This window comes from Streptomyces sp. NPDC093111, from assembly GCF_040683955.1.
GTDB lineage: Bacteria > Actinomycetota > Actinomycetes > Streptomycetales > Streptomycetaceae > Streptomyces.
In genome coordinates this window covers 1-57,671 of record NZ_JBFBNW010000013.1, presented here as the reverse complement: position 1 = coordinate 57,671, position 57,671 = coordinate 1, and the positions used below count along the sequence as shown (strand labels likewise).

Sequence of the window (57,671 nt, the reverse complement as noted above, 5' to 3'; positions counted from 1 at the left end):
GGTCCCCGCGACGGGCTTGTCGACGTCGATGGGGTACCCCACTACTTCCAGTGCCACGACGTGGACTTCTCGGTTGCCCCGGATGAGTACTTCGTGTGGCCGGCGGATGGGACCCTGGCCGCGGTGGAGCGCGAACAGTGGACGATCTTCATCGCGTGGAACCTCGCCTACGAAGCTGGATCCGCCGGGATCGAGCGCCATCCCGGGCATGGAGGTATCGATCCCCGGTATGACGAGCTGACGGTACTGCTCACCCCGCACCGCCAAGCGCCTGCAGACGCGAAGCTGCTGGTTGCCGAGTGGCGGTTCGACGGCGGGGACCGCTACCGGGTCGACGGGGTCGACTACTGGGTTCGGTGGCGGGAACGAGAATGAGGCCGGACTTGATCATTGGCTGCTGTGTGGACAGTCAATGATCAAGCGCGGGCCTCGGCGCCAGGCGTAGACCCCGCCCGCTGGGAGGAGTCACTTCGAGGGCCTCATGAGCCGGATCGCAGGCCGCTTCAAGCGAGTCGACCCTCGCCGTCGGGCCTGACGGCTGGCGCTCGGCCTCTTATCCGATCTCCCGCGCAAGAACTGCTGGACCATCGCCGAATGGGTGGGGGAGACGCACCCCCCCAGACGGGATGCAGCACCCGCTCGGCTAGGCGAGGTGGGAGGCCGATCCGTCCGCGACGACGTGCGCGGCTACGTAGCGGACCATCTGCACGACGACCAGGCGGTGCTGGTGGTCGAAGAGATTGGCGACGTGAAGAAGGGCACCACCGCCGTCAGCGGCGGGACACGCTGGCCGCCGATGAGCGGAATCCAGGGCGGGTGACCTCCCCCAACCCCGTGCCAGACCGATGGTCAGGACCGCGGCTACCTCGGTGCACACGGTGAGCGTGAGCACGTACGGGATGGACACCCTCAGCGGCGGATCGCCGAACTCCTGGATCTGTCCCAGTCTGAATTGGACGGCGAAGGGCAGCCGCCACTGGCAGGAGCCCCCCGGATGGTCGAGCCGCGCCCGCTGCGCACACCTACCTAGGGTCTGGTGACCTCTCCGCTCCCCTCCCGAAAGGGTGGGCGTGGTGGTGCGGAGTGGGGGAGCTGGAGCCGGCAAACGGCTGGCTCGCCGAGCTGCCTGAGGAGTTCACCGGCCGCCGAGTCCGGGCGGGGACCGTCGCGGACGCACGGGCGACGCCAACATGGTGTGCTTCTCGCATTCCTACGCGGCCGACCCGGGCACGGGTGCTGGACGTGGTCCTGCAAGCGGAGGGTCCACGTGAACACCTGCGGTAGCGAGACACGGCGTTCGGACGACACCTGTGTGTTCTGCCTGCTAGCAGCGCTCGCCTGCTCGCAACGACAGCGCGGAGTGCCTTCGTGGCACCTGGTGAGAGCCTGCCCCTGAACCTAGCCGTACCCGCTGTCCGGCGACGCCCGAACGCATCAGTGAGTGGGAGATGCACAGGCGACCCGTGCAGTTGTTTGAACGGGGAGGGTCCGGCGCCTGGCCCCGAGGCCATGGCCAACTCCCCGGCCTCCGAAATCGACGGCTACCTCGCCGCGGTCACCGCCCTTCCGATGACACCCCTCACCCCTTCCGGTACCGCAGCGCCGTCGGCCGTCACGGCTGCCTCGCGGCGCCGTTACGTAGGAGCACGCACTGAGCCAGGCCCGGGACCGACGGGCCTCTGAAGACAGGTGACGGACATGCGAACTGAGGCTGCCCAGCGGGTCGAGCTGGTCTTCTCCCTCTTCGACGCCAACGGCAACGGGGTCATCGACTCCGACGACTTCGACCTCATGACAGGACGGGTCCTGGACGTGGCGACCGCCTCGGACGGCGCGGCCAGGGAGGCGCTCCGGGCCTCGTTCCGCCGCTGGTGGACGATCCTCGCAGCGGAGCTCGACGCGAACGACGACGGTGTGATCACGGTCGAGGAGTTCCGCCCGTTCGTGCTCGACCCGGACCGCTTCGGCCCCACGATCAAGGAGTTCGCACGCTCGCTGTCCGCGCTCGGCGACCCCGACGGCGACGGGCTGATCGAGCGGCCGCTCTTCCTCTCCCTGATGACGGCGATCGGCTTCGGGGAGGAGAACATCCACGCCCTCTTCGACGCCTTCGGCCCGGATGCCGAGGACCGCATCACCGTGGGCATCTGGGACGCCGGCATCGTGGACTACTACGCGCCGGACAAGGCCGGGATCCCCGGCGACCAGCTCGTCGCCGTCCAGGCGGTCTGACCGGCCCGGCCCGCTGCCTTGACGGGGGCCGTCCTCCCGCACGTACGCCCATGCGGGAGGACGGCCCCGGCCGTTGCGGCTCCTGGACCACCGCAAATGGGTGGCGGTCCCTCCGTCACGGCCGGGGCTTGTGGGCGAACACCCACCGGTTCCCCTCCAGCGCGTCGTTCGGCTCGGGCAGCGGTCCGCGGCCATGCCGTCGGCTGAACTCGAAGGGCGTGTGCATCGACACGGACCAGCCGCGTGCCCGCAGGGCGCCCGCCGAGTCCGGCCGCGGCCCGTGGTCGAAGAGGTGCAGCAGGTCGATGCCGATCTGCTCCCGCGTCGCCGAGTAGATCGGGCTGTCGCGATACGCCATCAGGTCCTTCTCCAGCTTGGCCTCGAAGGCGAGGGCGCTGCCGTCGGCGGCCAGCCGGTGCACCGAGTCGACGAGTAGTGTCTCGGCGGCGCCCGGCAGGTAGAACAGCAGGCCCTCCGCCAGCCAGACGCTCGGGACCGACGGGTCGAACCCCGCCGAGGTGAGCGCCGCGACCCAGTCCGCGCGGAGGTCGACCGGCACCGTCACCCGCTTCACCCGAGGGGCGGCCGACAGATCCTGGAGCACCCCCTCCTTGAAAGCGAGCACGCCCGCCCTGTCGACCTCGTACACCACCAGGTCCGACGGCCAGTCCAGCCGGTAGGCCCGCGTGTCCAGGCCCGCGCCCAGCAGCACCACCTGTCGGGCGCCCCGGCGGACCGATCGCAGCAGGAAGTCGTCCAGCACCCGTGTCCGCAGCCCGAAGTACCGGGCGAACCTCCCCCACAGGTGGTTGCAGTCCCCGCCCGAGACCTGCTCGGCGCGGACCGGCCACCCCGCGCATGCGGGGGCGGCACGGACGAAGTGCTCGGCGTAGCCGTCCTGGGCGAGGCTGTCGTGGCGGTGGGTCTCGATCGCCCGCGCCGTGGCGACCAGGAGCGCGGTCAGGCCCACGCCTCCGTCCACGCCCTCCGTCTCCGCCCCGGCGTCCGTGGTGGTGGTGTCCATGTGTCCTCCGTTGCCGGGAATGGAAGTGGGGGTCGGCGAGCTGATGGGGCCGTCGGGGGTGGCGTCTTTCGGTCGGCCACGGGTTGGTCGACCATGGGTTGACCGGCCACGGGCTGCCCGCCCACAGGTTGCCCGCCCGCCCGGCTGGCCGGGCCCACGGCCGGTCACCCGCCCGGTCACCCGAGGCCGCGCTCCGGCAGCAGCACGGGCTTGACCACGAGGCCGGACTCGCAGTCGCGTTCGGCCTCGTTGACGGCGGACAGCGGGTAGGTGCGGATGAGCTGGTCGAAGGGGAAGCGTCCGGCCTGCCAGAGGGCGGTCAGCCGGGGCACCAGGAGTGCGGGCACGGCGTCGCCCTCGCAGATGTGCCGGATGCCGCGCCCCCGGTCGAGCGTGCCCGTCTCGAGGGCGAGCGGCGAGTGGAGGCGCGCGACGAGGCCGAGGGTGCCGGTGGGGCGCAGGGCGTGCAGCGCGTGGTTGATGAGCGCGGGGGAGGCGGTGGTGTCCAGGGCGTACTGCGCACCGCCGCCGGTGAGGCGGCGGATCCGCTCGGTCAGCCCGGCCCTCGTGGCGTCGAGCGGGACCGCGCCGAACCGTTCGGCCAGGGCGAGCCGCCGGGGGTGCCGGTCGACGGCCACGGTCCGTACGCCGGCCGCCGCCGCGGCCATCACGGCGGCGAGGCCGACCGCCCCCGCGCCGAGGACGGCCAGGGTGTCGCCGGGTCCCGCGCCGAAGGTGTTCAGTACGGCTCCGGCGCCGGTGAGGAAGCCGCAGCCGAGCGGACCGAGCAGCTCGATCGGCAGCGCCGGGTCGACGCGGACGGCGTTGCGGGCCGGGACCAGCGCGTACTCGGCGAACGAGGACTGGCCGAACCAGCGCGGCGCCAGCGCCTTCCCGGCCGAGTCGGTGAGCCGGGACGGCTCCTCGCCGCGCCCCCCGAAGAGGTTGAGCGACGCGAAGGAGTCGCAGTAGGCGGGCGCCGCGCCGAGGCAGTTCCGGCAGCGGCCGCAGGAGTCGAAGGAGAGCACCACGTGGTCACCCACACCGACCGCCGCGTCGGGCCCGCCGCCGGACCGCACCACCACCCCCGCGCCCTCGTGCCCGAGGACCGCCGGCAGCGGGCTGCGGCCGGCGGACCGCCGGACGGCGAGATCGGTGCGGCACATCCCCGCCCCCGCCACGGCGACCAGCACCTCACCCGGCGCGGGATCCGCGCGCAGCGCGACCTCCTCGACGGTGAACGGCTCCTCGTACGCGCGCAGTACCGCCGCTCGGAACCTCATGCCCATCCCTCCCCGGGCCGGTGGACGACGAACGGGCGCAGGTTGCCGTACAGGCCCCAGGGGCCGCCCGCGACGCCGACGCCGCTGTCCTTGATGCCGGCGAAGGGCTGGGCGAGGGACAGCTCGGCATGGTGGTTGATCCAGACGGTGCCGCATTCGAGCCGGTCCGCGACCTCCTCGGCGCGGTCGAGGTCGGTGCCCCAGACGGAGCCGCCGAGCCCGAAGCCGGTGCCGTTGGCCGCCTCGACGGCCTCGTCCACGCTCCGGTACGGCAGTACGGGCAGCACCGGTCCGAACTGCTCCTCGGTCACCACCGCGCTCCCCGGCGGGACGTCAGTGAGGACGGTCGGCGCGTAGAAGTGCCCCGGCCCGTCCAGCCGATGCCCGCCGGCGGCCGCCCTGGCCCCCTCCGCGAGCGCCCGCTCCGTGACGCTCTCCACCCGGGCGAGCTGCGGGCCGTTGTTGAGCGGACCGATCAGGGTCCCCGGGGCGAGCCCGGGCCCGACGACGACGCTCTTCGCGTACTGGGCGAGGGCGTCGACGACCCGCGCGTGCAGCCCGGCGGGAGCGTAGACGCGCTTGACCGCCATGCAGACCTGGCCGCAGTTGCGAAACGCCGCCCAGAACAGGCGCTCCGCGATCCGCTCCACGTCGATGTCGTCGAGGAGCACGGCGGCGTCGTTGCCGCCCAGTTCCAGCGTGATCCGCGCGAGCGAGGGACCCGCCGCCGCGGCGACGGCGCGGCCCGTGGGCACCGAGCCGGTGAAGGTCACGTGCCGGATGCCCGGATGGGCCGCCAGCCGGGCACCGAGCGGCTCGCGCCCGGTGACGACGGTCAGCACGCCCTCCGGCAGCACGTCGGCGAGGACCCGTCCGAGCTCCAGGGTGGCGAGCGGGGTGTACGGCGAGGGCTTGAGGACCACCGTGTTGCCCGCCGCGAGGGCCGGCGCGAACTTCGCCGCCGCCAGTTGGAGCGGGAAGTTCCACGGCACGATCGCCGCGACCGGCCCGAGCGCGCGCCAGCGCACCTCGCTGCGTACGGGCCGCCCGTCGTCGACCCTGCGGGTCCGGGGGGCGAGGCCGGCGAAGTACCGCAGCCGAGCCGCCGTACGGGCGACCTCCGCCGCCGACTCGGCCAGCGGCTTGCCCTGCTCCCGGGTGAGGAGCCGGGCGAGTCCGTCGCCGGCCGCCTCCACGGCGTCGGCGGCCCGGAGCAGCGCGGCGGACCGGGCGGCGGAGTCGGCGCGCCACCCCCGCCACGCCTCCGTTGCACGTGCCACGACACCGTCCAGCGCATCCGGCCCCAGGTCCGGGGCCTCGCCGACGACATCCCCGGTGGCCGGATCGACCACGGTGAAGCGCGTCGCTGCCCCGCCGCCGGTGCCGCCCCCGAGTGCGGGCGCCCCCGCGCCGGGGGTCAGTGCGCGCCCCGGGCGCCGTTGCCGCACACCCGAGCCTGGCGGTCCATCTCGGCCCGGAAGGCCGCCACCAGGTCCGGCCGGATCCGCCCGGCGTTGCGGTCGCCGCCCTCGCAGACCGCCCCGCGGACGCCCACGATGTCCGTCCCCATCCGGGTCAGCGGCCCCAGGTCCTCCTGCCGGACGCTGCCCGCCAAGGCGGCGAGCAGACCGGAATCGTGGCTCCTGCGCACGAACTCGTCGCAGATCGCCGGCGGTACATGGTCGAACAGGCGCGTCCCGTCCTTGATCGCCGTGTCGAGCATCGCCGCGTCGGCACCGGAGCGGGCCGCGATGTCCGGCAGCGCCAGCGGGTTGACGCACCCCACGCGGTGGGCGTCGGCGTACCCGGAGGCGACGACCAGCGCGGTGGGACAGTGGTCCTTCACCGCCCGCACGACGGCCCGCATCACGTCGATGCCCTGCTCCGGCGTCGTGCATCCGTACAGCCCGACCTTGATGTACGTCGCCCCCGAGACGACCGCACCGAGCGCCGCCTGGGCCACCGTGCCCGGCTTGTACGGCACATCTCCGACGGTGGCGGAAACAGGCTTCTCCGCGGGCACGGCGTCGCGTATCTCCCTGATGACCCACGGGAAGTTGGCGCCCAGCGAGCCCTCGTCGGGCTTCTTGACATCGACGATGTCGAGGTACTCGGCCGCCTTGACGCACTCGAGCGCCTCGTCGACGCCGTCCGGGGATATGAGAAGCAACACCGTGAGCTCCTTCTGCCGCGGGTCTGCCCGCTCAGGGGCAGGATGCGGATGACCAGGGTTCATGTGCGGTGCGTTCATCATTTCCCCTGCCCGTGACCGCCGGTAGAGCGCGCGGGGGTTCGCGAGGGGGCGCATGCGTCGCCGCTGTCGTGCGCCGGAGGGGCAGGGATGAGCCGGGGCGTACTGGCATGCCCGCCCCGCCCCTGGTAGGCCCCGGCCCCTCACCCCCCACTCCCTCGGTCGGATGTTCGGTGAACTCGACATCGCTGAGGATCCGTCAAACACCCGATCGACCGCGGGAAGGAACTAGGGCGTGTTGAGAAAATGATCGAGCTCGCTGTCTGACGTCTCACAACCCACGGACGGCTTCAGCTAGGTCAGGGCCGTAGGAAGCCCAGCAGATGACTGAGCCGTCGGCGTCGAGCTGCCCCATGAACCAGTCGCCGTCGGCACGTGCAAGGCACCGGTCATGGAAGGACGGGATGACGTCAGGCTGGAGGTCGTCGTAGTCGGCCGAACCGTGCTGTTCGACAACCAGGAGTCGTTCAAGCGAGAGCAGGTCCGCTTTGACGTCGCCTGACACGAAGCGGATCCGCTCGATCGTCCATCCGTCAGGGAGACGTGCGTTCACTGCCGCATGGTCGCAGCGGCGGGTGTCTCACTGCCACTCGTCTACTGCGGCGAGCAGCACCGTCGCGTGGTGGTGGACGGCGTCGTTCGGCCAGGTGGCCTGCGTGTGTCTACGCGCGAGGGCGGTTTCGGTGCCGCCAGCGGTGCGCCTGGATGAGAGGGCATCGTCACTGGGTTTGATAGGAGGTCATGTGGAGACGCATTGCTGGAGTCCTGTGCCTGGTTGTGTTCGTCTTGGCCGCCACCGTCGCGGCGGTGCCCGCGGACACCGCCGCGCAGCAAGCGTGCAAGGCGGCCGACGGTCACCGTCTGGCGGGTTCTCTGGACCGGGCGAAGGCCCTGTACGAGTCGGTCAAGGCGAGCGACGGCGATCAGCGGTGCGCGGTCGACGGCCTCCGGCTGGTGACCGAGGCCCGTCAGGACGCAGCAGAACTCGTGACGGCCGGGCAACTCATGATCCGCTCCGGGGATCTGGCGTCAGCCGAAAGCAAGTTCGATGCCGCACTCCGGCTTGATGCGGCAAGCGCCGCTGCAGCCGCCGGCATTGCGCGCGTCTCCGACCTTGAGAGTCGCCCATTGCCCACGGCGGTGTCGAACGGTGATCGCTTTTACCGTGACTGGGGGTTGCCTCTGGGACGCCTCGTCGTCGTCGCGGCGATCGGGCTGCTCGTTCTCTACGCTCTCGCCGGTCTCTGCTCGCGGTGGCTGGTCAAGGTGGACGCCATCGCGTGGCCGGTGTGGATCCGCCGCACCATGGGCAGCGTCGGTGCGTTCCTGTTGTTCGCGGCAGCCGTCATGGCCCCGTTGTTCGCGATGTTCAGCCCGTTCACACCGACGTGGACGGAGTGCTGGGTCGGGACCCTGGTGATCGCATTGGTCGGACTCGGGGCCGCAGCCCTGGTGCTCTGCGCCGCTCGCGGGGATGAGCGACAGCGGTGGCGTGCCCTGCTCCTGGCCCTGGGCATTGTCACGTTGGCTGGGGTCCTGTCGGTGCTGCTCAGCTCCGCGCTCAGCTACGACGTCCGGCTGATGTTCGTGCACATCACCCTCACTGCGATCGGCGTGCTTCTGACAGCTGCCGCGTTCGGCCAGAACCTGCGCCTGCAGGTCGAAGTCCAGCAGTCCGACGGAAGCGTGAACGCAGCCTCCTCCGATTACCTTCTCGCCAGGATGAAGGGCCTCGGTACCGAGACACCGCAGTCCTTGCACAAGGCATCGTCCACGCCGGGGAACTCGCCGCTGAGCCAGATCCCTGTCGAGGAGCTCAGCGTCCTGCCCGCGGGGAAGGTCGTGGGAACCCTGACCCGCTTGTTCTTCGCACTCAGGCCCGATCTGACCTGGCGCGCCAGGGTTACTCTCGTGGACGACAACCGCGTCGCGACCAGCCTCTCGCGCAACGGGCAGCATGCAGCCGGCGCCGTGTTCAGCCGGCCGGACCTGTATCTCCCGGAGGACCAGGACAAGGAACGAGCCAAGGCGCAGATGCTCACCGGAGCCGCCGCGTTCATCCTGGTCGAGTTGAGCGCGGTGCATGAGGAACTTCAAGATGGCCTGTACGGCGCCAGCCAGTGGAGAAGCGTCGCCCTACAAGTGATCGCCAGCAGTAAGTCGCTGCTCGCCGAGGACGAATCCCGGGACGCCACGAAGGTGCAGCTACTCGCCAGAGCGGTCAACGAGGACCCGAAGAACGAACTGGCTCTGTTCGAGTACCTATGGGCCGCCTACGGGCTCCAGCCCCACGAGGAAACAGACTTCGGCGGTTTCGCGCGCGCCATCGACGAGCAGTACCACCGTTGCCAGGTCTCGACGGTTTCCGACAAGCACGAGGGATGGATGCCGCTGAAGATCCGTATCCTCTACAGCAGTGCCACCCAGTGGCTCAACGGCTACGCGAACGCTGGGGACCATGACACGGTCGCGGACCGCGCCGCCATGCTGACCAGCGCCCGCGAGTCCACTGACGAGCTCGACCGCCTGTGCGATCCCAGCAAGGTCGCATGGAAGGGAAAGACCATGCAGCGGGACCAGGCGGCGATGCATCCTCACGCCCGCAACCTCTTGGATGGCTTCGACGCACTGCAGGAGACCACCAGGGCGGGGCAAACCACAGCACAGCACTTGCACGAAGGGCTGCCCGCCTCACCACGGCTGGCCTACGACCACGCATGCACGCACATGCTCATCGCACGAAGAAGAGACTGCGGCGCAGAGCCGCGACGGCAGCAGTTGGAGTACGCCATCGAGGACCTCCGATACGCGATCGTCACTGAAGGCGACAAGCAAGAGGCTCAAGGCGACCCCTTCTTTACGGAACTCCGGTCGGACCCGCGCTTTCGACGCATTGTCGGCATGCCTTAGACCGTGTCCTTTGTGGTGAGGCGGAGGAGGCGCTTGTAGCAGCAGATGGCTGCGGCGAGGCCGAGAAATGCCAGGCGTCTCGGACATGGCCGGCTCGCCACCCGACCACGTCGCCGGGTTCAGGTAGTCAGCCGATGGAAGCGGATACGAGTGCCGCTATGACGACGAAGGCCGGGAAGTGTGTTCGGCCGTGCGCTCGTAGCGTCGGTAGAGCCGCCGACAGCTGGCCAGCCAGGGCACGGTCCTCTCGATCACCCACCGGTGGCGGCCGAGCCGCTGTGAGGACTTGATGCCCTTGCGGGCGATGCGGTGGCGGATGCTACGGCTTGCGAAGCCATCGACGCAGATGGTCGTAGTCGTATCCCTGGTCGGCGTGCAGCTTCGCCCGGCGTCGGCGGCGCGGGACGCGACGAGAGCGGACCCGGTACAAGCGGGCCCAGACCCGGTCCCGGCTTCACTGAGCGAAGCGCCGGTAAACCGTGGGCCAGGCCGGTCCGAACGCTGGCGGGAGCTGGCGCCAGGTGCAGCCCGACGTCGCCACGAAGATGATCGCAGCCAGAGCCTCACGGTCAGCGGCCGGCGCCGGCCCCCACCGCGCGGACGCTTCACCTCGGTAGACGGCACCACACGCCGGAACAGCACCGACAACTCCTCCGGCACCAACCGCTCAACCAGACCCGTCATGCACGGGCACGCCGTGGCCCGTACCGACTTGGCCGAAGTGCCAGCCGGAATCAGGCTGCGGAGCTTCCCCGTGGCCAGACGCCCAAGGACTTGATCGGCTCGGACGCTGACAGGCCCATCGGCTGGTTCTCCTCCGTCGCCCCGTGACTCCCGCCATACTTGCATGATGAGCAGTCAGGACGCGTCACACGTAGCTGGTGGGACAGTACGGATACGCCGAGACCGCGCGCTAGGCGCTCCTGTCTTCAGGGTGCGCATCGACGACGTTCAGGTGGGCCTGCTACGGAACGGCCGAGAGTCCGTCTTCCCGGTGCCGTCGGGCTCCCATCATGTGCAACTGTGCTGGTCGCCCTGGGCCATCTTCGGGATCGACAGTGAGCCGTTGCGCATCCTGGTGCGACAGGGCGAGGTCATCCACGTCGCCTGCGACACCCTTGCAGGGCCGACCCGGCAGACAATCCTGCTGCGCCTCGCAGAGCCCTCAGCGCCCGCGCTCTCCAGTTCCCGGACTGCGGACGCCCAGGTTCTAGAAGTAACACAGATGATGCGTACCGAGGAATGGCTCGGTGAGGAGGTGCGGCTGATCGACAACCGTGCCAGCCCTGCCCCGGTTACACGCAGCCTGAAGGCCAGCCGCGAGTGGACCCGAACCCTGGCCCTGGGCGAGAGCCGTAGCCAGGCCTTAGGCGGCCACGTGGGCGCGAACCTTCTCTGGCTCTCGGCAAAGGGAAGCATCGAAGCGGAACTACAGCGCACGCTCTCTCTCGAGATTGGCAGTACACACCTGTTTGAAGAGGAAATCGGCATTACCGTCCCCGAACGTGCCGCGGTGCGAATCGTCCTGGGCTGGAAGCGCATCTGGCAGTGCGGCGAAGCCCATGTACTACTTCCGGACAGAACGGTGCACGTGGTGCCGTATCGGGTCGTCGTGAGTGTGACCTTCGATCAGAAGATCCAGGACGTCACCCGTCTCCCGGATGGGTAGACCGTCCACCTGCCACCACCGTCCAGCCCAACACCCGTCTTGCCGGGGTCGCCGGCCGCCCCGTCGCCGTGCGGCTGCTGCGCCCGCCGTGCTGCCGGCCCGAAGCGGGCCGTTCGCCGCAGCCCCGCAGCCCCGCAGCCCCGCAGCCCCGCAGCCCCCGCAGCCGTGCCTGCTGGTCCGCCGGGCTGCGGCGCGCGGCCGAGGCGCCGCCTGTCGCCAGAGCCCGGTCGTCCCTGCCGGCCGCCAAGGCAGCACAGACCCTGCGCCAGTACGGGATCGACACGTTCGGCGCGCTCGCCGTGGTGCCCGAGGACGTCGTGTGCCGGCTCGTCGGCAAGCATGGGCGGACCTTGCGCGACCGGGCCCGAGGGACGCCCCTCGAAGAGTTGCCCCGCGCCGCCTGCCCGAGGCCGCGTCGCTCTCCACAGCTTCGATCGGGACATGCTCGACCCCGTCCTCCTGCGTGCCGCGCTCCTCGGCTTCGTCGGCGCCCTCGCCGAACGGACCCGCGGCCGCGACCAGAGCGCCCGCGCGCTCACCCTGTCCTACGGCTCACAGCGCCGGTCCACCCTTGTGGCTTGACGTGCCTGCGGTGAGCTCGGCAGGAGCTGCTCACTTCTCGCATACTGAAATCGCCGTTGAGCGGATGATGCTCCTACCGCGGAGGGTGGAAAGAGCTGCCCTGGGCGGTTCATTTGTTCCATCCCTGGTAACCGTTTGCCAGGCTCTCGAGGCTGCAGGTGTGCAGGCGCAAGCCGTTGGCGGGGCTGTAGTCGAGGCACTTTCCGGTGGCGACGTTCTTCCACGACACCCAGTACTTGTTTTGTCCGTCCACGAGCTGCCCGTGAATCACCCACCTCTGGTAGCCGTTGAGGTAGCTGTCGGTGCTGCATGTGTGGGTGCGGAGGCCCTGATTGGTGCTGCCGTCAAGGCACTCTTGTGTGGCCACGTTCTTGAACTTGAAGCCGATTTCGTCCTGGGTCGTGGTGAACATCTGAAAGCCGTTGTAGTAGCTGGCGTCGCTGCAGTCGTGTACTCGGAGCCCGTGTGCGTCGCTGTCGTCCACACACTTCTTGTCGTCCCCGTAGTTGACGAAGTTCTTGGGCCGCGTGTCAGCGCTCGCGGACGCGGCCCCGGCTTCGCCTGTGGTGTCCGACAGGCTGTGAAGCGAGCTCTCAGGGGTCAGCGAAGGCGGGTCCAGCGGCGTCATGACAGGAGTCAGGACAGGTCCCGGGTTCGTAGCTGAGGCCGCCGCACTGGGCGCGACGGTCAATGCTCCGACCATGGCGATGACGGCGCCGGCCAGGGCAAGTGTTTTCCGCATGGGTATCGTCTCCGAGAATGTGGTGGGGCGTGCTTCGGAGCCCAATCGACGGGCACAGAGAGACCAGCTCCTGCCGACGGCCCTTACCGCGCCGCTTTTCTCCCGTGCACTGGGGTCAGGCACCGTCCGTGACACTAATAGCCAGCGTGCGACCAACTGGAGGTCCGAGCGCGCCAGATGCGGGACATTCCACGCCAAGCCCGTCGCATTGGCCGGTGAAGTCGCGGTCTCTGTCCCTCTGCCCAAAGACTGCTGGTACGCGGCCGGCGCAGGGCTCCGAGCCGCCGACTACCCCGAGCCGCGACCGGCCGGGTGGGGTTCCTCGGCGACGTGCCAGGGCTAACTCAGGCGAACGTGTACACCCCGGGCACTCATCCTGTCGGCAAAGAAACCCGCCGGGCCGTGCTGGCTTTGCCTCGCCCCGTCTGGCAGATTCCGCAGTTCCATACTGAGCGGCGAGAACGCTTTGGGGGGAGCAGGTCCTCGCCGCCTCGGGCGGTGCTCGTACGGCGTGCCGTAGCTGATGACCCATCTGGACGCGGTGGTGCGGAGGACCGCCATCCCGTCTTCGTAGATGCCATGGCCGCTCGGCTGGACGACGCGGACCGTTTGGTGCAGCTAGTGCTTCGTCTCGAATCGTTGTCCGGCTAACTCGGTAGGCTGCTCTGCAGTGGCCAGTGTGGGGAGGATGGCGAGTGAGCGAGTCAGGTGCCTTCGGGCAGGGGCTGGCCGTGAACAACTCCGTATCGCTGGGTGTGTTCCTCGCGGTGGCGGCGAATGCTCGGGTGCCGTTCACGGTGGTCGAGCTGGCGGGCCGCGGCGTCACCGCGAGCGCGGCTGCGACTCGCTGGGTGCTTGAGGTCGGTAAGCCATCGCTGGACGGATTCACGCTGGCGGACAAGCTGATCGAGTTCGGCGAGTGGGAGGAACAGCTCGTCGGCTGGTGGCAGGCGTTCGGGCAGGACGAGGTCGGGATGACGGATTTCGAGGTCCAACTGGCGCAGATCGTGCAGGCCATGGAGGACTGGCCGAGAGTACCCGAGGGCCCGGTGGAGGACTTCTCAAGCCGCCTTCGCCGGGTACTGGGTCCAGGTGCGGATAGGTGAGTCGGGGGCGAAACGGGTCTTCGGTTTGGCGCGCGAGTTGCGCCAGCGGGTGTAGGCGTTGATGGCGGCGTTCTGCTCGCCGTGGCTGCGGTGCTCGGTGCCGTTAAGCGCGAAGTAGCGCAGGCCGGCGAACTCGGACTCGATCCAGTTCAGCCACGATCCGTAGGTTGGCAGGAAGACCAGTTCGACATCGTGGGCCGCTGTCCAGGCGCGAACGTTTGGGTGCTTGTGCGGCGAGAAGTTGTCCAGCACAACGTACAACTTCTCGCTGGGCCAGCGGGCGCGCAGGGCTTTGAGCAGGGACAGGAACTCGCGCCATCGCTTTCGCCGACGGATGCGGTAGTACATCTTCCCGGTGGCGAGGTCGAGGGCGGCGAGCATGTGCATCACACCGTCGTAGCGGTTGTAGGTGGCCCGCAGCCGGCGCGGTGAACCCGCCGGGCGCCACGCTTTGCCCTTACGGGGCATCAGATTCAGCGGGCCGAACTCGTCCACACAGACCACTCGGCCGTCGCTGGGCGGGGTGTCGTAGAGGGACAGGATCCGGTGCATCTTGGCGATGAAGTCGGGGTCGTTGGAGGATTTCCAGGTCGTGGTGGTCTGCCAGGAGACCTTGCCCTCGCGCAGTATCCGCCGCAGCGTCTCGCGGCTGACCGCCGGGACGACGGCCTGTTGTACCAGGTGCTCGGCCAGTTTGGCCAGACTCCAGGTGGAGAACGCGGTGATCTTCCAGTCTGCGGGGGACGTCCGGGCGATCAGGCAGATGTGCTCACGCGCCTGGCTACTGATCCTCCTGGGGCGTCCCCCGCTCCATTTTGGGTCCAGCGTGTCGAACCCCCGCTCGTTGAAGGCATGGATGACATTGCGCACGTAGTCGGCGCTGACCTGCATCAACGAGGTGATGTCCGGCACAGATTGGCGTTGCGCGGACATCAGCACGACGATCGCCCGCCGAAGCTTCACGGGGTCCTTGGCGGTTCGGCTGATCCGTTGCAACCGACGCCCTTCCTCCATACTCACTGGCCGGACGAACACTCCCGGACGACGCCCCACGACCACCTCCACGATCACAGCCTGGAGGCAGCCTGCCGTGTAACGGACAAAGGATCAATTAACCGGCTAAGGCTCCGAGACGAGCCACTAGCTGCCGTCTACGGACTCGCCCCCCCCACGAAGATGACCGGTGAGTGGAGGCGGCACGCCTTCTCCGCCCGGCGTGCGCGGTTCCCTGGAAGAGGAGGAGCTGCCTCAGCGGCCAAGCCGCCGTGGATAGTTGATAGTTGTGAGGGAGTGGTGGGCGTCGAGGAGGCGGTACGGCTAGGCGCTGCTGATGCCGAACTCCGCGGCACAGTACTCCTCCCGCAAGGCGTACCCGAGAGGTGCCCAGACCCGGGTGGTGAGGACCGCAACGGGACACGGGACATCGCCCAGCGGCGAAGCCGGACGGGAAATTCCCGTCCGGCCCCGTTGGCCTCCGCCGGCCAAAGTCGAGCGTTGGCTGGGCACGGCCGGGCGGTCTCTGCAGGTGCCTCCGGCCCGCCTGCACGCGCGTAGCAGGATGTCGCGCGGCAGCTGGCGTTGGCGAGTCAGGTCTCGCGTGTTACCGCTGGGCGATCGGAGCGATCCATTTCTGCCTTGATTCTCGGCGAATGCCGTTTACGTCCAGCGTGAGCGCGGGATCTTCGTACCCGGTTTGATTTCTCGGCTGCGGTGTGCGACGGATCAATGCCAGGGGGTGCAGTAGATCAAGTTCGTGGTGTAGCTGTACAGGCATCCGCGTGCCACGTAGGGCGGGCCGTCGAACAGCTCGTCGCCCCATCCCCTGTTGTTGAGGACGAGACCCCACTGGCCGTCCCAGCTGGCCCCGCCGTTCGCCGACCGGTCCATGTAGGTCTTGTAGGTCTGTGAGGTGTCGTACAGCCAGCCCTGCTGACGGATGTACTCGTGGTGGTCCGAGCCGAGTTCGCTCGCCAGGTTCAGGGAGCCGAAGTTCGGGACTTGGTAGCACTTCGACCAGTACGCCCCGATCACGCAGCCGGCGGCGAGTCCCGCGCTGCCGCGGGTTCTCGCCTGCGCGGTGCGGGCCTCTCTCGCGGCGATCAGGTTCTTCATCTGCCCGCGACTGAGGAGCGCCTGGTCCTGCCCGTCGAGGATCACCGGGTTGTCCGCGGTGCCCAGAGGGGCGTTGGGGTTGTACTTGTGCGTCACCGACGCCGGTGCGGTTCCCCGCTCCGGGCCGTCAGAGGCCGCCTGGGCGGGACTCACGGCGAAGCCGGCGATCACCGCGACGACGGCCACGGTGGCCCTTATCAGCGTGCGTAGAGAAGCCAAAACTGATCATCTCCTCTGTGATTTGATGGGAATAGAGAAACGGGATCGGATATTCCGAATTATCCATCCGGGCTCTATCCCTGTACGGCCGAGGAGCTTTTCAGAAGGGCCTAGAGAGTGCAATGCGCAGGTATTCTCTGTTGCATAATTCAGGCCGCAAGTGCGTCGAAGTGGACCAGTTTTTGACGGATTTGCATCAGTATCCCCAATGCCGAAATGGCTAATTCCGCTACCATGACCCACCACGCGAGTGGCTGTGGCCTTGCCACGGTGGCCGTGGCGGTGCGGTCGCGGCTCGGCAGAGCAGCCCTTCGGACCTCGTGGTCGACCGGTTTCGTCAGCCAGTCCCGCCTGCCCACGCCGTTTCGGGTCAGACGTACGAGGCGGCGCCGGGCAGCTCCCTGGACGCGCCCTTGCGCGTGATGCCCTGGCCCGGGCAGCAACTGCCGCACCGACGTTCAGCCGGCCACGGGACGGCACAGCTACGGACACCGGCTCTCGCCAGCCGTGCGCAGGGGGCCGGCCGCAGCTGTCTGTCTTGCTTAGCGAGGGCGGGCAGTACGCCGCCGGGCCAGTGTGATGACGGCCCGGCTCTCGCCTGCCGCCGGCATCCGGACCGAGTGCCGGTTCGGCCTGCGCAGCGCCTGCAAAGTCGGTGAGGTCCGCACCTCGTACGGCGCCCTGGTCTTCATCGTCTCCTACCCCTGCCACCACTCACCCGCAGAGAAGACCTCATGACATGCGCTCGCCGCGACCAACCCATCGCTGCCGAGCACAGAAACATGCTTCACGCCGCCGGACCGGGGAGCCCAGCCTCCACGAGCCCCTGACCGCCTCCCGCCGGACGAACCCCGCCACAGCCGTACCAGGCCTTGCCCCTACGCAGTACTCGACCTGCAGCGACACCGGGCAACACACCCCGCGCACCCGTCGTCGCCGCCCCGGGCGGCTGCGCGTTCCCGACCGAGTGGCCCTTGCTGGCGCCACAACGTGTCGTGCCGCCCGCGGCCACGCTGGCCGCTATCGCCTCGGGGCTGTTGTTCTGCCGGGCCAGGCCGCCGTGGCCGTCGCGGTCGGGCCCAGTTGCTGGCCGGCTGACGGGAGACGAGGGCCTGAGGTCGGCCGTATGCCTGAGGGTGGTCAGACGGCCTCAGGTCGGTCGTACGAGCCTTGTCTCGTACGCGAAGATCACGGCCTGCACACGGTCGCGAAGCTGCAGCTTGGACAGGATCCGGCCGAGGTGCTTCTTGACCGTGGGCTCCGCCAGCTGCATGGCGGCGGCGATCTCGGTGTTGGTGAGGCCGCGCGCGGTGTTGACCAGGACCTCGCGTTCGCGCGGGGTGAGCAGCCGCAGGCGCTCGTCGCCGTCGATGCCGCTGGGGCTGGCGGAGAGCTGGTGGGCGAACCTCTCCAGCAGGCGCCGGGTGATGCGGGGCGAGACCACCGCGTCACCGCGAGCGACGTCGCGGATCGCGGTGAGCAGCTCCTCAGGCCTGGTGTTCTTGAGCAGGAATCCGGATGCCCCGGCCTGGAGCGCGTCGAAGGCGTACTCGTCGAGGTCGAACGTGGTGAGGATGAGCACGCGCGTCCGTGGTGACTCCCGGATCAGCCGCCGCGTCGCCTCGATGCCGTCGGTGCCCGGCATGCGTACGTCCATCAGAACCACGTCCGGCTGTAGTTGACGCGTCAGGCGCAGGGCGGACTCGCCGTCCGCCGCCTCGCCGACCGGCTCCATGTCGGGCTCGGCGCGAAGGATCATGGTGAACGCCACGCGCAGCAGCTCCTCGTCGTCGACGAGCAGTACCCGGATGCTCATCGGGCGTCACCCAGATCGAGGCGCGCGAAGACCTGCCATCCGCCGTCGGGGCGGGGGCCGGCGTGCAGTGACCCGCCGTAGGCCGCCGCGCGTTGCCGCATCCCGGCGATGCCGCGCCCGGGTGGGGCAGCCGGCGCGGCGGGACCGTCGTCGGTCACCTCGACCACGACGGCGCGCGGGAGGCAGGAGACACGGACCTCGGCGCGCGTACCGGTCGGCGCGTGCCTGAGCGTGTTGGTCAAGGACTCCTGCACGATGCGGTAGGCGGTCAGTTGGGCCGCAGCGGGTACGTCGGAGGGGTCCTCGTCCACCCGGAGACGGGTCGGCATCCCCGCTGCCCCCATCTGCTCGCACAGGAGGGCGAGCTGCGCGATGCCGGGCAGCGGATGGCGTTCGGCGTCGGGTTCGCTGTCCTGGAGGATCCCCAGCGAGCGCCGCATGTCGGTCAGTGCCTGCCGCCCCGTCTCGGCGATCCGTTCCATCACGGCGAACGTGTCGTCCGGCCGCGCGTACACGACCGCGTCGGCGAGAGCCACGATGACGGACAGGTTGTGCGTGACGCTGTCGTGCATCTCCCGGGCGATACGGGTCCGCTCCTCGGCCACCGCGAGCCGCGCCTTCTGGTCGCGGTCACGTTCCAGGTGGGCGACGCGCTCCTCACGGGCGGTACGCCTGATCCGGAGGTTCGTCCCGAGCAGGGCGCACGCGGCGACCGCCGCGGTCAGCGCGGCGGCGGATGCGACGAACCGGCCCTCGGGCGCCCAGCGCGCCGCCGACATCACCGCGCCGATCTCCAGGACGGCCCCGGCGACCAGGACATGGCGCCAGGGGGAGCGGGCCGCCACCGTGCCGAGAGCGATGAGCAGCGCGGCATCGGCGGGCAACTGGATGCCCATCAGCCAATGAACGAACGCGACGGCGGTGATCAGGCCGAACACGGTGACGGGTGCCCGGCGCCGCCACACGAGCGGCAGCACCAGGGCCGCCTGAAAGGCCGGCCCGGTGGCGCCCTCCAGCCGCCCCGGCCCGAGCGTCACCGCGAAGAGGGCCGCCGCCAGAGCCGCATCCTGCACTGTGGGAGATACGTGCGCCGCGCGCACCAGCAGGCCCCTCACCTCGTACCCCGGCGCACCGCCGCGCGGACAGGACCGTGGCAGTGCTCGGGTCCGGGTCCGGGTCCGGGTCCGGGTGCGGCCATCGTGTCCGTCCTCGCATCCTGTGGGTGTCGCGGTGGGTGTGCGACCACGCTAGGGCGGTGGGCCGGGGAACGCCTCCCACCACAGGCGGATAACGGTGTACGCCCCTGGGATGCATGCCGCCACGGAGGTACACGACGGCGCTGAGGAATCGTGCCGTGGGCGGCATGGCGGCGTCCTCCTGGAGGAGGAGGGATCGGTCCGGAGGGGACCCGTCGGGTGCTGGGCAGATCGTCCCCCAGCACGTCGCAGCGTCCGTCGCGCCGTCGGCAGGCTTTCTCTTGCCTGCTCGTAGGTCCCCTTCACAAGGAGCCGATCGATGTCACAAGCCAGCCCGAGTCCACATCGCAGCCGCAGCCGCAGCCGCAGCCGCAGCCTCAGTCGACGTCCCGGCCCCGGCCCCGGCCGCGGAACGCTGATGGCGCTGGCGGTCTCTGCGATCCTCGCCGTGTCGAGCACCGCATGTTCCACGGACGGCTCCCACACGGACCGCGCAGCCGAGCCGACTGCTGGCGCCGGCGCATCGCCGGGGGCCCGTGCGGTGTCCCTGCCAGCACCCACCAGCGGCCGCCCCATCGGCACCGTCGACCTCCATCTCGTCGACCGGACACGCCGCGACCCCCTCGTGCCGTCGAAGCCCTTCCGGGAGCTGATGGTCAGCGTCTGGTATCCGGCGGACAGGGGAGGGGAGTTCCCCATCGCGCCGTGGCTGTCCAGGTCGGCGGCGGCCGACTGGGACGAGCACTCCGCACCCAGCATGACGATCCCGGCCGGGGCGGTGGACTGGCAGGGGATCCGGACGCACGCGCGGACCGGAGCCCCGGCCGCCCGCTCGGCCGGAAGGCTGCCGGTGGTGCTGTTCTCCTCCGGTGACGGCGGTGACCGTGCGCTCGGCACCACCATCGTCGAGGAGCTTGCCAGTCAGGGCTACGTCGTCGTCACCGTTGACTCCACGTACGAGGCGGATCAGGTCGAGTTTCCGGACGGACGTGTCGAACGGGCGGTCCCTCTGCCCGAGAAGCTCACCCCGGAAGTCATCGCGGCCCTCCTGGAGAAGCACTCCCGCGCCCGTGTCGCGGACGCCCGGTTCGTCCTGCGCCAGATCGAGGCTCTGGCGCAGGGGCGTAACCCCGATGCCGAGGGAAGGCCACTCCCGGCCGGTCTTCCCGCCGTCATGGACCTTTCCCGGAGGGGTGTGGTCGGCCAGTCCCTGGGGGGTTCCGTGGCCGCCCAGCTCGCCCACGACGACCCGCGCACAGGCGCGGCGGTCAACCTCGACGGCGCGTTCGTCGGCTCGGTGGCCCGTACCGGTGTCACCACGCCGTTCCTGCTGATGGCATCCGCTGCCACCTCTTTCGACAGTGAAGCGAGTTGGCGATCCTTCTGGAAGGCGTCGACCGGGTGGAAGCGTGCCCTGCGCCTGCGAGAGGCCGGGCACGGCTCGTACACCGACCTTCAAGTCGTCCTTCCACAGCTCGCCGACCTCATGGAGCGCCCCGTGTCCCGCGAGCTCGTCGGCACCATCGATCCTCGGCGGTCCCTAGCGGCCCAACGTGCCGCCGTCACGGCATTCCTCGATCTCCACCTGAAGCAACGGCCCACCACCCTCTTCGAACACCCCGGTGGCCCCCATCGTGAGATGGAGGTTCTCCGCCGAGGCGATAGGTGAAGCGCCAACCGGGTGGGCGTCCTTCGGGCGACGGCCCGAGAGCGGCAAGGTGCCGGCCGGCCCGGCGGAGCGTTGATGACGAGGGCGGAGGGGACGGATCGGCGTCATCCATGGGTCAGTTGTTGGACGGCCTTGAGCGTCTGGGCCTGCTCCGTCCTCCCTCACCAGGTGCTGCGCCGCTCTCGCGACGGCTCGTGCGAATGACTGACGTTTCACGACTTGCCGACCTGAGTAGGCGAGCCGTTCGGAGGTGAGGGACCGGAAGGGGATCGGGTCGGTAGCGGTGCCGAAGGCGGCAAGGTCGCTGGGCCCAAACGGATGGTCCACGGTCACCGGACGGTGACAGCCAGCGGGACCGACCTGGGGTTGGAAAGGCCCGCACCGCTCCGGTTCTGACCAAGCTTCAGCGAGGCTGATTTCCGTAGCGGGCTCGGCTCCAGGCCACTTGCTCAGCGGTCATCGACGAGGAGATCTTGTGGACGTCGCCGACGAGGTCGTTGCCACGCCGCCGACCCCGCCCGCAGTCCCGTTCCCGGAAGGCCATGACGGACACCTGAGAAGCGGGTTGCCAATGCAGGGTGAAGGCCGGGGCATTGGCGTCCGGAACGTCTTCCAGGCACGCTCCTCGGTTCGCCAGAAGCCGTTGCAGTTTGTCGAAGCGCAGGTGTCGGTCGAAGCGGCCGTACCGCTCGCGAATCGCTTTGCTGACGATGCGGCTGGCCCCGTAGGAGAGCCGGTGCACCTGCAGGGAGAAGTGGTTTCCCTCCCAGGGGTGGGCGCGTGACTCCCGGACCCAGAAGAACTCGACGAGTCCGTAGTCTCGCCACATGCTGGACTCGGCGAGGGAGTTCTCGACGAAATCGGATCCCAATATGGCGCTGACCTGGTCGGGACTGTCCGTCGGCTTGGCACCGAGCACCGTTCCGGACATGACCACGTCCACGTAGAACGCGAGGGAATGCGGAGTCAGTTGCTCTCTCCCGTATTCGTGTCTGTCACCCGGCTACGTGAGTCGCCACGCACCGTGCCTTCAACGCCCATGCTACGAGGCACCGGCCCGGCGCCCACTCACCAGCTCCGCGGCGGACCGGCCCGCCCTCCGGGGCCGCTGTCCTGCCGGTCCGGACTCTCCTGTTGGGCCGCCGCCTTCGTCCGGATCCGCCGCGTGTACAGCTGTGCGTGTCCGGGGAGTGGCGGGCGCCCCGGCGGCGAGTGGCCGTTCGGGGGTGTATGGAGGGCCGGTGGTCCCTGATGAGTGGTCCGGGCCGGTTCAGGGTTGGTCCCGGGGTGATTCCTGACGCCGTGGAGACACTCAGGCGGGCAGTGTCGAACCCGACATGATGACCGTTTCGAGAGGTGGGGTTCTGCCATGCGTCGCTCTGCGATCCTCGTTTTGTCGGTGGCTTTGGTCTTGGGCGTGGTCGCGCCCGCCGAGGCCGTGCCCGATGGTCCGGCCGCAGGGCTGGACCGGGCCGCGTTGCACGCGGCGATCGAACCGCGTCCGGGTGACAGCGCGGCCGGTGTGATAGCGGAGGTGCACAGGAACGGGGAGACGTGGCGGGGTGCGGCAGGGGACGTCGTCACCGGCCGGCCCGTCTCACCGCGCGCGCATTTCAGGATCGGCAGCGTGTCCAAGAGCATGGAGGCGGTGATCCTGCTCCAGCTGTCCGCGGAGGGCCGTGTCGACTTGGATGACAGCGTCCAGCACTATCTGCCCGGCCTGCTGCCGCAGGACCGGTTCACGGAGCCGATCAGCGTGCGGCAGCTGCTCGACCACACCAGCGGACTCCCGCAGGACCTGGAGGGTGCGCCGGCCACCACGCCGGACGAGGAGATCGAGCAGCGGCTGGACTACGTCGCCTTCGACGAGGTGATCCGCAAGACCCTTCGCCCCGAGGGCAGACCGGGGCCTGGGCCGCACTTCAGCCCCGGGACTCGCCAGGAGTACAACTCCTTCGGCTACCGCATCGCGGGCAAGCTCATCGAGGAGATCACCGGGCACTCGTACCAGTACGAGGTGATGACCCGTGTCGTCAGACCGCTGAGCATGCGGGACACCCGACCCACGGTCCCCGGTCGGGCCACGCCCGTGCCCCGGCCGTACCTGCCCGGCTACCTTGCGGGCAGCAGCGGCGGCCTGGTCGACGTCAACGTGCAAGGCGGAGTGCCCGCGAGCATGACGTCGACGACGGCGGATCTGGACCGCTTCATCACCGGTCTGTTCGACGGCCGACTGCTGCGCCCGGCGCAGACCGCAGAGCTGTTCAGGGTCCCGAAGGGCGTCGACGGCAAGCCGCTGCCGTACGTGGACGGCTCCCACTGCAACACGGGTCCTGGCAAAGGCACAGCCTGCTTCAGCCTGGGGCTGATGTCCACGCCGCTGCCTGACGGGACCCTGCTGTGGGGCAAGACCGGATCGGACCCGGGGTACCGCAGTGGTGTCTTCGCTTCCCGTGACCTCAGCTTGCGCGCGGTCTACGCGGTGGGCACCGCCGGACCCGTCGACGGCGTCCCCGCGGCCGCCCAACGCCTGGCCCTCACAGCCTTCCGCAACTGACCAGCCCGTGCACGCGGCTCGCCGTCGTCGCCCCGGGGACGCGGCTGCCGCCCAGCCCTTGCGGGACCTGCCGGTCCCTTCGCCACGCGGCGGCGGGACCGCCCTGGAGTTCGCGCTGGGCGCCGTCACCAAGTTCAGGCCGGGCGACACCATGTTCAGCGCCGCCGTACTCCACGAAGTTCGTCGAGTGGGACTACCCGGCCTAGATGCGCTTTGTGGTCGGTGCTCTGGAAGGCGCGGCCGCGGTTCTGCTCGTGATCCCCGACCGGAGAGCACGCTTCCTCGCGGCCACGACGCTGATGTTCGTGCTCACCGGCGCGGCCACCACCCACATCGTCAAGCACGACCCGGCGGTCGAGAGCTGGGCCGCGCCGACTCACCTCGTCATCATGGGCATCCTCGCCCTGGCCAACTGGCCCGTCGACTGGCGCGACCTTCTGCGGGCCCCGAAGGCACCGGCAGCGGGCGGGGTGGCGGCGGAGGGGGCGGCTGCGAAGGCGGCTCGCCGGCGCGGCGCCGCCCGGGTTTCGTGAGGCGAGGTCCGGGTCGACCTGACCGATGTATGGTGTCCGCTCGGGCGGGCACTGGCACGGTACATTCGCCATGCGCCTCCGAGCCGAAGCCCTCAGACGGCAAGGTCTGCACCCTGACCAGCCGACATCCGCGCCGGTCGACCCCCTGTCACCGAAGTGGTGGGGGCCGTAGGCCCGATGCGCCCCGGCGCGGCGAACCCGAGGGGCTGATGTCCGCTCGCTCCGTGACCGGAGCGCCTTCACACCCGCGCCGTAGCCACCGCGATCTCCACCACTTGCGCAACCCCCCGGCTCACGTATGACACGCAAACGCGTCGGAAATATCTGACGCGTCGGAGTTTTCCGACGCATACTGAGGTCATGCCCACGGATGTGTTCGGCGTGCTGGCCAATCCGGTACGCCGCAGACTGCTTGAAAGCCTGCGGGACGGCCCCCGCTCGACGGGCGAACTGGCCGGGATGTTCGAACTCGGCCGGCCCGCCGTCTCCGAGCACCTGGCGGTGCTCCGTACCGCCGGCCTCGTACGCGAGGAGCCGCGCGGCCGGCACCGCTTCTACCACCTCGAACCGGCCCGGCTGGCCGAGGTGAGCGAGTGGCTGCATCCGTTCGAGCACTACTGGAAGCAGCGCCTCGACGCGCTGTCCGAGCTCCTGGACGAGGAAAACGGATCATGACGACCGAGAACGGCACGAGCGGTGCCGGCGGCAACAGCGCCACGGGCGACACGGGCAACACGATCACGTGCGAGAAGTTCCTGCCGCACCCCCCGGCGACGGTGTGGAAGGCCCTGACCGACCCCGAGCTGCACGCCCGCTGGTGGGCCGCCGGCGACGTCAAGCCCGTCGTCGGACACCGCTTCACCCTCGACATGGGGAACAACTTCGGCCACCAGTCCTGCGAGGTCATCGAGGTGGACGAAGAGCGCCTGTTGGCCTACAGGTTCGCCGAGGGCACTCTCGACACCACCATCACGTGGATCCTGCACCCCGAGGGTGGGGGCACCCGCCTCGTCCTGAACCACACGGGCTTCGACCTCGACTCCCCGATGGGACGACAGGCGCTCGCCGGCATGGGCCACGGCTGGCCCCGCGTCCTGGACAACCTCGCCGAGACCCTGGCCGGCACCGCCTGACACGCGGCCCCGGGCATGCCCGGTCCGCCTCCTATCACGTGCCCCTTACGGCTGGCTGCTCTCGTTCCTCTCCGGCTGCGCCCAACGCGCAGAAGCCGTACGGGAATCCGGCGCCGACGAACTTTCCATCCAGTCGAGGAGTTCGGCGAATCGGGCCATCTCGGCGGGTGGGTCGATCACCGGCTGGACGATGAGCTCGTCGACGCCGGCCTGTTCGAGCGCGGCGATGCGGGTACGGAGGTCGTCACGGGTGCCGACGAGCGCCACGCGCTCCATCAGCCCGGGCAGGACCAGGTCCCGGTCCTGCGGTGCGATGCGCCCGAGGTAGCCGGGGTAGAGCCTGGTGTGCCGGTCCGGCGCGGTGGCGGAGGTGCCGCGCCGTTCCAGGAGCAGTCGGACCGCCTCCTGTTCGGCGTGGCCGAGGCGCGTGGCGAAGGCGGGTGTGTCGGCGGCGAAGTCCAGCAGGGACAGGACGAGATGCCCCGTCGCCTCCCGGGCCGCGTCGCTGTCGTGTTCCTCGTCGTCCCGCAGGACGTGCAGGGCCGTGATCACGTACGAGCGGGAGTGGCCGGGCGCCGAGGCAGGGGCGGCGTCACGTCGGGCGGCGTGCAGCGCGCGCCAGGCCGTGGGGTCGAGCAGGCCGAACGAGACGAGTCCGGCGCTGCGGCGGCCGGCGACGGCGGCGGCTTTGGGCCCGAGCGCGGCCACGACGAACTCGATCGGATCGGTGGTGTTCACGTGCGCCCCGGAGTGCAGGAACCGGACGTCGCGGACCTGGTCGCCCTCGCGGTACTCGGTCGAGCGCCCGGCGCACAGGTCCTGGAGGGAGGCGACGAAATCCTCCAGAGCGGCCGCGGTGAAAGGCCGCATGCCCAGGGTGCGCCGAGCGGTGTTCCCGGTGCCCACCCCGCAGATGATCCGGCCCGGTGCCAGAGCGTTGAGGCTGGCGAACCCACTGGCGGAGGCCGGTGCGGAGCGCAATGCCGGTGACGTGGCGCCGATGCCGAGCCGGATGCGGCGCGTGGCCTTCGCACACAGACTCAAGGTGACGAAGGGGTCACCGTGGACCATCGGGGTGTCGTAGACCCAGAAGCTGTGCAGGCCCAGCTCCTCCGCCCGTACGGCGAGGTCCTCCACACCAGGGTGAGCGGCGACGACGACGCCTGCACGCACATGACCTCCACGGCACGAGGAGTGGACCGACCTTGCTCATCCTGGCAGGTCCGAGCCCTGAAGCCCACGACCGTGACCCCGTCGGCGGAACGTCGACGGCGGTCGGCAGGACACCGACCTCCGACCTTGATCAGTGAAGAGCCGTTCACTCACATGGTGCGGTCGCGCAGGTCGAAGCGGAGGCGGGCGTCTCTGCCGCGACGTTGTCTCAGCGCTTCGGATCCAAGCGGGCGCTGCTCCCGGCCTTCGCCGCCGAGCCGTACCAAAGGGCTCGGATCGAGCACGACTCGCCGGTTGGCGCCCTGCAGGGCTCGCCGCCGAATTCGCCGGTTGAATGGCGACGCCCGAGAAGAAGTCCCACCAAGCGCCCTCGCATCGGAGGACCGACCCGGACGGCCGGCAGTGTCGCCGTGGACGCCCGCGTATGCGGGTGCGACGCGTGGCTATGTTCCGGGCCCGACAGCCGCCCTTGAATGGGCACATGACGCAGACGAAGCAGACGATCCCGGCCACGAAGAGCGCCGCCGGAGCGGTCCTGGGCGCGGCGACGATGGCGACGGGCCTGACAGCAGGGGTGTGGTTCGCGTACGCGTGCTCGGTGATGCCGGCGCTCGCGCGAAGCGACGACCGCACCTACGTCGAGGTGATGCGGAACATCAACGACGTCATCCAGAACCCCGTGTTCTTCACCCCGTTCTTCGGTGCGCTGCTGCTCACGGCGGTGGCCGCCTGGCAGCTTCGGGCCGATGGCCGGGCGCGCGGCTGGACGGTGGCCGCGCTGGTCCTGTACGTGGGGGTGTTCGCCGTCACCTCGGCCGCGAACGTCCCGCTCAACGACGCCCTCGCGGCCACCGTCGACCCGGCGCGGGCCCGCGCGGCCTTCGAGGGGCCGTGGGTCACCTGGAACGACGTCCGAGGGGTGCTGACGGTGACGGGATTCGGCTGCCTGCTGCGGGCGTTGACCGTGCGGGCGCGCGGCTGACGGACCTCGCCCTTCCCGTACGAGGTCCGGTCAAGGAACGTCTCCGCCTGGAGGGCGGGCTGACCGTCGACGACGTCCTGGAGACGCAGGACGGTCCGCCGCGTCTGACCGTCCACGCAGCCTTCTGCTCCGACAGCTGACGCCGTCCCGCCGGCCCTGTTCCGTCGGCCCTTACGAGGCCGGCGGAACAGGGTGCGTGCGCCGGTGCACGAGGGGAGGCCCGCGGTGCGGCGGCTCCCCGGAGGGGGCGTCAGCCCCGGGGCACCGCGACGTACGCCTCGCGCGGCGACGTGGTGGGCGTGTAGCGGGACGACGCGGCCGCGCTCGGGGTCAGGTCCTGGTGGATCACCTTGGACACGGCCTGGATCGTCTGCACGCCGTAGTTCATCGTGCTGTTGCCGTCGGTGAGCACCGAGATCGAGTAGTCGTGGCCGCCGCCCCGGAACGCGCCGATGCTGTGGACGCGCCAGCCGCGGGTGGAGCGCTGCAGCCAGCCGTTCTTGACGTGCTTGGTCACCGAGGAGGGCGCGCCGGCGGGGGTTCCCCACTTCTGGGAGGGGATGACGTTCGCCATGAGCTTGAGGACGTACGCGCGGGCGTTGTCGGTCAGGACGGTGTTCTTGGTGGTGAGCAGCCAGAGCAGCTTCTGCTCGTCGGTGACGTTGATCCGGGTGAGTCCCCAGTAGCCGCCGGACCCCGGCACCGTCGTGGTCATGCCGGCAGCAGCCAGGAACCCCTTGACCTTCGTGACGCCGAGCTGGTTCCACAGAGTGGTGGTGGCCGCGTTGTCGGACTTGGTGATCATGGCGGTCGCGAGCTGGGACTCGCGGGTGGTCAGGTACCGGTTGTGCTTCTTGGCGTCCCACAGGAGCGTCGCGAGGACGGTCACCTTGACGACGCTCGCAGAGTCGTACGAGGTGGTGGCACGCAGGGTGCAGCTGGTGTTGGTGACGCGGTCCCGCACGTTGACGGCGACGGTGCCGGCGCGCCCGGCGAGCGCGGCGGTGATGTCCCGCTGCAGCTTCGTGGCGAGCCCGGCCTTGCCCGACGTACAGCTGACCTGCGGCGCGGTGGCGGCGGAGGCGGGCGCAGCGCCCGCGACGACGGGTACGAGGATCCCGGCGGCGGCCACGACCGGAAGGACGCGGGCGCGCAGGGATATGTGGTGAGCCATGTGATTCCCCCTGAGTGCTGAACGAGTACGCCGATGGCCTACCCGACGTAGATGACGGCTGGGCACGCGGATGGTTGTGCGCGTCGAGCGCCCCGCCCCAGGCTGTTGCACAGCGGTGACAATCGGAGGGGGAGCGGGCCTCGGTCTTCATCTCCGGCGGGTTCGGCCACGAGATCCGCAAGGGCCCCGTGCTGACCGAAGCCGGAGTGCTGGACAACGAGTCGGTGCCGCACCCCGACGTGATGCCGTACCGGCCGACGGACGAGGAGATCGCGGTGGAGCCGGCCGTGCTGGCGACCGTCCCGTCCTGTCCCGGCGGGCTGACGAGCGGGGCGGCACGTGCGCGGTGTGGACGTCGTCCGGCACACCGCCCTCGCCAACCACACCGGGCAGCAACGGCTGACGCGGAAAGCGCCTTCGACAACTCCGTGGGTCGACGCCGTGGCGGGCCCATTCGGCTGGGGAGGGAGGAACGCCCTCCGCGACCCGAGGCGAGGCGCGCGCGGTCAGGTGCGCCAGAACTGCTCCGGTGTCACGGCGCAGTCGCTCTGCAGCACTTGCTCCATGTTGCCGCCCCTCACCGGTACCGACGCGCACTTGCCGCTGTTGCGGTTGACCACCTGCCAAGCCTGGTTCCCCGAGTGGTAGCGCAAGGTCCAGTACTGGTCGGGGAAGAGGGCCGTGGAGTCGTCGCCGCAGTGGAACTGGGTGACGATGGCGTCGGGTTCCGTCCGGGCGGCGTCGACGGACATGCACAGGCCGGTGCTCACGTTGCGGATCGAATAGGTGCCGTCCGCCTCGGGGTTGAGCTGCCAGAACTGTTCGGTGCCCGCGCCGCAGCCGTTCTGCACGAGCCCGGTCGCCGGAGTGGGGTCGGCTCCCGGCACGGTCAGACACATCCGGCTGGCGCTGTTCGTCAGCCGGAACCAGCTGTCGGGCAACGGAGGCGGCTCGCCCGGCGCCGGGCGGGAGGACGGTTCCGGCGACACGCTCGGAGGCGTACGGGACCCTGACCCGGACGGCGAGGGCGCCGGAAGGGTGCCGGCGCCCTCGCGATTCGGCGGGGGCGACTGCGGGACCTGCCCGGGGCTCGACGGCGTGGCGTCGCCGGCCGGAGTCGGCGGTACGGACGGCAGGGGAGCGGCCGAAGCGGTCGGGCCGAGGAGAGGGGGCCCGGACCGGATGCGGGGGAGGGGATCGACGAGGAGCGCGGTGCCTCCGGCCGGCGCCCCGGCGTGGCGGCCGGAGACGGTGACCACGGTGAGCAGCGCGGCGACGACCAGCACGCTCAGGACGCCCAGGAAGCCGGGCATCATTCCGCGGGCCGGGGGCGGGGCACCGCGCCGGACGAGGTCCCGGCCACGGTACGTGCCTCGCCACCGCCGTACGGCCAACGAACGGTCGAGACGGTGCAGTTCGACGGTCGGCGCGACCGCCGGCGACCGTGGCGGACACGTCTCCCGTACGTCGCCCCACAGCCGGACGAGTTCGGTGCGCCGTTCCTCGACGGCCGACCCGACCCGAGCCAGCGCAAGGGCCAGCGCGGGCCCGGCGAGTGCGATCTCACCGACCCCTGGCGTGTCCTCGGCCGGCTCCGTGCCTCCCGCGCCGCCGCCCCGCCCCGCGGTGCCCTCCTCCGCCTCGCCGCTATCGATCGCACCGGCGAACCGCCCCCGCCGGGCGCCTGCCCCCTCCGCCCGGACCCGCGCGGCGCCGGCCCGTACCGCGAGAGCCGCGTCCAGCTGGTCCAGGGCCTCGCCGAGCAACGCGGATTCGAGGCAGTGCTCCGGGTCGGCCGCGTGGGGCATCAGCATGGCGACGAGCGCCAGCAGGCTCTGCACGACGCGGCCCGCGTCGTCCAGGTCGGCCTCGGCGCGCTGTAAGGCGTCTCCCAGCCCGAGCGCCGGCGCCGCGCGCACCGCCGCCACCAGCGCCGCGTCGTGAAGCCGACGCGCGCGGTCGAGCAGCTGGTCGTAGGCGCGCGCGTCGCGTATCCGGTCGCGCAGCACGGAGCGGAGGACGCCCAGGGGAATGACCTTCGCGCCGGACCGGTACTCGCTCCACAGGGTCCGCCCGCCGCCGTAGCGAGCGGAGAGTTCCCGTACGGTCAGCGGACCGGTCAGATTCCGGACGAACCCGGCGAGTTCGTTCGCCGCGCGCGTCGACCCCTTCAAGGCACCTTGCGGTCTGCCCGCTCTCGCCACTGCTACCTCCGCGTCTCCACCGGTGTCGACGTCGCTCACGTCGTGCGGCAGGGCTGAACCTGCGCATGCCCAGGCGCCACGTACGGACACATCAGGAACAGTGGCCACAGATGTGCGCGCCGGGCAGGACCTAACCACCGGGCGTACGACCGCTACAAGCCGTGAACCGGGCATTCCCGAGCCGGTATCGGACGCGTTCCCGAGCGGGCGCCGACATCCCTCGGCCCCGCGCTCCTCCGGCACGGCCGTGTCGGCTCGCCGTACCGGCTGTCCCCCCAGCCCCGGCCCTCCACGCCGCCGCCCCGGTTGTCCGCGCCCTTGTCCGCATCCGACGCCACGACCGGCGCCACGGCGGTTGTCCGCCGTTCGCACGGGCGCTGACCAGCGGAGTTCCCGGCCGTCGATTGCGGACAACCCGACCGGTCACAACGGTGGCCGACGGCTCTCCCCGTACTCGGGAACGGCCCCGACCGCGACGACCCGCCGTCCGGCACCACGTTCGCGCGTGCCGGTCGGCGGCCGGACACCGACCATGAAGGAGCTACCTGGTGGACAACGTCTATTGGAGTAGAAGGCGTGTCATGGGCGCCATCGCGGCCACGACAGCCGTGGCCGCCACGTCCAGCCTCGTCCTCAGCCCCGTGTCCGCCTGGGCGGCCGACACCCCGCCCGAAGGCGGCGGGAGCGACGAGCCGGCTCTGCCCGCCACCGAGCGCGCCAAGGTCGTCAGGGCCTGGCTGACGGGCGGCAGGGGAGTGCGGGCCGCAGCCGAAGGCGCGCTGGCCGGGTCCGACGCGGACGTGCAGTACTTCCTCGCCGTACGTCTGCCCGCGGAGAGGGCCGTGGACAACCGCGTCGCGATCGTATCCGCGCTCGCGGCAGGCGGGAAGGGCGTACGTCGCGAGGCGACCGCCGCGCTCGGCAGCGGCGACCAGGAGATCGCCTCCTACCTCGCGGGAGGGTTCAGGACCGCTCTGCTCGAAGACCTGCGGGTGGCCACCTCGACGATCATGGCCACCGGGGGCAAGGCCGTGAACCGCGCGGGTGGCACCGCCCTCACCACGGGCACCTTCGAGGCGATGGAGACCTTCCTGACCGACGGGCAGTACTCCGCGGCCCTGGAGGACATGCGGGTCGAGGCATCCAAGCTGATGGTGCAGGCCGGACCCGAGGTGCGGAAGTACGCGTCGCGGGCCCTCTCGGGTACCGACTCGGACGTCGAGTGGTTCCTGGACACGGGCCAGCACATCGCCCGGGCCCGGGACCAGGAGGCCACCCAGATCCAGGAACTCGTCGGGGTCGTCCGGCGCGAGGGCCAGCGGGCCGAGGCGATGACGAAGGAGGCCGAAGAGGCATCCGACCGGGCCGTGGAGGCCGCGGCCAAGGCCAAGGAGGCGGCCGAGCAAGCCGCCGTCGAGGCCAGGGCCGCCCAGGACGACGTGGCGACCGCGGGCCGCGCGGCCCGCAAGGCAGGTGACGCCGCCAAGGGCGCGGCGGACGCGGCGAGGACCGCCATCGCCCGCGACCTCGCTCCCCCTCGCCATGACGGCGGCGCCCGCCGCGGCCGTGACCGGCCCCGAAGCGACCGTCGGGCAGCTCGCCGCCGTCGTCCGGCTCGACCTCGGCGACGAAGAGCACTCCCGCGCCTGTACGGGCATATTCATTCATTCGTTGTGGATCTTGACCGCCGCGAGCTGCTTCGCCACCAGCCCCGGGGCACTGGTCCCGGCAGGCACCCCGCCCTTGAAGACCACCGCCACCCTCAGCGACGGCAAGACCGTGGACGTCCTCGAGGTCGTCCCGCGGGACGACCGTGACCTCGCCCTGGTCAGGCTCGTCACCCCCGTCACCACCCTGCAGCCCGCGGTCCGCGCGCCCGGCCTGCCGGCCGCGCAGAGCGATCTGTCCGCGGCCGGGTTCGGCCGCACCACGACCGAGTGGGTGCCGGACAAGCTCCACGCCGGGGCGTTCACCCTCACCGCGAGCACCCCCACGGGCCTGGAGATCACCGGCAAGGGCACGACTGCGCTGTGCAAAGGAGACACGGGAGGACCGCTGCTGAACACCGACGGACAGATCATCGGCGTCAACTCGCGCTCCTGGCAGGGAGGCTGTCTCGGCGCGCCGTCGGCCGAGACCCGTACCGGAGCGCTCTCCGCCCGAGTCGACGACCTGTCCACCTGGATCCAGCAAGCCCAGGCCGCCGCCTGGCAGGGCCCGCTGACCAACGCCAACAGTGACAAGTGCCTGGAGATCGAGAATTCGCAGACGGCCGACGGCGCCCCGGCCCAGCAGTGGACCTGCCATGACATGCCCACCATGCGGTGGGACCTCGTGAAGGGGAAGTGGGGCTACTGGCTCAAGAACCGCAACAGCGGCAAGTGCCTGGAGATCGAGGACTCCCTGGTGACCGACGGCGCCCGCGCCCAGCAGTGGACCTGCCACGACATCCCGACCCAGCAGTGGACGTTCCCGTCCTGAGGGCCCCTCACGGCGCGAGGTCCCGATGGCAGGCAGCCGTGTCAGGTCGACGTCGGTCGGTCGGGGAGCGCCGACAACGGCCCGCGGGAGTACGCGCCGCGAACCGATGACGAGACCAGCCTCGGGCGACGCGATGCACCGTCCCGCAGTTCCGGGTCAGCGGCGGAAGCAACCTGTCACCGCCGCCCCGGAGCCGCAGGACGGCGTCCGGCTCCGAAGCCCTCCCTGCACCGAGCGCCAGGCCGATAGGACTCTCAGCGATCTCGGCGATCTCAGCGGCAGGCCTTCACCGTGTCCGTGTCCGTGTTCGTGTTCGTGTTCGTGCACGTCACTCCACGACACACCCCGTACCAACGGCCGACCGATCTGGAAAGAGGCCGTCTGACCCGTCGCCGTCGGGTAGTTGGGCTACCCTCCTTCCTCGTGGATCAGTTGACCGCCGAAGACCCGCCCTGCATAGGCCCGTACCGCCTCATCGCCCGCTTAGGCGCCGGCGGAATGGGCCGGGTCTACCTCGCCCGCTCCGAAGGCGGGCGAACTGTCGCGGTCAAGGTCGTGCAGGCCGAGTTCGCCCAGCACACCGAATTCCGGGCGAGGTTCGCGCGCGAGGTCACCGCCGCGAAGCGGGTCGGCGGGTCCTGGACCGCGGCCGTGCTCGACGCGGACACGGAGGCGGAGACGCCCTGGGTCGCCACCCAGTACGTTCCCGGACCCGATCTGCATGCCGTCGTGGCCGAGCAGCACGGACCGTTGCCCGAGCCGTCGGTGCGGGTCCTGGCGAACCGGCTCGCGCTCGCCCTGCGGGCCATCCACGAAGCGGGCCTCGTCCACCGCGACCTCAAGCCGTCGAACGTCCTGGTCACCGTGGACGGACCTCGGGTCATCGACTTCGGGATCGCCCGGGCGCTGGACAGCATCAGCGGGGACAGCCTGCAGACCCGTACGGGCATGGTGATCGGCTCACCTGGCTTCATGTCGCCGGAGCAGGTGCGCGGCCTCCACGTCACTCCCGCCTCCGATGTCTTCTGCCTGGGGTCGGTCCTCGCCTACGCCGCCACGGGGCGCCAGCCCTTCGGGGCGACCGGCAACGGGCTGCACGCCCAGCTGTTCCGGGTCGCCGAGGAGGAGCCGGACCTGGACGGGGTGCCCGAGGCGCTCCTCGGACTCGTACGGGAATGCCTGCAGAAGGACCCTGCACAGCGCCCCACACCGGAGCAGGTCGCCGCCCGCACCGCCACAGAAGGCACCGACGAATGGCTGCCAGGCGCGCTGCTCGGTCGGCTGGGGCGACACGCGGCACAGTTGCTGGACTTCGACCCGCTGCGGCCGCACACGGCCCTCGTGCCGGACCAGGACCCCACTCCGCCCGCGCCTGCCCGGCCCGCGCCCGCACCCCGGCCCGCGCAAGCGCCCCCCACACCTCAGCCCGTGCAAGCGCCCGCCACACCTCAGCCCGTGCAAGCGCCCGCCACACCCCGGCCCGCGCAAGCGCCCGCCACACCTCAGCCTGTGCAAACGCCCCCCGAGCCTCATCCGGTGCAAGCACCTGCCGCGTCCCCGTCGGACGCGCTCGCGTACGCGCCCACGGTGGGGCCGGGATACGACGAAACGGCCCGCTCGCACGTTCCGGCGCAGGCCCCGGACCGGCGGCGTCGCCCGGCCGTCGTGGCGGGGGCGGCAGCCGTCGCCGTGCTCGTCACCGTCGGCGGCCTGCTCGCGCTGCGCCCGTGGCAGGGCGGGACGGGGGAGTCACCGTCGCTGAGTGCGCCGAAGGCGTTGCAGGGAAGCTGGGAGGCGCCAATCGCCCTGAGGGACAGGGACGACCTCCGCATCGAGGGGGTGCTGGCGCGCCTGCTCGTCGACGCGAAGGGCACCGCCGAGTACTCCCTGCTGAACGAGGAGCGGCTGTGCGTCTGGGAAAGCACCATCACCCAGTCCAAGAGCGACGCGATCGCGCTCGGCACGAGCCGGCTGAAGAGGACGATCCCCAAGTCCGAGGCGGAGCATTGCGAGGACAACACCGATGACTACGGCTCCTCCGCCCCGGACGGTACGGGGGCGTTCGTAGCCGTATGGAACGGCGCGTTCGAGTGGGCCGACGACCCGGGCTTCTACGACCACCGAAACGACGGGACCACCTCCTACAGGCCCCAGATGTTCGAGAAGGTACCGCCCGCCAAGGGTGCGCTGCCCGAGAACTTCCGGGGCTCGTGGGGCGGCCGGGGAGAGGACGGCACCTACCGCTTCGAAGTCACGTTGGGCGATGGGGCGACGAAACGCGACATCCGTCTCGTGTCCATCAGCGTGATGGGGGAGAGGTGCGTGTACAAGGCGGAGGTGTTCTCCCAGGAGTCGGCCCGGCTCCGCACCGCGCCCGCGGAGCTCGCGGACAGCAAGCAGCCATCGGGCTGCGCCAAGAGCACCTCGGCTCTGACGTTCTGGGAGAGCGAGGAGAAGGGAAAACGGAAGCTGTCGACCGGGCCACTCCGCGGCGCCGACACACCTCTCTTCGAAGCCGGGCACTGGGTGGGAGAACTGACCGCCACGGGCTCCTGACGACCGCGCCATTTGCGCCCGCCTCCGCCTCCGCTACGTCACCCGGCGGCTGCTTCCGGCTCCTCTCCGGTTCCGCTTCTGCTCGACTTTCGGGTTCCGGCGGGAGAACGTCCCAGGGGGCCGGCGACTCCGACGCGGTCCACGTCTCGAGAGCGGGTCCGCCCACGCAGAGGATTCCGTACGAGGCGGCGTAGTCGAGGGCGGGTTCGGTGAACGGACTGGTTGTCACCAGGACCGCGACATCGGCCTCGTGCACGGTCCAGCAGGTGCCGCCGAAGCGCTGGGGGTCCGGCGAACCGACGCGGTGGTCCGGCGCGTACCGCTTGCACTGGAGCATGAGCCGCCGCCCGTCGGAGGTGGTCGCCAGTACGTCCGCGCCCAGATCGCCGGCACCTCCGTCCACTTCACGGATCCGCAGCCGCCGCGGGCACAGAGCGCTGCCACCGTGTGCTCGAACTCGTACGGATCCGCGGCGGCGTGATCCAAGGCATCCCCGTCCACGACGGGCGCCACAGCCGGCGCCCCCGCCGGCTCGGGTATCTCACTGCCACGGACCACTTCGGCCGACGCGCGACCCCGCCCCCGAACCCTCAGGACTGGCCACCGTCTCCCGCCCCCGTCGGCGACCGATCCCGCGAGTCCCACGGCGAGCACCATGTCACGCCCGACGACCGTCCCGCCCTCCTCGGCCGTGCCCCCCTCCCCGCCACCGCTCGCCGCCATGTGCGGCCCCCTTCCCCCGTTGGTGTGACGTCTCTTCCGAAGCGTGGTCCCGTCCCTGGGACTCCCGGGACGGGACCACGCTGTACCGCGTGCGTGCGGTCAGCGATTGAAGATGCCCATGACCTCTTCGCTGGGCCTCCAGGGTGCAGCCGCCCTTCTCCTCTGCGCGCCCCGGCTCCGTCAGCCGCTCCTCGCCCGTGGCGCGACCAGCCGACCCCTCCAGCGCGCTCTTGATCCGCCCACCCCTGGCGTGGGCCTTCTCCCTGCTGAACATGCGGACAACCGCCGCGAGGGGACGACAACGGCTGCGGAGCCCCCTGACCGCGGAATGGCTGCTGAAACGCTGTCTGGCACCACTGCCCGCGGGTCGCCCGCCTGGGCACCCGCTGCTGTGTGGCGGTTCCTCCACAGTGACGGGCCCACCCCGCCGATGAATGCTGCCTCGGACCGTCTCAGCTCCCCCAGGTACGGCCGCGAGAGTCCTTCCCGTGTCGACGGGCGCGGCAGTGCCTGGGCCTGGGCCTGGGCCTGGGATCGCTGCTCCGGTGCGGTGACGGGGCCGTGCGCGTTGGGCGTGTCGGGGGGACCAGACGGCCTCCGTCCCTTTCGCTGTGACGTCCGCGGCATTGGGCCCTGGACCGAACCACGACCGCCACAGCGAAATGGACATGGTGTGACCAGAAGACACGGGCGCCACGGCCGCCGCAGGTACGGCGCTGCCGGAGTGACGGTGGCCCTCATCTGGGGATGTGCCACCGCCGGGAACGCCCAGCCCTCCGATGCCGCACCCGGCGGCTTCGAGCGGGCGGCCGAGCAGGCGGCGGCAGAGTTCGGTGTGCCGAAGGAAGTACTCCTCGGCGTCAGCTACGAGTCCTCGTGGTGGGAGGCCAACGACGGCCGCCCCAGCACCAAGGGTGGCTATGGGCCCATGCACCTGACGGACACGACGTCCGGGAGAATGTACGCCCATCGCCCAGGCGAGGGGCCCGTGGACGCCACAGGCACCGACGACCCGTCCGAGCACACGTTGCAGGCCGCAGCCGCGATGATCGGCGTCGCGTCCCAGACTCTCAAGCGGGACGAGCTGCAGAACCTTCGAGGCGGCGCCGCACTGCTCGCCTCGTACCAACGTCAGGTCACCCATGAGACGTCACCCGACCCGGGCAGCTGGTACGGGGCTGTGGCGCGCTACAGCCAGGCCGCCGACACCGCCGCGGCGGAACGGTTCGCCGATGGCGTGTTCGCGGTGATCCGCTCCGGCAAGCAGAAGGTGCGCAAGGACGGCCAGAGGGTTTCCTTGACGAAGTCGCCGTCCGCCCGTCCGGCGAGGTCGCAGCTCGCGTCCCTGGGGCTGCGGACGTCGGCCGCTGCAGCGGTGCCGGAGTGCCCCGCCGAGCTGAAGTGCCGGTTCGCGCCCGCTGCCGCCTCGAACTACCAGGTATCCACACGGGACTCGAACGGCATGGATGTCGACTTCATCGTTATCCATGACCTCGAAGGGTCGTACGACGGGGGCATCAGCTGGTTCCAGGACCCCGTCAGCGGGGTTTCCGCGCATTACGTGATGAAGGCCGACGGCAGTGCGGCGACGCAGATGGTCGCCACCAAGGACATCGCCTTCCATGCCGGGAACTACTGGATGAACCTGCACGGCATCGGTATCGAGATGGAGGGGTACGCCGCCCAGGGGCCCACCTGGTTCACTCCGGCCCAGTACAAGGCGACTGCCGCGCTGGTGGGCTATCTGGCACGACGCTTCGACGTGCCGCTGGACCGCCGGCACATCATCGGCCACGACAACGTCCTTCCGCCCAGGCCGGCCCGCGCGCCGGACGCACACTGGGACCCCGGCCCGTACTGGGACTGGGAGAGGTTCATGGCTCTCCTCGACGCCGATCAGCGTCAGGAGCGCGAGGCCGAGGGAGGCGCGACGGGCAGGAACGTCGGCGTCGGACAGGCGGTCATGATCGCCCCGACGTTCGGCAAGAACGCGCAGAAGGTGACGGTGTGTTCTCCGACGTGCCGGTCCTCGACACAGCCGTCGAACCTTCTCTACGTGCACACGGAGCCCCGCGCCGACGCTCCGCTCGTCTCCGACCTCGCCCTCCGCCCGGACGGGTCGGCGGGAAGCGACCGCATCGACGACTGGGGGTCCACCGTGGTGTGGGGGCAGGAGTTCGTGGTCGCCGACATGCGAGGGGACTGGACGGCCATCTGGTTCGGTGGGCAGAAGGGATGGATCCACAACCCGGCGGGGGTGAACACCCGCCCCGCCCCGAACGCGCGGATCGTCCGTCCCGCGAGCGGGGCGAAGGTTTCGGTCTACACGACGGCCTACCCTCGGACGGGCGAGTACCCCCAGGGGCTGCCGGCATCGGCACAAACGCGGTTCGACATGTACGGGTTCCCCCAGGGCCAGGCGTACGTGGCCGCTCGCACTTCGGTCGGCGCCGACGACTTCTTCCCGGCCACACCCACGCGCCCGGAGGCCGTGGTCACCGGCGACCAGAGGTACGACGTGATCCAGTACAACCGGCGCCTGGCCACGGTGAACACCGCGGAGACAGGCTGATGGCCCCGGGCCGGCCGTATTGATCACGAGCGTGGTCAACGGTGCCGGGTTTTGATCATGGCGAAGACCTCCGGTGTGGTGGAGACGTCCAGGCTCCACACCACGCACGGAGGTCTTCCTGTCCCATCGTCATGCCCGTCCGACCGTTCAGTTCGAGCAGGCCCCGGACAACCCCGCATCCGTCCGTCATGTGTGCGGAGATCCGAGTGCGCGTGACAGCTTTCGCTGACCGGCTCCGACCTGCCGCTTCGTCGTCGCTGTAGCGTGGTGCGGACCCGCGTCGTCCGCTGCCGTGCCGCTACGCCTCTCGCCGACCCCACTCGTGTTGGCCAGTGAGGGAACGGAAGCATGGTGCGCGGTCGTCCGCGCAGCACGCACACGTGACGATCAGTGCGGAGTACTCCAAGGGGGACCGCCTGACGGACTGTGAGGCGGTTGCCGTCCGGTCGGGGTCCCGCGGGAGAGGGTGAGGGGAGAGCATGGTGACCGTCCTGGCAGGGGGTCAGGTAATCCACGGCGCGGTGGCAGGGCTGTTGTCCGCCGGTGACGATCCGGCTCCGGGGGAGAACCCCGGTGGGTACGGCCTCGCGGGGTTGATCATCGAAGTCCTGGAACGGGTGGGTTGGACCGCCGGCATAGGTCTGCTGGGTGTGCTGGTCACCCTCGCCGGGGCCACGTGGGCGTGGCGCCGGGAGTCGAAGGTCACCGGCGAGGAGAGGCGCCGCACGCCCTAAGGCTGCGCCGCCCTCCACGGCGCGGATGCGGCCGGCCCTGTATCCGCGTCGGGCGGCAGACGAGCGACAACCAGTACCACCGCCCCGCCCCCCGTAGAGACCTTCGCCCGTGCCCTGCACCGCGCTTCCCTCCTCGCCGACTCCAAGGAGGACCTGACGCGCGCAGCGAAGGTCGTCGACCGGGCGCTGCGGCTGCGGGACGAGCGGCCCGCATCTGTATCTGTGTAGTGCTGCGTCTTCTCGTGCTGCGTGCTGCGTGCTGTGTGCTGCGTGCGGCGTGCTGACGTCGCCGCTAGTCCCGGCGACGAGGAAGCCGCGACCTCCGCGCTCGCCGCGGCCACCGCAGTTCACCTCGCCACGGAGGAACAGCAGTCCGTAGGCGACGACCTCGAGTGCCTCACGCACCTGCTGGACTGAGGGCTGGAAACATGCTGGGCACAGCCACTTGCCAAGGACTGCGACGAGCACGCTCATCCCATGGCGGACGGCGAGCTCGTCGTATCTCGTCGCCACGGCCGGTCCAAGCCGGACCGGACCCGGCCCACGCCCTCTCTCACGGCCCCCGCCAGAGGTTGGCGAAGGCCGAGTTCTCGATGGTCCGCCGCTGGCGTACGGCCTCCAGCTCCATGACCGCGTCGTGCGCGGCGGCGACCACGACCGTGACCGCCTCGTCGTCGGGACCCGGCGCGTCGTCGGACGGGTCGCCGCCGATGCCCACGACCGAGGCGAGGGCCGCCAGGACGGGTTCCTGCCGCTCCCAGCGGTCGACCGCCCCGCGGCGGGCCGGCGTATCGACCGGTTCCATGCGGCGCGCACCGAACGACAGGCGGCCGCTGCGTGCCGGGATCAGCTCACCGTTGCTCTCCAACGCGGCCTGGTAGACGGCCGCGAGACCTTCTCCGCGGCGCCACAGCCAGTCTTCGACACGCTCGTACGGTGTCTGTCGGGCGAGCCTCTCCGACGCCTCGCCCAGGAGCCGGTCGTCGAAGGCCGACGGCGCACCGGGCACGACACGGTCGCCGTCCAAGGTGACGGCCCCGGCGCCGAGGAGGTCGATCAGTTCGGCTCCCGCGAGCGCGAGGGACAGGTCTCCCTGCCCGACGGCGGGCTCCTGCCCGGGGTCCATCGCGATGATGAACAGGTCTTTCGCCATGGTCATGAACGGCTCCCCTCGAAGGCATCGACGAAGCCGCGCCCGGCCTCTGCCGGCGATGGAGCCGGCACGGCGGTGAGACGCTGCCCCTACCAGTATCGTCCGGGCCAGCCGCTCCCGGCACGGTTTCGGCCGCAGCGCGATCAAAGGGTGAGCAACCTGGACCGGGGCGCTCCGCGCGCAGGGCGGGAAACGCCCTCTCGCGCCGGCTCACGGATGCTCCGCTGAGCAAGGCCGAATCGGGAGGACCCTGGTCACTCGGCCCGCCCCTGTCCACGTCGGCCCAACCCCGCACCGCCTCCATCCCCCCCCGGCAGAGCGATGTCGCCCCTCGACGAGACGTTCTGCTTCAGCATGATGCGTGCCACGTGGTGCGCCACGGTGCGGTGGACAGGACCAGGCTCTCGGCGATGTCCCGGTTGGCGCGGCGTTGGACGACGAGCAGGGCCACGTCCTCCTCGCGCGGGGACAACCGGTCGCCGTAGCCGAGGCGGCCCCGGCGGTGGGGGGTGACGATGGCGTGGCGCCGCAGCAGCCGTCGGCAGCGGGCGACGTCCCAGCGCGCGCCCAGCTCCTGGTACACCCCGACCACATCCTGGACGGCCCGGGCCTCGGCCTCACGGTGGAGGCCGAGCAGGCCGCGTCCCCGGGCCTCCGCCGCGCGGGCGGCGTCGAGGGGGCGGCCGAGCGTCTGCCACCTGAACAGGCCGACAGCCTCGCACGGCCGGTCCACGGCCTGCGCGAGCAGCGCCGTGCATATGGTCAGGGCCGTCCGTGCGGCGGGCGCGTCGACGTTCGCGGACCCGGCCGCGAAGTCGGCGACGAGTCGCCGGGCGCGCGCCGTACGGCCACTGCCGAGAAGTGCCTCCACGGCCACGGGCAGCACCACTGGGTACGGGCGAGTCGGCACAGTACGTCCTCCACGGCCTCGCACGCCTGCCCGGGCCGCCCCGCCTCCAGATGCTCCAGATGTACGCGGGCGGTGGCGGCGGCCGACGAGGTGAGGACGAAGCCACACATGGAGCGAGACCAGTCCGCGTACCAGCGTCGCCTCGGCGGTCAGGTCGGGTATCTCCTGGTAGAGCCGGGCGGTGTGGTCGGCGGCCGCGTGCAGGCCGTCCCAGTGGCCGCCGTGCCAGGCGAGGACCAGGTCGGCCGTCTGGGCAGGCCCTTTCAGATACGGGCTGTTGGTGTCGGCGAGCCCGGCGACGGCCCGGTCGAGGAAGTCCCGTGCCCGCGCGCCGTACCCGAGCGCGCTGGACGCGTGCGCCAGGTTGGTCCAGCCCTTGGTCCATCCCCGGGCGTGGTGCGCGGCCGCCATCGCTGATTCGACCGGCCCGAGCAGCGCCTCCGCGGCGTGCCAGGCGCGCGGGTCGCCCGCGACCATCAGGGCGGTGGCCCGGTTGGCGGTGATGGCGCCCCGGGCGACCGGATCAGTGACGTGCCGCGCGAGCGTCTCGCCGCGGTCCAGCCAGTGTCGGTGCCGGTCGACGGGCCAGCCCTGGACGGAGGGGATGGCGGCGGCCGCCTGGCGCGCGCGGCGGTCTGTGGGCCGGACGCCTCCAGGTCGGGAATGGCGCGCGCGACCTCTTCGAGGCTGTCGAGCGCCCTCCGGTCTGGTGGCGCAGGAGCACGCTCAGGTGCAGGCGCATCTCGCCGCGCAGGCGCGGCGGCGGGTCGTCCTCGTCGAGGACCGTGCGCACGACGGCGACCACCTGTGCGCCGCTCCGGGCCAGTTGGGCCGTACGGGCCAGTTTCGCGGCGCTGCGGCCCCGTCCGCCGGCCCGCGGACCCTCGACGACGGTCCGGTGTACAGGCGGGCGGCGGTGGCGCAGTCGCCGGTTGCCGCCGCGCGATCGGCGCCCACCATCAGGCACCGCAGACCTTCACGGACGCGCCCGCCGGCCGTGTACAGCCGGGCGAGGCCGACCAGGGGCAGGGGGCCGTCCCCGGCGCGGTGCAGGATCCGTTCCGCGCGCACGCTGAGCCGCGCCACCCGTGGCCCCGGCACCCGCGCCAGCGCGGCTCGACGGTCCAGGGCGCCCATCAGAAGCTGGAACGCCCCGCGCTGATGGCCGGACGTCGAAAGGGCCAGACCGGCCAGACCGGCCCCGTTCGCCGCAAAGCCGATCAGGTCGTGGTCCTCGGCCGGCGCGGGGCGCTCGTCAGCGCAGCACCTTGCGCCAGTTGCCGTTGAACTCCACCGCGTCCTCGTAGCCGTAGGAGCCGTGGAGATCCCCTCCCGCGGGTTCGAGGGCCAGGAGGGGACGACCGCGTCCGTCCGTCTTGCGGTAGGTCACCACGCAGGAGGCGAGCATCGGGTAGTCCTGCAGGAACTGTTTGAGGATCGCCCGGCACGAGTGGCAGGGGCCCTTGTCGGAGTAGAGGTCGATACTGCCCCCGGTGACCTGTGCCAGGATCTCGGCCAAGTAGCGTTCGTCGTCGCAGCCGAGCCGCTCGAGGATCGCGTTGGCCAGGATGTTCACGGTCCGCTTCTCCGGATCACTGTCGTGCCGGTACTCGCCCGCGAGTCTGCCCTTCGGCTCGGGCAGCCCGTGGTAATAGGTGCTCTCGACCACGGTGCTGCCCGACGTGCGCTTGATGGTTCCGACGAGGTCGGGGCCTGCCGTGAAGGAGATCCGGTACGTCAGGATCGCCTGGTTCTCGTAAGCGGCTGCCGTGGTCACGCGTACTCCGTTCATGGGCGAGGTGTGCGGTGAAGTAACCGTGACACGCACCAATGAATGTGTGATAAACGGGCAGTTGAGGATGCCGCGGCCGCGGCTCCCACGGGTGAGCAGGGGTCTGGGCGGGAGGCGCGAGGGTGAGTTTTCGGCTGGCGGCGTATGCGGTGTGTGTCGAAGACGGCCGGGTGTTGCTCGCCCGCCAGGCGCCACGGAGTGGGAACAGCACCTGGACTCTTCCTGGCGGCCGGGTAGAGCACGGCGAAGATCCGTTCGATGCGGTGATCCGGGAAGTCGCCGAGGAGACGGGCTGCATGGCGGTGGTGGATCGTCTGCTCGGTGTGGACTCGCGGGTCATTCCCGCGGCCGAGGCTCGCGCGGGCGTAGAGCATCAGAACGTCGGTGTCTTCTACCGCGTCCGCATCACCGGCGGCCGCCTCCGGCCCGAGCCGAACGGCGAGGTTGCCGAATCGGTCTGGACCAGGATCCCCGACATCGCCTGCTTGCGTCGGTCGTCGCTGGTCGACATCGGCCTCTCCCTGGCCCAGGCCCTCCCGGCAACCGGCCACATCGAACCCGTTCCGGTCGGCGGCCTGATCCAGCACTAGGCATCGTCCAGTCCTGGCCTCAGGACGCCGTTCGAGTCCCCGAGGAGTGACGGAGATCTAGACCGGTTCCGAAGCGTGCGCGCTGTCGCCTGACTTCAGGACCTCGCCGGGGACGCCGACCTCGACGAGACGGCGTACCCCGGACATCGAGGCGCCGGGCGCGCCCGCGCCGCCCGGCCACAGCGGATGCCTTCTCATGGAGGGCAGTCGTCTACCGCCCCTCGTCGAGGAACGCTCCTCCATGCTGCTCTCCCGGATTCCGCCCCGGGACCTCCTCCTCGACTCGCAGCTCAGAACCGCCGGCCATCGCCGATGTACTGGCGGAAGAAGCCCTCGGCGTAGGCCGCGACGCCCCGACGCTGCTCCGCTTCGGTCAGCTGGGGCGCGTAGGCGGAGCCACCGGGTTCGGTGCACTGGCCCGGCCGGTCGGCGTCGTGTGCGGCATCGTCGCGGGCGGCGACCTCTCCGCTCCGCGGCGACCACTCCGTGTTGAAGTAGTTGTGGTTCGCACCGGGTATCGCCAGCTGGTGGAAGCCGGCGGTGCTCCGGGCGGTGGCCTCGGCGGCGAAGGAGAATGCCTCGGTACCGACCTGGCCGTCGCAGGTCCCGCGCAGCACGGCCACAGGGGTCTTCGTGATCTCGTACGCGGTCATGTCCTCGGTCATGACGTTGTAAGCGGGGGCCAGTGCCAGGACAGCTTTGACCTTGACTCCGGTGGGCCACTGGTCCTTGTGGCGGTCGGCCGCCTGCCAGGTCACACCCGCGCCACCACGTGAGTGGCCCATGGTGCCGACCCTGTTCAGGTCGACGCGGTCCCGGAAGTCGACGCGCCGCGGTTGGCCCGTAGCCGCGTCGCGGAACGCGCCGACGAGGCCGCCACGGCCCGAGGCGGCCAGTCGCTGCCACAGGGCCAGGTGCCTGTTGATCAGGTCGGCCCGGGCGGAGGCGTTCTCGTCTCCCCACACCGAGGAAGCGTTGATGCCGTTGGCGCGGATGGACACCACGACGAAGCCACGCCGGGCCAGTTCCTCGCCGAGATAGTCGTAGCCCCGGTCGTTGGCGATCGGACGGGTTCCGGGGGCGCAGGGCCAACTGAACAGCTTCCGGCTCGCGGCTTCGTACGCCTCCCAGTCCTGGGCGAGTTCGGCGGCTGTCCGAGCCTCGGCCGCCGCCCGGTCCGCGCAGGTCTCGTGCCAGCCGTGGAGCAGGACGACGAGGGGCAGCGGCGTGGTGCCGAGATCCGTCGGATAGTGCACGGTGCCGGCGATCTCGACCGGTTCCCCGGTTCCCGGCAGCCGGTAGGCCTGGTCGCCGAGGTCGTAGGTGACGGCGGAGACGCCCCGCGGGCCCCGGGCGGCGTCGGAGGAGGCGGCGGTCGCGGGGCTTGCCACCAGGGCCTGCGGTACGAGAAGGGCCACCGTGGACGCGGCGAGAGCGAGGGTTCGCATCGGGCGGCGGCGGGCGGCGGCGGTGGTGTCGTCGTGGTTCAAGACTCGGTCTCCATGAGCGGTGAACGGCGTACGGCGTGCGGGGCGCCGGGAGCGGCTCCCGCCGCCCCGCACGTGGCTTCACTTCGACGGACGTCCGACCGGGCCTGGGGTTGCGTCGTGTCCCGCTGAATCCGTGACGCGGGTCAGGAGACGTGGCTCAGGAGACGTGCCTCAGGGTCTCGCGGATCCAGTCGGCGTACGCGGTCACGTTGACGTAGAGACCGGGCCCGGCCGAGCAGGCCACCCCCGGGGCGCCGGGTCCCGACGTGGCCCCGACGAGCTCCCACCGTCCGTTCCTGCCCTTCTGGAGCTGCGGTCCGCCGGAGTCTCCGAAGCACGCCATGGCCTGGGGGACCCTGCTGATCGTGCACAGCCGGTTCCGGTCCGCGTAGCCGGGAGCGCACTCGCGGGCGGCGCCCCTGCGCGTGTCGAGCTCCTGCAGGCGCTCGGCGAACGCGAACTCGGTGTCGACGGTGGTGCCGAATCCCAGGATGCGCGTGGGGGTCCCGGGCTGTCCGGCCCGCTCCGCGATCCTGACGGGCTTCTCGGAGACCGGGCGGTCGAGACGGACCAGCGCGATGTCGTGCTGGTTGGCTGCCTTCCCACCACCACTCACGAAGCCCGGGTGGATCACCGTCCGCTCGATGGCCCGGACGGTTCCCCCCGACTTCCTGGCCTCGCTGCCGATCCTGACGGTGCCGTCCAGCACCAGACCCTCCCCCGTGACGCAGTGGGCCGCCGTCAGTACCCACCGGGGATCGATCAGCGACGCCCCGCAGTTGCCGTCGTACAGCCCCTGGGTCGGGGCCGATTCGGGGATCGACGCCATGAACGGATAACGCTCGGTGGAATCGGTTCCGTTCACGATCGCTCCGGCGCTGCCCGCCATCAGGGTGGCGCAGGTGGCGACGGCGAGCACGCCGACCGCGGTGGTACGCGCCGCGCGCCGGCCGGCCGCCTTCAAGCTGAACACAGATGGTTTCCCTTCCTCATGCACCTGGTGTGCCTGACCGACCCTGCCGGTCAGAGCTCCGCCGGACCATCCGGCCAGCGGGCGCGAAGAAGGTGGGGACGCCCCCCGGAGAAAGCCGGAGGTGTACCCCAGCGAGATCCCGGGTCCCCGCAGACGAAGATCGTCTAGATGTCGTCCCGCTTGGCGTGGTGGCTCGTTGTCCAAGGCATGACGAGCCTGGTCGAGGCGGGATGGTGCCTGAGGCCCTCGGTGTGCGTCGTGGTCGCTCACCGGCACGGCGACACCGTCACCCCATAGGGCAGGACCCGCGGCGTCACACGTCACGTCGACGCCGAAGTCCGGTCACGGGCGCCCGGCGGACTTCGGCGGGAGACTGTGACGGGGATGTCTCGTACGCCGGTGCCGTTGGCGCAGAGAGCCTTGAGCGCGAGGAAGGACAGGTCCGGGGCCCACCGCGTGGACGTGCGGGTGAAGCGTCCGTCGTGCGGGTGAAGCGTCCGTCGGTCGTCGTGCCGACGAAGTATCCCGCGTCGTCGATCAGGTCCGCGCCGGCCGCGATACGGCCCTCGGGATACGCCAGCGTGTGCGTCACGAGGCCCGAGCTCGCCGCGCCGGGCGGGACGTCCGCGGCCTGGCCCGCGCCCAGTGCGATCGTCCCGCCCGTCCCCGGTGCAAGCGGGGACCCGCGGGCGGCGGAGTCCGTGGAAACGGGCGAAGGCCAGCGGCTCCTGCGGGCAGCAGGGCAGCACCCGCCAGGTCTCGCTCCCTCCCACGGCCCGCGCCGACGCAGCGTTCTTGAGCGGTGGGCGTGTGCTCGACAGGGCCGGGTCGTACCGCTAGTCCGTGTCGGCCGGGACCCCGAGCAGCTCCGCCACCGCGGTGAGGGTCGCCCCCAGGGGGAGGGCGACCCGGGTGACCGCGTGGGTGTCCCCGCGGGTCGGGTCGCGGTTGACGATCAGTACCGGCTTTCCGGCCTCGGCGGCCTGCCGGACGAAGCGGAGCCCCGACATCACCGTCAGTGAGGAGCCGAGGACCAGCAGTGAGGCGGCCTCGCGGACCAGCCGGCGGCAGTGCTCGACGCGCTCCGGCGGAACGTTCTCCCCGAAGAACACCACGTCGGGTTTGAGGATCCCGCCGCAGCTCTCGCAGGGCAGCACGCGGAAGTCCGCGGCCTGCTCGTCGGTGAGGTCGGCGTCGCCGTCCGGGTTGATCCCGGCGGCGACGGGTGCGAAGCCCGGGTTGGCCTCCAGCAGGCGTCGGGCCAGCTCGCGGCGCGGGCTGCGGGCGCCGCACGAGAGGCACACGACCCGGTCCAGGCTGCCGTGCAGCTCCACTACCCCGTCGCTGCCTGCGGCCTGGTGCAGGTTGTCCACGTTCTGCGTGATGACGCCCGAAAGCATGCCGCGGCGGCCGAACGCGGCGACGGCCCGGTGCCCGGCGTTGGGACGGGCCCGGCCGAAGGTACGCCAGCCGAGATGGCTGCGCGCCCAGTACCGGCGCCGGGCGCTCGCAGCGGCGAGGAAGGCCTGATAGGTCATCGGGGTGTGCCGGCGCAGGCTGCCGCCCTCGCCCCGGTAGTCGGGGATCCCCGATTCCGTGGAGATCCCCGCACCGCTCAGCACCAGCACCCCGCCTCGACCGAGAGCGTCGGCGATCGGCCGCGGATCGGTGGTGCCCGGCGGCAGATCGGCGGGCGGAGTCCAGGTGAGCGTGGGGCGCATACGCATGCTGCCAGGGTACGGACACCGAACCCGGAACACCGTTACCCGCCTCGCCGGAGCACGGCCCCGGTCCGACCCAGGAGGTGCGGATGCACCCGGCCCCGCGCTGGGTGGTCGCGCGCCGGATGGCCCCGCGCGGAGGAACCGCCGGCCGTCCGCTGCCGCCGGGGCACAAGGCAGGCCGTACCCGACCGCGGGTGACGTCGAGCCGGGTCTGCCTCGGGCACGGAGGCGTTCGGAGACGCCCGGAGACGCCCGGAGACGCCCGGCTCACGGTCGTCCGGCGAGCCGTGGCCGTGCCGCGGCACGACCTGCTCGCCACCCGCGCGGAGGCCGCGCGGACCTCGGCCCGGCGTACCAGGTGTCCACCACCGAACCGACCCCCTCCTCGTACGCCGGCCGGGAGCCCTAGCGGGCAGGGAGCCCGCGCTCCGCCCCTCCACCCGCCGCCGACGCGAAGGACAGCGGGGTCGGCCCGTCGGACTCTTGCAGTAGTGCAGTACCCGCCGCCCACCACCGCCGCCTCCGAAGCCTCGGTCAGTGCTGCTCAGGAAGAGGCGGGCCGCTGCGGGGAGCGGAGGACGAGCAAGGTGATCTCGCTCGGGGCGAAGACGCGGAACGGAGGGCCCCAGAATCCGGTGCCGCGGCTGGTGTAGAGAAGCGTGCGAGCGCCGTGGCGGCTGAGGCCGGCGACGGTCGGCTGGTCGATGCGGACCAGGTAGTGGAAGGGCCAGATCTGGCCGCCGTGGGTGTGGCCGGAGAGCTGGAGGTCGATGCCGTGGTCGGCCGCCCGGTCGACGAACTTGGGCTGGTGGGCGAGGAGGAGGACGGGCAGGTCGGGGTCGGTGCCTTGAAGGGCCCCGGTGAGGTGGGCCCGGTGGCCTTCCAGCCCGGAGGACTCGGCCGTGACGTCGTCGACGCCCGCGACCACGAGGGTGTCACCGCCGCGTTCGAGCAGCAGGTGCCGGTTGCGCAGCGGCTCCCAGCCCAGCTCGTCCATCAGGTCGACCCAGCCCTGAGCCTCGCTGTAGTACTCGTGGTTCCCCGTGACGTAGACACGGGCGCGCGTCGCCTTCACCGTGCCCAGCGGGGCCGCCTGGGCCCGACGGCGTTCCGCGGTGCCGTCCGCGATGTCGCCGGTGTGGCAGACGAGATCGGCTTCCAGGCTGTTCACCGTCTCACAGACCCGTTCCGACCAGCGGGCGCGGTCGAGCGGACCGTAGTGGGTGTCGGTGATCAGAGCGACACGTGTGCCGTCCAGTCCGGCCCCCAGGCGCGGGAGCGTCACGTCGATGCGCCGCACGCGTGGCACGCGCCTGGCCTCGGCGTAACCCCATGCGAGCAGGACGGCCGTCACCCCGAGGACGGCCCAGGTGACGATACGTGCCCGGTCCTGGCCGTCGCCGACACCGGCCACGGCCAGGGCGAGCCGAAGCAGGACACCGAGCAGCACGGACCAGGTGAACAGGACCCAGGCACCGCCCAGCAGCGCGGCGCCGACGATCGCCGCCCGGTCCTGCTGGCGCCGCCCGTGGCCACGCATCATCGCCAGCGGCATCCCGATCAGGCCCAGGACGAACAGCACGGTGCCGCTCAGTGTCACGGGAACCGGCCAGCGCTGACCGGCGTGGAGAAGAACCCAGCACGGCACGGCCCACAGCAGGAGGGGGGCTGCCAAGGGGATGTAGCGCATCAGGCGCTGCAGGGGGCTCCGCGACGCCCTCGGCGCCTCACCAGCGGCGGATTCGGTGGTGCGGGTCTCGGTCATGGGTCCCCTTCAGAGGCTCTGCCCGGCGGATCCTGAGGAGCGGATGGCCGGGTGCCGGCCGCGACAGGACCGTCGTCCCGGCCATCGATGAGTGGCCCCACATGAACTGCCGCCGGCGCCCGGCTTCCGTTCCAGCTCCCTTGCCGGAACTCTTGCACCACCCATTGTCCGCCTCGACGGCCCTGACCCCGTCGACCGGCCCCGCCCGCCCTGGTCCCCGATGGGAACGAGACGTGCCCGGACGGCCGTGCCTCACGGTGCCTGCGTCGGTCACCCGGTCCCCTCCGGCACCGCCAACGGCACGCCGATCACGGTGTGGACGTGCACGGGAGCGGACGTCCAGCGCTGGAAGTACGAGAACGGTCTGATCGTCCACAAGGCGAGCGGCCATCAGGGCCGGCCCGCTCCAGGGACTTACGGGCTGGTCCCGGACGCGCCTCGGCGGGCGAGGGTGAGGCTGGTGACCGTCGTGATCGCCATGGCGCCGACGCCGACCAGCGCCGCGGTGGTGTAGGCGCTGTCGTCGGGGTAGAGACGACCGGGGCCGGTGCCCGCGGCGAGGACCAGGCCGCCGACGGCGCTGCCCAAGGCATACCCGACGCTGCGGACGACGTAGTTGAAGCTCATGGCGCTCGACGTCTCGCTCTTGGGGGTGACGGCCAGGATGACGCCGGGCATCGCGGCGGAGAAGCCGCCGACGCCGAAGCCGAGCACGCCCATCGCGGCGAACAGTTCGGCCGGGTTCGAGCGGGCCGCCGCGAACAGGGCGAACCCGCCGCCGACCACGACGGCGCTGCCGGCCAGCAGCAGGGGGCCGGTGATGCGCGCCCGGACCCGCGGCGTGAGCTTCCCGGCGACGAACCCCAGCACCGAGAACGGGATGAGGACCAGTCCGGCGACGAAGGTCGTCAGCCCGAAGCCGTAGCCGGCGCCGTGTGGCGTCTGCGCGTACCGGGTGACGAGGGTGAGCAGGAGGTACATGCCGATCCCGCCGACGAACATGGCGAGGTTCGCCCCGGCGACCGCCGGGTGCCGCACCGCCCGTACGTCGACCAGGGGCGTCGCGCTGCGCAGCTCGACGACGGCCCAGGCGCAGAGCAGCAGCACCGCGACGAAGGCGAGGCCCGCCGCCACGGCGAGGTGCCGGCTCCACAGATCCCGCTCGCCGGCGAGGAACAGCACAAGGAGCAGTGCGGCGGCCAGGAGGACCGCGCCCGGCACGTCCACGTGGGCGGAGCGGCCTTCGGGGGCGTGGGGCATGGAGTGCCAGGCGGTCAGGAGGGCGGCGGCGGTGACGACCAGGCCGAGGCCGTAGGCGGCCCGCGGTCCGCCGAGTTCGGCGAGCAGCGCGGCCAGCGGGTAGCCGACGCCGGCTCCGATGATCGAGACCACCGAGATCAGGGCGATCACGGCCGCGCCGCGCTCCTCGGGGAGGTGGTCCCGGGCCACGCCCATCATCAGCGCCGTCAGCCCGAGCCCGACGCCCTGGGCGGCCCTGCCGACCAGCAGCCACGCGAACGGCAGCGGCAGCACGGTGAGCGCGCTGCCGGCGACGACGACCGCCAGCGTGGCGAGGATCGTGGCCCGCCGGTACGGGCCCGCTCCGAGCCGGCCCAGGACCGGCGTGGCGACGGCGCCGCTGAGCAGCGCGATGGTCAGCGTCCACTGCGCGCTGCCGAGCGAGACGTGGAACGAGGTCGCCACGCTGGTGATGAGCGGCGTCCCGAGGCTGGCGACCGCCGCCACGACCAGAGCGATGAACATCAGGGCGGGTACCAGCAGTCGCGTCTCGGAGCGCGGCACCGGGCACGGCTCGACCGCGGCCCCGCCGACCGGCTGCACGGTCACCGCTTCGGCCCTTCGCGGTCCCGGCTTTCGAGCTCTGCCAGATGCTTCAGCGCCGGAAGGGCCGCCACGAGCGCCTCGACCTCCTCACCGGTGAGCTCGCCGATCAGCAGCTCGAACGCGTGGACGCCGGCCTGGCGCCGCGTCCGGACGTAGGAGGCACCGGCCTCGGTCAGGCACACCAGCGTGACCCGCCTGTCGGACGCGTCGCCCTGCCGCTCGACCAGGCCGGACTCCTCCAGTACCCGGACCAGGGCGGTCATCGCGGGCTGGCTGACGCCCTCGACCGCGGCCAGGTCGGTGATGCGCCGCGGGCCGGTCCGGTCCAGGGTGGCCAGGGTGGCGGCGGACGTCAGGCTCATGTCCCGGGGCAGGCGTCTCGTTGCTCTGGTGGCCAGGGTGTAGAGGGCTGCCCCGACGGCGGCGGACGCGCCAGGAGTGGCGTCTTGACGACTCATGCACGAAGCATAGCAGTTTTATATTCATCGCTTATGTAAGTGGGAGGCTGTGCGGGCCCGCCGGGATGGCAAGATCATCCGTGTTGTCCGTCATTTCAAGGGGGAGACCATGACCGAACAGCCGAAGGCTCGCCGTGCGTTGCTGACGGGAGCGGTGGCAGGGCTGACAGGCAGTGTGCTGATATCCGGCGGCGGTACGGCTACAGCGGCGGCCACGGCCGCCGGAACGCCGGATCGGTTCGACGTCAAGGGCCACGGCGCGGTCGGAGACGGCTCCGCCGACGACACCGCCGCCGTCCAGCGCGCTCTTGACGCGGCGGCCGCGGCCGGCGGCGGCACCGTGTACTTCCCCGCGGGGAAGTACCTGGTCAAGCCCGCGGGCGGGACTCCTGCTCTGGCCGTGAAGGCCGACGGCATCCGTCTGGCCGGTGCCGGGGCGAAGGCATCCATGCTGGTCAAGGGGGGTGACGGCATCCTGCTGCGGATGTCCGGCACGGGAGCGGCCTACTCCACCGGATCCACCCACCGCCGCTACTGCTCCGTGGAGAACCTCGGCTTCAACGGCAACGGCAAGACCGGCCTGCTGCTGGAGCTCTACTACAACAACAACTCGTACTTCCGCGACGTCTTCATGACCTCGAACAAGGACATGTGCATCGACGCCGTGGAGTTCTGGGACTCCCGCTTCTACAACCTGGTCATCGAGGAATGCACAGGCACCGCCGCCAGCACGACCCAGCCCAACATCTGGCTGCGCAACGCCTCCTCCGCGACCGACGGCGCCTGGGGCCACAGCAAGGACAACATCAACCAGATCCACTTCATCGGCTGCCGCCTTGAGGCCTTCGGCACCGGTGCGTTGTGGATCGGCCAAGGCGCCGTCACCACCAACAACCCCAACGGCGTCTACATCACCGACTGCAAGTTCGAGACCTCCCGCATGCAGGGCGGCCCGCACCTGAAGACCGACGCAGGCTGCAGGCACATCTACGCCACCAATATCTACTGCTACGCCGGTGACTTCGCGCCGGGCACCCCGGCCACCGCGCGGAACATCATCAGCTGGGCGGCGAGTTCCAGCGCGCTGGAGAACGTGGTCATCGCCAACCGGGACAAGCCAACCGTCAACGCGGGCGTCGCACTCTACTCGGGCCCGGGCTCCACCGCCGTGCTGCGCAACGTCGTCGGGATGTACGCCACCGCGCCCACCGGCACCCACATCTACTACGAGCAGTCCTCGACCGGCGACTTCCGGGTCGAGAACAGCTACGGCACTCTCGGCGCCCAGGCGACCGGAACCATTCCCGTCAAGAACGCCCCGAACCCGCCCCTGCGGCTGGTGCCCGGCCCGGTGACCGACGCCTCCTTCACCCATCAGCCCCTGGACGGCACCATGGCCGTGGACTCTGCGAACAAACGGCTCTACGTCCGGGTCGGCGGCCAGTGGCTCTGGTCAGCGCTCAACGCGTAACCACCGCGTCCAGCTGCGGTGATTCCTCCCTGGGCGTCCGGAGCCTGCTGCCTGCACCTGCGTACGAATGGTCCCGCCGACCGTTTCGTCGTCGAAGGCGGAGTGGTCTGCTCCCCAGCCCGTGTTGGTCCCGTCCTTCGTCGCGTGTGGGTGGGTCGTATCTTGTGTTCGGCTCCCTTTACGGCGGCGAGGCAGCCGCCGTGTGCTGTTCACGGCGGGCCGCGCAGCCGGCCACCACCTGCTCGACGCGGGCGGCGAACTGCGCCGCCTCGGCCTCGGCGCGCTTTCGTCGCTGCGCCGCTCCACAGCCAACCCGTCTGGCCGCCGCTCTCTTCCACCTGCTGCCGTCCGCCGTGCCGTCCGCCGCGGCCGTGCTGTCGTCGCCGCGCCACTGCGCCGACCGGTAGTGGGCGGAGGGCGATCACGGGGAGGGATGGAACACACGCTCGAAGTACCATCCCTGCAAGGTTCTCCGGTCGGCACTTCTCAACCTCCGCAGTGACGTGGCCGGACGGAGACATCCCGGTAGAGAGGGCAGAGGGCGATGAGTGTGGCTGAGAGCTGGTCGCGTGTGATGAGTCTCCTTCGGGAGCACGCGCCGGCCGATCACGCGGATCTGCCGGGGCCCGCTACGGAGCAGATGCTCGCGGCAGCCGAAGAGCGGATGGGGGTCTCCCTGCATGGGGACCTGCGGACGTGGCTGTTGCAGAACAATCTGGATCTGCCGGAGGAAGATTTCGACGACGACGTGATGTGCTGCGGCTTCGACGGCTTTCCCGACGAGGGAAGCTTCTTTCTGGGGACCCGGGCGATGCAGAGGCTTTACGCGAACCGCTCCACGTCCTGCGGATTCGACCCTCCGGACCAGCCGGACTACCCGTTCTGGCGTAACGAGTGGATCCCGTTCCTGTCGGACCAGGACGGCTGGAGGGGAAAGTTCATCGATGTGCGGGACGGGCGCGTCGGCAGCTGGTTCGTGGGTGACCCCACGGTTACGGGCGAATACGCATCGATGGCGCAGTACTTCGACTCCGTGGCGGAGACGCTGACGAGGATCGCCGATGGAAGCTCCCCGGTCTGTCGGTTCACCGAAGGTCGACTTGTCTGGTCGTGAGACGGTTCTCAACTGGATCACGGCCATGGCCAAGCCGCCCTCACCCTGGAACGGCAATGAGGCTCCTCAGCGTTGACGTTCCGGGGCCAGGATGGCTGCGGCGATGACGGTCCTCCGGTTGGGGTCGCAGCGGGCCCGGCGGAGGATCTGCCAGGACAGCGGTGCTTCTGGGGGAAGCCGGCCCGGGTCAAGGACATCGTCCTGTAGAGCGAGCGCATGCAGAATGCCCTAGGTCGCACGGGAACGGGATGAGCCCCCGGCGCCTCGTGGGCGCCGGGGGCTCATCCGCGTGGAACGGGACCGGTCAGTGCTCGGTGCTCAGCGACCGCTGAGCACCGAGGCGCCGGTCATCCGAAGGACTTGATACCGCGCCAGTCCACCGAGAGCACCGTCTTGACGGCGGCGTTCGTGTTGGTGGCGGACGGGTAGTAGACCTTGATGTTGCCGGTGTCGGCGTAGCGGACCCACAGGTCGGGGATCCGGTCGCCGTTGACGTCGGGGATGGCGATGATCGCGGAGATGTTGGCCGTCGTCCAGTTGGACCCGTACGTGGTGTCGGAGCCCTGACGGGAGTTGCCGGCCAGCTTCAGCGACTCGATGTCCACGCTGCCGGCGACCGGGCCGGGCTTGCCGTGGCGGATGTAGATCGTGCCGGAGTCGAGGCTGCGCCACAGCAGGTCGGGCGCTCCGTCGAGGTCGATGTCGGCGATGTTGACGATCTCACGCGGGCCCCAGGCGGTGCCCTCCATCAGCGTCGCGCTCTGGAAGGTCGCCCCGGTGTAGCCGGAGAGCAGCCAGAACTGGGTGCCGACCTTGACGGCGACGTCGGTGAGCTTGTCGCCGGTGATGTCGCCGATCGCCTTCATCGACACCCAGGTGCTGGGGGCCGGGGTGTTGGCGGGGAGGCGGATCGCCAGGCGGTCGTCGACGTTGAAGGTGCCGTAGCCGTCGCCCGGGTAGAGGTAGAACGTGCCGTCGGGGTCCACGGCGAACAGGTCGGTGGAGCCGTCGCCGGGGTAGACGTCGGCGTAGTGGCTGATCAGCGCGGCCTTGGTGCCGTTCCACCACGGGGCCTTCGGCGCGAGGACCGGCTTGCCGTCGGCTCCCATCGTGTAGGAGCCGGTGAGGCCTCCGTACAGCTCGCCGCCCTGGGTTCCCGGGTAGGAGAACAGGTTGCCGTTGGCGTCGATGAGCATCAGGTCGGCGATGCCGTCGCCACCGACGTCACCCGGTCCGTCCGCTGCGTCCCGCGGGGGCACGTAGGTGGCGTAGTCGGTGCGGGCACTGACGTTGCCGAGCGCGTCGAGCGCGAACAGGTGCATCCAGTTCGGGCCGGCGTGCGGGGGCGTGAGGTTGGTCAGCGTGTAGGCGCCGTTGGTGGCGGTGACGTCCGTGTAGGACATGCCCTCCCAGCCCCAGCGGAACTTCGCCGCACCGGGGGAGGTGATGGTCATGTTGCCGGTGCCGCCGAACTTCACGCTCGCCCAGGTCGCGCCGTCGGCGGTGGCCCGCTTGAACGGGGTGGTGTCCTCGTCGACGGTGGGCGGCGGCGGGGCCGAACCGTCGACGGTGAGGGCACAGTTCTCGGTGGTGTTCGGCGGGAAGTACGAGGAGGCGGCGCCGGCGGCGTCCTCCGCGCGCACGGCCCAGTAGTAGGTGGCCTTGTCCTCGAGGGAGGTCGCCGGGATCGTCGTGGAGGCCCACCCGCCGCTCGGGGTGACCAGGGTGCCGGCGGGGACGGCGGCGCCGGCCTTCCAGAACTTGAACCGCAGACCGGTGAGGTTGCCGTCGTTGTCGGTGGCGTAGGCCTTCAGGACGATGTTGGTCTTGCCGACCGTGACACCGGCACCCGGGCCGACCACGCAGGCGCCACCGGGGGTGGAGGTGCCGCTGGTCGGCTCGTTCGGCGGAGTGTTGAAGTCCACCTCGAACGTCGCCGACGTCGCGCGGAACTTGCGCCAGGTCTGCGTGTCCGACTCGCTCGTCGCCCGCATGCCGAAGGTGATGTTCGACCAGCCGCCGGTGGCAGCCTGCTGCGCCGCGGCGACGACGGCGGAGTTGTTGAACGTCTCGTAGTCGTCCGGGCAGGACGTCGACCAGCCGTGCGCGAAGGACTTCGACTGCAGGTGCGTCGTCCAGGACGGCTGCGCGTTCCACGTCGTACCCGAGGAGATCGCCCCGGTGAAATAGAACTTGAACTCACGCGCGGTGCAGGACCACGAGTGGTTGTTCTGCACCTTGAAGGCCGCCGAGGTGACGGTGGCGCCCTTCATCTTGGCGTCGAAGCCCATGCGCCAGAAGGAGCGGCCCAGACCGCCGGTGTCCGACTCGTAGCCCACGCGGGCGTCGGAGGTGCCGGAGGAGAAGTTGGTGCCGTTGTAGAAGCTGGAGTTCGGGTACGGACGGTACGCCGTGGTCCACGCCTGCCAGCCCGAGTTCATCGTCGGGTCGACGAAGACGGGGAACGTGACGTTCTTGTCGTCGAGCAGCTTGGTCGCGGCGACGTTCAGCGCGAGACGCGCGGTCCCGGTCTTGTCACCGTCGAGCTGGACGGGCAGCTGGGCGGACTTGGCACCGGGCTCGATGCCGGTCAGCCCGGACAGCTTGAGCACGTCGGCGGGCGTGGCCGTGGCGGTGCGGTTCGGGGTGCCGGCGGGGAGCTCGGGGTCGCGGCCGCTGGAGTCCCAGGCGAAGGGGGTCGGGATGGAGCCGACCTCCTTGCCGGCCTTGTCGAGGACGAGGACGCGGTTGGC

The 57,671-nt window shown here is 70.7% G+C and carries 46 protein-coding genes and 6 pseudogenes (1 of these 52 running past the window's edge); 23 read left to right on the top strand and 29 right to left on the bottom strand.

The features are described from left to right. From AB0Q96_RS23310 to AB0Q96_RS23300, 3 genes and pseudogenes are all read left to right on the top strand, one after another. Window positions 1-375, top strand: partial view of a hypothetical protein gene (locus AB0Q96_RS23310; protein ID WP_365328419.1) — the 3' portion only. Its footprint begins 78 nt before the window's first position; 375 of the gene's 453 nt are visible here — the last part of the coding sequence; the start codon falls outside the window, past its left edge; it ends in the stop codon at window positions 373-375. Between the two features lie 163 nt (window positions 376-538). Then, window positions 539-763, top strand: a pseudogene (locus AB0Q96_RS23305) (transposase); the annotation flags it as partial. A gap of 935 nt (window positions 764-1,698) precedes the next feature. After that, window positions 1,699-2,232 carry an EF-hand domain-containing protein gene (locus AB0Q96_RS23300; RefSeq protein ID WP_365328417.1) on the top strand — a complete coding sequence of 178 codons (534 nt, stop codon included), beginning with the start codon at window positions 1,699-1,701 and terminating at the stop codon, window positions 2,230-2,232. A gap of 115 nt (window positions 2,233-2,347) precedes the next feature. Here AB0Q96_RS23300 and AB0Q96_RS23295 read toward each other — a convergent pair whose 3' ends face one another. From AB0Q96_RS23295 to AB0Q96_RS23275, 5 genes are all read right to left on the bottom strand, one after another. Then, on the bottom strand, window positions 2,348-3,256 hold the full coding sequence (locus AB0Q96_RS23295) for a class I SAM-dependent methyltransferase (protein WP_365328415.1): 909 nt from the start codon (window positions 3,254-3,256) through the stop codon (window positions 2,348-2,350). Window positions 3,257-3,432: 176 nt separating this feature from the next. Then, window positions 3,433-4,539, bottom strand: a complete 1,107-nt coding sequence (locus AB0Q96_RS23290; RefSeq protein ID WP_365328413.1) for an NAD(P)-dependent alcohol dehydrogenase — start codon at window positions 4,537-4,539, stop codon at window positions 3,433-3,435. After that, window positions 4,536-5,891 (bottom strand): aldehyde dehydrogenase family protein, encoded by a 1,356-nt coding sequence (locus tag AB0Q96_RS23285; RefSeq protein WP_365328842.1) that lies wholly within the window; start codon window positions 5,889-5,891, stop codon window positions 4,536-4,538. Before AB0Q96_RS23285 ends, AB0Q96_RS23290 begins: the two co-directional genes overlap by 4 nt. 65 nt (window positions 5,892-5,956) lie before the next feature. Continuing rightward, window positions 5,957-6,712: a (5-formylfuran-3-yl)methyl phosphate synthase gene (locus AB0Q96_RS23280; RefSeq protein WP_365328411.1), complete on the bottom strand. Its 756-nt coding sequence runs from the start codon at window positions 6,710-6,712 to the stop codon at window positions 5,957-5,959. Between the two features lie 349 nt (window positions 6,713-7,061). Next, window positions 7,062-7,343, bottom strand: coding sequence for a hypothetical protein (locus tag AB0Q96_RS23275; RefSeq protein ID WP_365328409.1), 282 nt, complete (start codon window positions 7,341-7,343; stop codon window positions 7,062-7,064). Window positions 7,344-7,576: 233 nt separating this feature from the next. On the opposite strand from AB0Q96_RS23275, the gene AB0Q96_RS23270 reads away from it, so the two are divergent. Continuing rightward, complete coding sequence (locus AB0Q96_RS23270) at window positions 7,577-9,700, top strand: hypothetical protein (RefSeq protein WP_365328407.1); 2,124 nt, start codon at window positions 7,577-7,579, stop codon at window positions 9,698-9,700. Window positions 9,701-9,827: 127 nt separating this feature from the next. Here AB0Q96_RS23270 and AB0Q96_RS23265 read toward each other — a convergent pair. Both AB0Q96_RS23265 and AB0Q96_RS23260 read right to left on the bottom strand, forming a co-directional pair. Then, window positions 9,828-10,097, bottom strand: a pseudogene (locus AB0Q96_RS23265) (transposase); the annotation flags it as partial. Window positions 10,098-10,154: 57 nt separating this feature from the next. Then, the gene (locus AB0Q96_RS23260) at window positions 10,155-10,241 is read right to left on the bottom strand and encodes a hypothetical protein (RefSeq protein ID WP_365328840.1); all 87 of its coding nucleotides are present in this window, start codon (window positions 10,239-10,241) and stop codon (window positions 10,155-10,157) included. Between the two features lie 393 nt (window positions 10,242-10,634). On the opposite strand from AB0Q96_RS23260, the gene AB0Q96_RS23255 reads away from it, so the two are divergent. Beyond that, on the top strand, window positions 10,635-11,369 hold the full coding sequence (locus AB0Q96_RS23255) for a hypothetical protein (protein WP_365328405.1): 735 nt from the start codon (window positions 10,635-10,637) through the stop codon (window positions 11,367-11,369). A 441-nt stretch (window positions 11,370-11,810) separates the two neighbouring features. After that, a complete protein-coding gene (locus AB0Q96_RS23250) occupies window positions 11,811-11,951 on the top strand; it encodes a hypothetical protein (RefSeq protein WP_365328403.1) in 141 nt (46 codons plus the stop codon). 109 nt (window positions 11,952-12,060) lie between these two features. Here the strand turns inward: AB0Q96_RS23250 and AB0Q96_RS23245 are convergent, their stop codons facing one another. After that, on the bottom strand, window positions 12,061-12,579 hold the full coding sequence (locus AB0Q96_RS23245) for a hypothetical protein (RefSeq protein WP_365328401.1): 519 nt from the start codon (window positions 12,577-12,579) through the stop codon (window positions 12,061-12,063). A gap of 809 nt (window positions 12,580-13,388) precedes the next feature. Between AB0Q96_RS23245 and AB0Q96_RS23240 the strand changes: the two genes are divergently transcribed. Further along, window positions 13,389-13,799, top strand: a complete 411-nt coding sequence (locus AB0Q96_RS23240; protein ID WP_365328399.1) for a hypothetical protein — start codon at window positions 13,389-13,391, stop codon at window positions 13,797-13,799. Here AB0Q96_RS23240 and AB0Q96_RS23235 read toward each other — a convergent pair. The 4 genes from AB0Q96_RS23235 to AB0Q96_RS23220 form a co-directional block, all read right to left on the bottom strand. Beyond that, on the bottom strand, window positions 13,755-14,864 hold the full coding sequence (locus AB0Q96_RS23235; RefSeq protein WP_365328397.1) for an IS630 family transposase: 1,110 nt from the start codon (window positions 14,862-14,864) through the stop codon (window positions 13,755-13,757). The two genes, AB0Q96_RS23240 and AB0Q96_RS23235, sit on opposite strands and share 45 nt — an antisense overlap. Before the next feature lie 657 nt (window positions 14,865-15,521). Further along, the gene (locus AB0Q96_RS23230; protein ID WP_365328395.1) at window positions 15,522-16,130 is read right to left on the bottom strand and encodes a hypothetical protein; all 609 of its coding nucleotides are present in this window, start codon (window positions 16,128-16,130) and stop codon (window positions 15,522-15,524) included. Between the two features lie 1,150 nt (window positions 16,131-17,280). Next, on the bottom strand, window positions 17,281-17,946 hold the full coding sequence (locus tag AB0Q96_RS23225; RefSeq protein WP_365328393.1) for a response regulator transcription factor: 666 nt from the start codon (window positions 17,944-17,946) through the stop codon (window positions 17,281-17,283). Beyond that, complete coding sequence (locus AB0Q96_RS23220; RefSeq protein WP_365328391.1) at window positions 17,943-19,019, bottom strand: histidine kinase; 1,077 nt, start codon at window positions 19,017-19,019, stop codon at window positions 17,943-17,945. Before AB0Q96_RS23220 ends, AB0Q96_RS23225 begins: the two co-directional genes overlap by 4 nt. A 541-nt stretch (window positions 19,020-19,560) precedes the next feature. On the opposite strand from AB0Q96_RS23220, the gene AB0Q96_RS23215 reads away from it, so the two are divergent. Further along, on the top strand, window positions 19,561-20,811 hold the full coding sequence (locus AB0Q96_RS23215) for a lipase (protein ID WP_365328389.1): 1,251 nt from the start codon (window positions 19,561-19,563) through the stop codon (window positions 20,809-20,811). Between the two features lie 403 nt (window positions 20,812-21,214). Here AB0Q96_RS23215 and AB0Q96_RS23210 read toward each other — a convergent pair whose 3' ends face one another. After that, window positions 21,215-21,742: a hypothetical protein gene (locus tag AB0Q96_RS23210; protein ID WP_365328387.1), complete on the bottom strand. Its 528-nt coding sequence runs from the start codon at window positions 21,740-21,742 to the stop codon at window positions 21,215-21,217. 468 nt (window positions 21,743-22,210) lie between these two features. Between AB0Q96_RS23210 and AB0Q96_RS23205 the strand changes: the two genes are divergently transcribed. The 4 genes from AB0Q96_RS23205 (at window position 22,211) to AB0Q96_RS23190 (ending at window position 25,034) form a co-directional block, all read left to right on the top strand. Continuing rightward, window positions 22,211-23,368: a serine hydrolase domain-containing protein gene (locus tag AB0Q96_RS23205; RefSeq protein WP_365328384.1), complete on the top strand. Its 1,158-nt coding sequence runs from the start codon at window positions 22,211-22,213 to the stop codon at window positions 23,366-23,368. Window positions 23,369-23,574: 206 nt separating this feature from the next. Further along, on the top strand, window positions 23,575-23,901 hold the full coding sequence (locus AB0Q96_RS23200; protein ID WP_365328383.1) for a DoxX family protein: 327 nt from the start codon (window positions 23,575-23,577) through the stop codon (window positions 23,899-23,901). Between the two features lie 360 nt (window positions 23,902-24,261). Next, the gene (locus AB0Q96_RS23195; RefSeq protein WP_365328382.1) at window positions 24,262-24,576 is read left to right on the top strand and encodes a metalloregulator ArsR/SmtB family transcription factor; all 315 of its coding nucleotides are present in this window, start codon (window positions 24,262-24,264) and stop codon (window positions 24,574-24,576) included. Continuing rightward, the gene (locus AB0Q96_RS23190; RefSeq protein WP_365328380.1) at window positions 24,573-25,034 is read left to right on the top strand and encodes an SRPBCC domain-containing protein; all 462 of its coding nucleotides are present in this window, start codon (window positions 24,573-24,575) and stop codon (window positions 25,032-25,034) included. The genes AB0Q96_RS23195 and AB0Q96_RS23190 overlap by 4 nt, the downstream gene beginning before the upstream one ends. 45 nt (window positions 25,035-25,079) lie before the next feature. On the opposite strand, the gene AB0Q96_RS23185 is transcribed toward AB0Q96_RS23190, so the two are convergent. Then, entirely contained in the window at window positions 25,080-26,207 is a 1,128-nt protein-coding gene (locus AB0Q96_RS23185) for an LLM class flavin-dependent oxidoreductase (protein ID WP_365328378.1), read from the bottom strand. 173 nt (window positions 26,208-26,380) lie between these two features. Here AB0Q96_RS23185 and AB0Q96_RS23180 point away from each other — a divergent pair. Together AB0Q96_RS23180 and AB0Q96_RS23175 are read left to right on the top strand one after the other, a co-directional pair. Further along, window positions 26,381-26,680, top strand: a pseudogene (locus tag AB0Q96_RS23180) (hypothetical protein); the annotation flags it as partial. A gap of 8 nt (window positions 26,681-26,688) precedes the next feature. Next, window positions 26,689-27,189 (top strand): anthrone oxygenase family protein, encoded by a 501-nt coding sequence (locus AB0Q96_RS23175; protein WP_365328376.1) that lies wholly within the window; start codon window positions 26,689-26,691, stop codon window positions 27,187-27,189. A 250-nt stretch (window positions 27,190-27,439) separates the two neighbouring features. Here AB0Q96_RS23175 and AB0Q96_RS23170 read toward each other — a convergent pair whose 3' ends face one another. Beyond that, entirely contained in the window at window positions 27,440-28,363 is a 924-nt protein-coding gene (locus AB0Q96_RS23170; protein ID WP_365328374.1) for a serine hydrolase, read from the bottom strand. Window positions 28,364-28,869: 506 nt separating this feature from the next. Continuing rightward, entirely contained in the window at window positions 28,870-30,537 is a 1,668-nt protein-coding gene (locus tag AB0Q96_RS23165) for an RICIN domain-containing protein (RefSeq protein WP_365328372.1), read from the bottom strand. 611 nt (window positions 30,538-31,148) lie between these two features. Here AB0Q96_RS23165 and AB0Q96_RS23160 point away from each other — a divergent pair. From AB0Q96_RS23160 to AB0Q96_RS23150, 3 genes and pseudogenes are all read left to right on the top strand, one after another. Continuing rightward, window positions 31,149-31,808: pseudogene (locus tag AB0Q96_RS23160) on the top strand (ALF repeat-containing protein); the annotation flags it as partial. A 301-nt stretch (window positions 31,809-32,109) separates the two neighbouring features. Next, a complete protein-coding gene (locus AB0Q96_RS23155) occupies window positions 32,110-33,048 on the top strand; it encodes an RICIN domain-containing protein (protein WP_365328370.1) in 939 nt (312 codons plus the stop codon). A gap of 423 nt (window positions 33,049-33,471) precedes the next feature. Further along, a complete protein-coding gene (locus tag AB0Q96_RS23150) occupies window positions 33,472-35,604 on the top strand; it encodes a protein kinase (RefSeq protein ID WP_365328368.1) in 2,133 nt (710 codons plus the stop codon). A 148-nt stretch (window positions 35,605-35,752) separates the two neighbouring features. On the opposite strand, the pseudogene AB0Q96_RS23145 reads toward AB0Q96_RS23150, so the two are convergent. Further along, window positions 35,753-36,087 (bottom strand): annotated as a pseudogene (locus AB0Q96_RS23145) (restriction endonuclease); the annotation flags it as partial. A 1,168-nt stretch (window positions 36,088-37,255) separates the two neighbouring features. Here AB0Q96_RS23145 and AB0Q96_RS23140 point away from each other — a divergent pair. The 3 genes from AB0Q96_RS23140 (at window position 37,256) to AB0Q96_RS23130 (ending at window position 40,050) form a co-directional block, all read left to right on the top strand. Further along, window positions 37,256-38,899 carry a peptidoglycan recognition family protein gene (locus tag AB0Q96_RS23140; RefSeq protein ID WP_365328366.1) on the top strand — a complete coding sequence of 548 codons (1,644 nt, stop codon included), beginning with the start codon at window positions 37,256-37,258 and terminating at the stop codon, window positions 38,897-38,899. A gap of 479 nt (window positions 38,900-39,378) precedes the next feature. Next, a complete protein-coding gene (locus tag AB0Q96_RS23135) occupies window positions 39,379-39,633 on the top strand; it encodes a hypothetical protein (protein WP_365328364.1) in 255 nt (84 codons plus the stop codon). 270 nt (window positions 39,634-39,903) lie between these two features. Continuing rightward, the gene (locus AB0Q96_RS23130; RefSeq protein ID WP_365328363.1) at window positions 39,904-40,050 is read left to right on the top strand and encodes a hypothetical protein; all 147 of its coding nucleotides are present in this window, start codon (window positions 39,904-39,906) and stop codon (window positions 40,048-40,050) included. Between the two features lie 136 nt (window positions 40,051-40,186). Here AB0Q96_RS23130 and AB0Q96_RS23125 read toward each other — a convergent pair whose 3' ends face one another. The 3 genes from AB0Q96_RS23125 to AB0Q96_RS23115 form a co-directional block, all read right to left on the bottom strand. Continuing rightward, window positions 40,187-40,792: a GPP34 family phosphoprotein gene (locus AB0Q96_RS23125; protein WP_365328361.1), complete on the bottom strand. Its 606-nt coding sequence runs from the start codon at window positions 40,790-40,792 to the stop codon at window positions 40,187-40,189. Between the two features lie 343 nt (window positions 40,793-41,135). Then, on the bottom strand, window positions 41,136-42,173 hold the full coding sequence (locus AB0Q96_RS23120; protein ID WP_365328359.1) for a hypothetical protein: 1,038 nt from the start codon (window positions 42,171-42,173) through the stop codon (window positions 41,136-41,138). 778 nt (window positions 42,174-42,951) lie between these two features. Further along, a complete protein-coding gene (locus tag AB0Q96_RS23115) occupies window positions 42,952-43,473 on the bottom strand; it encodes a deaminase domain-containing protein (protein ID WP_365328357.1) in 522 nt (173 codons plus the stop codon). Between the two features lie 137 nt (window positions 43,474-43,610). Between AB0Q96_RS23115 and AB0Q96_RS23110 the strand changes: the two genes are divergently transcribed. Further along, the gene (locus AB0Q96_RS23110) at window positions 43,611-44,078 is read left to right on the top strand and encodes an NUDIX domain-containing protein (protein ID WP_365328355.1); all 468 of its coding nucleotides are present in this window, start codon (window positions 43,611-43,613) and stop codon (window positions 44,076-44,078) included. 57 nt (window positions 44,079-44,135) lie between these two features. On the opposite strand, the gene AB0Q96_RS23105 is transcribed toward AB0Q96_RS23110, so the two are convergent. The 7 genes from AB0Q96_RS23105 to AB0Q96_RS23075 form a co-directional block, all read right to left on the bottom strand. Beyond that, entirely contained in the window at window positions 44,136-44,276 is a 141-nt protein-coding gene (locus tag AB0Q96_RS23105; protein WP_365328353.1) for a hypothetical protein, read from the bottom strand. Window positions 44,277-44,368: 92 nt separating this feature from the next. Beyond that, window positions 44,369-45,568: an alpha/beta hydrolase gene (locus AB0Q96_RS23100; protein ID WP_365328351.1), complete on the bottom strand. Its 1,200-nt coding sequence runs from the start codon at window positions 45,566-45,568 to the stop codon at window positions 44,369-44,371. A gap of 157 nt (window positions 45,569-45,725) precedes the next feature. Continuing rightward, window positions 45,726-46,541 carry a serine protease gene (locus tag AB0Q96_RS23095; protein WP_365328349.1) on the bottom strand — a complete coding sequence of 272 codons (816 nt, stop codon included), beginning with the start codon at window positions 46,539-46,541 and terminating at the stop codon, window positions 45,726-45,728. Between the two features lie 836 nt (window positions 46,542-47,377). Then, on the bottom strand, window positions 47,378-48,268 hold the full coding sequence (locus tag AB0Q96_RS23090; protein ID WP_365328347.1) for an NAD-dependent protein deacetylase: 891 nt from the start codon (window positions 48,266-48,268) through the stop codon (window positions 47,378-47,380). Window positions 48,269-48,809: 541 nt separating this feature from the next. Next, a complete protein-coding gene (locus tag AB0Q96_RS23085) occupies window positions 48,810-50,030 on the bottom strand; it encodes a metallophosphoesterase (protein WP_365328345.1) in 1,221 nt (406 codons plus the stop codon). 414 nt (window positions 50,031-50,444) lie between these two features. Then, window positions 50,445-51,878 carry an MFS transporter gene (locus AB0Q96_RS23080; protein WP_365328343.1) on the bottom strand — a complete coding sequence of 478 codons (1,434 nt, stop codon included), beginning with the start codon at window positions 51,876-51,878 and terminating at the stop codon, window positions 50,445-50,447. Next, window positions 51,875-52,333 carry a MarR family transcriptional regulator gene (locus AB0Q96_RS23075; RefSeq protein WP_365328341.1) on the bottom strand — a complete coding sequence of 153 codons (459 nt, stop codon included), beginning with the start codon at window positions 52,331-52,333 and terminating at the stop codon, window positions 51,875-51,877. Before AB0Q96_RS23075 ends, AB0Q96_RS23080 begins: the two co-directional genes overlap by 4 nt. A 109-nt stretch (window positions 52,334-52,442) precedes the next feature. On the opposite strand from AB0Q96_RS23075, the gene AB0Q96_RS23070 reads away from it, so the two are divergent. Both AB0Q96_RS23070 and AB0Q96_RS23065 read left to right on the top strand, forming a co-directional pair. Next, window positions 52,443-53,804: a glycosyl hydrolase family 28-related protein gene (locus AB0Q96_RS23070; protein ID WP_365328339.1), complete on the top strand. Its 1,362-nt coding sequence runs from the start codon at window positions 52,443-52,445 to the stop codon at window positions 53,802-53,804. Between the two features lie 544 nt (window positions 53,805-54,348). Next, window positions 54,349-54,918: an SMI1/KNR4 family protein gene (locus AB0Q96_RS23065; protein ID WP_365328337.1), complete on the top strand. Its 570-nt coding sequence runs from the start codon at window positions 54,349-54,351 to the stop codon at window positions 54,916-54,918. A 66-nt stretch (window positions 54,919-54,984) separates the two neighbouring features. Here the strand turns inward: AB0Q96_RS23065 and AB0Q96_RS23060 are convergent. Next, window positions 54,985-55,074 (bottom strand): annotated as a pseudogene (locus AB0Q96_RS23060) (IS5/IS1182 family transposase); the annotation flags it as partial. Between the two features lie 191 nt (window positions 55,075-55,265). Next, on the bottom strand, window positions 55,266-57,671 hold a 2,406-nt coding region (locus tag AB0Q96_RS23055), incomplete at its 5' end, for a VCBS repeat-containing protein (RefSeq protein WP_365328335.1).

Bases quoted from the DNA above. Each gene is read 5' to 3' on its own strand.
- AB0Q96_RS23300 (WP_365328417.1), top strand. From the start codon at position 1,699: ATGCGAACTGAGGCTGCCCAGCGGGTCGAGCTGGTCTTCTCCCTCTTC.
- AB0Q96_RS23295 (WP_365328415.1), bottom strand. From the start codon at position 3,256: ATGGACACCACCACCACGGACGCCGGGGCGGAGACGGAGGGCGTGGAC.
- AB0Q96_RS23290 (WP_365328413.1), bottom strand. From the start codon at position 4,539: ATGAGGTTCCGAGCGGCGGTACTGCGCGCGTACGAGGAGCCGTTCACC.
- AB0Q96_RS23250 (WP_365328403.1), top strand. From the start codon at position 11,811: ATGCTCGACCCCGTCCTCCTGCGTGCCGCGCTCCTCGGCTTCGTCGGC.
- AB0Q96_RS23245 (WP_365328401.1), bottom strand. From the start codon at position 12,579: ATGACGCCGCTGGACCCGCCTTCGCTGACCCCTGAGAGCTCGCTTCAC.
- AB0Q96_RS23225 (WP_365328393.1), bottom strand. From the start codon at position 17,946: ATGAGCATCCGGGTACTGCTCGTCGACGACGAGGAGCTGCTGCGCGTG.
- AB0Q96_RS23215 (WP_365328389.1), top strand. From the start codon at position 19,561: ATGGCGCTGGCGGTCTCTGCGATCCTCGCCGTGTCGAGCACCGCATGT.
- AB0Q96_RS23210 (WP_365328387.1), bottom strand. From the start codon at position 21,742: ATGTCCGGAACGGTGCTCGGTGCCAAGCCGACGGACAGTCCCGACCAG.
- AB0Q96_RS23200 (WP_365328383.1), top strand. From the start codon at position 23,575: ATGCGCTTTGTGGTCGGTGCTCTGGAAGGCGCGGCCGCGGTTCTGCTC.
- AB0Q96_RS23195 (WP_365328382.1), top strand. From the start codon at position 24,262: ATGCCCACGGATGTGTTCGGCGTGCTGGCCAATCCGGTACGCCGCAGA.
- AB0Q96_RS23190 (WP_365328380.1), top strand. From the start codon at position 24,573: ATGACGACCGAGAACGGCACGAGCGGTGCCGGCGGCAACAGCGCCACG.
- AB0Q96_RS23175 (WP_365328376.1), top strand. From the start codon at position 26,689: ATGACGCAGACGAAGCAGACGATCCCGGCCACGAAGAGCGCCGCCGGA.
- AB0Q96_RS23170 (WP_365328374.1), bottom strand. From the start codon at position 28,363: ATGGCTCACCACATATCCCTGCGCGCCCGCGTCCTTCCGGTCGTGGCC.
- AB0Q96_RS23155 (WP_365328370.1), top strand. From the start codon at position 32,110: ATGACGGCGGCGCCCGCCGCGGCCGTGACCGGCCCCGAAGCGACCGTC.
- AB0Q96_RS23140 (WP_365328366.1), top strand. From the start codon at position 37,256: ATGCACCTGACGGACACGACGTCCGGGAGAATGTACGCCCATCGCCCA.
- AB0Q96_RS23135 (WP_365328364.1), top strand. From the start codon at position 39,379: ATGGTGACCGTCCTGGCAGGGGGTCAGGTAATCCACGGCGCGGTGGCA.
- AB0Q96_RS23125 (WP_365328361.1), bottom strand. From the start codon at position 40,792: ATGACCATGGCGAAAGACCTGTTCATCATCGCGATGGACCCCGGGCAG.
- AB0Q96_RS23120 (WP_365328359.1), bottom strand. From the start codon at position 42,173: ATGGTCGCGGGCGACCCGCGCGCCTGGCACGCCGCGGAGGCGCTGCTC.
- AB0Q96_RS23105 (WP_365328353.1), bottom strand. From the start codon at position 44,276: ATGAGAAGGCATCCGCTGTGGCCGGGCGGCGCGGGCGCGCCCGGCGCC.
- AB0Q96_RS23090 (WP_365328347.1), bottom strand. From the start codon at position 48,268: ATGCGTATGCGCCCCACGCTCACCTGGACTCCGCCCGCCGATCTGCCG.
- AB0Q96_RS23085 (WP_365328345.1), bottom strand. From the start codon at position 50,030: ATGACCGAGACCCGCACCACCGAATCCGCCGCTGGTGAGGCGCCGAGG.
- AB0Q96_RS23075 (WP_365328341.1), bottom strand. From the start codon at position 52,333: ATGAGTCGTCAAGACGCCACTCCTGGCGCGTCCGCCGCCGTCGGGGCA.
- AB0Q96_RS23070 (WP_365328339.1), top strand. From the start codon at position 52,443: ATGACCGAACAGCCGAAGGCTCGCCGTGCGTTGCTGACGGGAGCGGTG.
- AB0Q96_RS23065 (WP_365328337.1), top strand. From the start codon at position 54,349: ATGAGTGTGGCTGAGAGCTGGTCGCGTGTGATGAGTCTCCTTCGGGAG.